This is a genomic window from Embleya australiensis, assembly GCF_051903075.1.
Taxonomy (GTDB): Bacteria; Actinomycetota; Actinomycetes; order Streptomycetales; family Streptomycetaceae; genus Embleya.
Genome location: NZ_CP182422.1, coordinates 1,835,495 through 1,893,165, shown reverse-complemented (window position 1 = coordinate 1,893,165; position 57,671 = coordinate 1,835,495). Strand labels below are relative to the sequence as shown.

The following is a 57,671-nucleotide window of genomic DNA, read 5'->3' as shown; positions in this document are numbered from 1 at the left end:
GACGTCCATCACGATCAGCCGCTTGGCCCGGCGCCGCAGCCCGGACGGCTGGACCGCGATGTCCACTCCGCGCTCGGCGGCCTCGATGGCCAGTTCGAGCCGCAGCTTGTCGGTCTCCACGCCGGAGACCTGGAGCTCGATGGCGGTCACCGGATACTTGGCGAGTCGGAAGATCCGGTCGATGTTGGCGCCGGCGTTCGCGATCCGGTGCGCTATCCCGGCGAACGCGTCCGGCTCCAGCGGGTGGCCGAGCACGGTGACGTGCGAGCGGCCCTCGCCGCGCGGGCGGTTGTCGCCGACGCCGGACAGGATCTCCGCCTCCAGGCGCTCACCGTCCGCCCAGCGGTGTACGCCGGCCCGCAGTCGGCCCTCGTCGGTCGGCGTGGTGATCAGGACGCACAGCGTGAGCCGGCCCCGGGTGACGGTCTGCTCGACGTCGACGACCTCGACGGTGTGGCCGGCCAGGACATCGAAAAGGCTCGCCGTCACCCCCGGTCGGTCCTTGCCGAAGATCTTGACGAGAAGAGTGCGCGGCGCATTCATGATGCTTCACGGTACCGGCCGTTCGAGATCGACCGCCGCACCGGTCCACACTGCGAACAGCCGACGAATCGCCCGGCGGGCCGGATTCACCCAGGCCAGGGGCCCGACCGGGTCGGTCCCTGCGGCTCGGGCGGCGGCGGCGGGCGGTGCGTGGGGTCGGGTCTGTTCGAGTACGGCGGCGGTCCCGGCGGCGCGGGTGGCGCCGTGTGGAGGGGGCGCGGCAGGCCGGTGGCGAGCGGTGCGGCGTCCGTCCTCCGGTAGCGCACCCAGTCCGCGAGCGCGCCGCCGACGAAGCCGGCACACGCGCCCCACAGCAGCCCGAGCAGCACCGTCCACAGATAGTCGGCGTGCAGCGACACCGACGCGCCGGGGGAGACCACCCCGCCGAACACCGACACCGCGACCTTGAGCTGAAGCTGCATCAGATAGGCGATCACCAGCAGCCCGCCGGCCAGCGCCACCGCGAACCGCCACGCGTGCTGATGCGGGCGCACCGACGCGGGCGCGCGCAGCGCCATCAGGGTCCCGCCGAGCAGCAGGAGCAGCGCGGAGAACAGCGGTACGAACCACGCCCGCGAGTCCAATTCGGCCAACCGGTCGATCCGGATCGGCAGACCGTCCCCCGCGGAGGCCTTGACCAGCTTGCCCAGCGGCCCGGGCAGACCGAACGAGAAGCCGCCGCCGGTGGGGTCGGTCGTGGTCGCCTTCCACGGGATGCCCAGGCCGAGCGAGGCGAGCAGCCAGACCGCGTTGGGCAGCGCGAAGAACATGCCGCCGATCATGCGCTTCGGCGCGGGCGCGGAGGCGGCCACGAACGGCGTACCCACCACCCCCGCGACCACCGCGGCGATCAGCACCGCGAGCACCCCGCCCACCGGCGGACGCAGCACCGCCCGATGCCGCAACCACTTCACCGGCAGCGGACCGCGCACGGACACCCCGACGGCGACGGCCAGGGTGATCAGCAGCCACAACGCGCCGAACGCGAGCGTGCCGGTCACGTCGGTCTCGAACCGGGCCGCGGCGCCCAGGCTGAAGATGTTCATCAGGTCCTGCGCCTTGGCGCCGCCGACCCGGGAGACGAACTGCTCGATGGGCAGCGTGTGTTTGCCCGTCGTCGCCACCACACCGAGCGCGGCCATGGTGAACACCAGCACCCGCACGCCGTGTACGACCAGGTCCAACGCGCCGATCACCAACCGGTGTCGCAGCGGGCGCAGGAACAACCAGCCGAGCACCAGCGCGCCGATCAGGCCGATGCCGAGCAGCATGATGTCGACCTTGCCGCTGCCCTGCGCGAGCGATACGTCACCGGTCAATTGGCTGAGAATGTCGTCGCCCGTACCGCTCTTCTCGCTGCCCTTCAGGTCGACCGTGCCGCCGACCGCGAGCGCGACCACCGCCGCCACCAGCGCCGGCATCGTGCCCGAGCCCAGGTCGTCGGCGCCGAGCAGCCACAACCCGAGCCACGCGGCGGCGGCCATCGCGCCGAACGCCGCGAGCACCGCGCCGAACGCGTGCAGCCACGGCGCGACGCCGCCCCAGGACGCGGGACCGGCCGATGGTCGGGCCGGAGGCGGTGCGTTGTGCTGCTGCTGGTTCCAGGCCACGACCGCTCCTGTCACGTGCGACCCGACCGCCGGTCGAGCGGGACAAACTCGACTATCGAGCCGCCCCGAGTCACACGTCAACGGATTCCCCCGGACTCCCCCCACATGCCACCCCCACGCCCCCGCGACCGCGCCCGCGACGACACGCCGGCGACCGCGCGCTCGCGCGGCCGGGACGTGGAAGGCGAAGTTGATGTCGGAATCGGCCTTCGGAGTGGTTCACGGTGCTTCCGCACGAGAAAGCCTGCCCGTGAGGCCCCCGCGTCCCTACACTCTCGAAGGGTGGGGGACAGCTATACGCCAGAAGGACCGGCAGTGCCGCACCTGACCGTCGGCACCAGCGCCGGCGCGCCCGTGATCCTCGATCCCGGGCGCGAACACGTCGTCGGTCGCGATCCGTCCTGCGCGATCGTGCTCGACGACCGCCGGGTGAGCCGACGCCACGCGATCCTGCGAGTCGGTCCCGACGGCTGGGAGTTCGTCGACGGGAACAGCGTCAACGGCTCGTGGATGCGCGGCAATCGGGTGCACCGCGTGGTCGTCGGCCGAGGCTGCGAGGTGCTGCTCGGCGACCCGGACGACGGCGATCCGCTGCGCCTCGCGCCGGAGACGACCGCCACCGAGGTGGTGCCGCCGCGCATCGCGCGACAGGACCACGTACAGATCCCCGAACCGCCCGGCCGCGGCGAACCACCCCCGCACCGCGCCGAATCGCCGTACACCCCCGAGCCGCCGTCGATCCCCGAGCCGCCCTCCGTCCCCGAGCCGCCGCGCCGAGTCCCGGACCGGCCGAACCCGTTGGAGCGCGCGCACATCGGCGCCGGGCCCGCCGTCGACCCGCGCCCGAGCGTGGACCGGCAGCCCAGCATGGTCATCCCGCTCCCGGTCCGCACCCTGCGCATCGGCCGCGCGCTGGACAACGACCTGGTCCTCACCGACCTGATGGTCTCCCGCCACCACGCCGAGTTGCGCACCACACCCGGCGGCCGGCGCGAAATCGTCGACCTGGGCAGCCACAACGGCACGTTCCTCAACGGCCAACCGATCGAGCGGGCGCTGCTCGGCGAAGCCGACCTGGTCGGCATCGGGCACGCCACCTTCCGCCTCGACGGCCAGGAACTGCGCGAGTTCATCGACACCGGCGAGGTCTCCCTCGAGGTGCAGAACCTCACCGTCAAGGCCGGCAACCGGGTCCTGCTCGACAACGTCTCCTTCCCGCTCGCCGAGCGCAACCTGCTCGCCATCGTCGGCGGTTCCGGCGCGGGCAAGTCCACCCTGCTCGGCGCGCTCACCGGCAGCCGGCGCGCGGCCAGCGGCAAGATCCTCTACGACGGTCGCGACCTGTACGCGAACAACGCCGAACTGCGCCAGCGCATCGGCCTGGTGCCGCAGGACGACATCCTGCACGCGCAACTCACCGCGCGCACCGCGCTGCGCTACGCCGCGCAACTGCGGTTCCCCGAGGACACCAACGCGGCCGAGCGCGAGCGCCGGGTCGAGGAGGTGATCGGCGAGCTGAGCCTGGACAAGGTGCCGCGGGGCGCCGCCTCGCCGTACGCCGACACCAAGGTCAGCAGCCTCTCCGGCGGCCAGCGCAAGCGGGTCAGCGTCGCCGTCGAACTGCTCACCAAACCGTCGGTGTTGTTCCTCGACGAGCCCACCTCCGGGCTGGACGAGGGCCTGGAACGTTCGGTGATGGAGAAGCTGCGCGAACTCGCCGACGACGGCCGCACCGTCATCGTGGTCACCCACAGCACCCGCAGCCTGAACGTGTGCGACCGCGTGCTCGTGCTCGCGCCCGGCGGCCGGATCGCCTTCTTCGGCCCGCCCGACGAGGCGTTGCCGTTCTTCGGCAAGGGCGACTGGCCCGAAGTTTTCACCATGTTCGACGACGAGCCCGACCGCGACTACGAGGGCCCGTTCCGTCGCTCGGAGTTGTACGGCAAGTACATAGAGGTCGGCCGGGACCGCGCGCACGCCGAACAGGGCGAGCGGGCGCAGACGAAGCCGCCCAAACCGCAGGGCTGGTTCTCCCAACTGGGCACGCTGTCCCGGCGCTACCTCGCGGTGATCGCCTCCGACCGCAAATACCTGGCGCTGCTGGCCATAGCGCCGCTGTTCCTGGGCATGTTGTGCCGGGTCATCCCGGGCAAACTGGTCAGTCCGCCGGGGTCGCCGCCGGGGTCGAACCAGGAGGCGACCACCAAACTGCTCGTGCTGTTCGTGATCAGCGGCCTGATGGGCACCGCGACGGCGGTCAACGAGTTGATCAAGGAACGCGCGATCTACCGTCGCGAGCGCAGCGCCGGCCTCTCGGTCTCCGCCTACCTCGGCTCGAAGATCCTGGTGCTCGGCATGATCTCGGCGATCCAGGGCGCGGTACTCACCGCCGTCGCGCTGGTCGGCGTGAAGCTGCCCGCCAAGGGCGTCGTGATCGGCCCGGCGATCGTCGAGATCGGCATCGCGGTGGTGTTGTCGGCGATCGCGGCGATGGCGGTGGGGCTGGTGGTCTCCGCGTCGATCGGCAGCGCCGAGTTGGCGATGCCACTGCTCGTGGTGATCGCGATCGTGCAGGTGGTGCTGTGCGGCGGCCTGTTCCCGCTCAACGGCAAGGCCGGCATCGAGCAGATCTCCTGGCTGGCCCCGGCCCGCTGGGCCTTCGCCGCGTCGGGCAGCACGATAGACCTCGCCACCCAACTGCCGCTCAAACCGGGGGAGTCCCCGGACCCGCTGTGGAAGCACGAGCCGGCCGTCTGGTACCGCAACGTCGGCATCCTGACCGGCCAGATCGCGATATACGGGACGATCGCGCTGCTCATGCTGCGCCGGCTCGACCCGAAGACGCGGCGGCGGCGCGGCAAGTAGCGCGCTCCGGCCGCGCACTGACGCGGGGCGGGTGCCGCCCAGCGAGCGGCCCGGGGCCTCAGGCCCGGTCCGGCTCCAGTGCCGCGCTGTACGCGGCCACCATCGCCCGTCGGCAGGCCCGCTCCAGCGGGGCCAACGCGAGCAGCCGCGCGGATATCTCCGCCGCGCTGACCGCCCCGCCGTCCTCGCCGCTCGCCACCCGGATCACGGTGTGGATCCGGCGCGCCTGGTCCAGCACCCGCCCGGCCCGACCGGGGTGGCCCGGCGCGATCCGGGTGTCCGAATCCTTGCGGTACAGCCCGGCGAGCGCGCGCTGCGCGGCCGGTCCGCTGCCGGCCACGTCCAGCCGGGCCAGGTCCTCGATCGTGTCCCGCATCGCCTCGGCCAACTCGCGTTCGGCCTCGGCCAGGAACGGGCCGGGCGCGGGCCGGTCGGCCACCTCGAACATGGTCCAGGCCACCCGTACCGTCGCGTCGTCGGCCGTGCCGTGCCGGGTCACCGAGGGCACCAGACCGTAGGCCACACCCGGCGCGCCGACGGTGATCGCCGCCTCGCCCGCGTCGAGCGCGAGGTCGTTGAAGGCGGGCGGCCCGGGCAGCGCGAGCGGATCGCCGGCCACCGGCAGCGCCAGCCGCAGACCGCGCACCCCCGACGCGCGCAACCGCCCCAGCGCGAGCGACAGACCGACCGCCCCGGACTCGCCGGGCACGCCCGTCACCCGATGCGGCTCGTCCGTACCGACGATCTCGGTCACCGCGTCGTCCGGCGGAACGTGCCCGGCCAGCAGGGCGTTGCCCCATGCGACGAGAAGTCCGGAGCGCGGTTCGGCATGCATGCGGACAAGCGTAAGGGTGCTCACACGGGTGCTCGCAATGCTCCCGGACACGACCGGAGGTGGTTCGGTGTCATAGGTTTCTCCCGGACCGGGTGCAACAACGCGGGACCACGGAGCGAGGCGGTGATCCCACACAAGGGGATGCCGTCCGGCGGCGTAGCGCACGATGGGGAGCTGGCAGGGATGAGCGACGTTCTCGAACTGGTTGACGTATCGGTGGTGCGCGACGGTCGCCCTCTGGTGGACCAGGTGACCTGGTCGGTCGCGGAAGGCGAGCGCTGGATCGTCGTCGGACCCAACGGCGCGGGCAAGACCACGCTGCTGCAACTGGCGTCCACCTATCTGTTCCCCACCTCCGGCACGGTCGCAGTCCTGGGCGAGAAGCTGGGCTCGGTGGACGTGTTCGAGCTGCGTCCGCGCGTGGGCATGGCGTCCGCCGCGCTGACCGACAAGCTGCCGCGGCGCGAGCGGGTGCTGGACATCGTGCTGACCGCCGCCTACGGGATGACCGCCAAGTGGCACGAGCGCTACGACGCCGAGGACGAGCAGCGCGCCCGGCGGCTGCTCGACCAGCTCGGCATGGCCGAATACGTGGACCGCACGTTCGGCACGCTGTCCGAGGGCGAGCGCAAGCGGGTACAGATCGCCCGCGCGCTGATGACCGACCCCGAACTGCTGCTGCTCGACGAGCCGGCCGCCGGGCTCGACCTGGGTGGTCGCGAGGACCTGGTGCGCCGGCTCGGCGCGTTGGCGGCCGACCCGTACGCGCCCTCGATGATCCTCGTGAGCCACCACGTCGAGGAGATCCCGCCGGGCTTCACCCACATCCTGATGATCCGTCAGGGGCAGGTGCTCGCGGCCGGTCCGATCGCCGAGACGCTGAACTCGCGCAACCTGTCGCACTGTTTCGGTCTGCCGCTGATCGTCGAGCAGCAGTACGGGCGCTGGTCGGCGCGCGGGCTGCCGATGCCGGAGGCCCCGGAGGCGCGCTGACCCGGCGCGGGGCGGTCGTCCGCGGGGCGGCGGTCGTTCGTACGGCGGGGGCGTCGGGCGTTCGTCCGCGCCGGTCATTGGTCCGAGAACACTCTCCTGATCCGTGCGCCCACGATCTACGATGAAGTCGTGGACGCATGGATGTGGTGGCTCATCGCGGTCGGGGCGTTCGGCATCTTCGGGGTGCTCACCTCCTTCGTGGAGATGGGCATGCTCGCGGTGGCCGCGCTCGCGGCCACGATCGCGGCGGGAGCCGGTGGCAACTTCCTGGTCCAGTTGGTCGTGTTCGCGGTCGTCGCGATCGTGCTGCTCGCTTTCGTGCGACCGGTCGTGGTCCGGCACAACAACACGCCCGGGACCCGGACCGGGATCGACGCGCTCAAGGGCGCAAGCGCCGTGGTGCTGGAGCGGGTGGACGAGCACGGCGGCCGGATCAAGCTCAACGGCGAGGTCTGGTCGGCCCGCACGCTGGACAGCACGGCCGTGTTCGAGCCCGGTGCCCAGGTGGACGTCGCGGACATCGTGGGCGCCACCGCCGTGGTGATGTGACGATCGGATCGGTTGCGCCGACCGTGTTGACGTCCCACGCCGGCCCGCGAACCCCTAGGCTCGAACCAGCCTCGAAATTCGCAGGCAGCCGCAGGCACGCAGGACCTCGGGAGAGATCGTGAAGGCCACCGCCGTCATCGTTCTGGTCGTACTCGTACTGCTGGTGGTCGTCGCCCTGGTCAAGACGGTCAAGGTGATCCCCCAGGCGAGCGCGGCCATCGTGGAGCGTTTCGGGCGCTACACCCGCACTCTGCACGCCGGACTCAACATCCTCGTGCCGTTCATCGACCGGATCCGGCAGATGATCGACCTGCGCGAACAGGTCGTCCCGTTCCCGCCGCAACCGGTGATCACCGAGGACAACCTCGTCGTCCAGATCGACACCGTCATCTACTTCCAGGTCACCGACCCGCGCGCGGCCACCTACGAGATCGCCAACTACATCCAGGCGATCGAGCAGCTGACCATCACCACGCTGCGCAACATCATCGGTGGCATGGACCTCGAACAGACGCTCACCTCGCGTGAGGAGATCAACGCGGGCCTGCGCGGCGTGCTCGACGAGGCGACCGGACGCTGGGGCATCCGGGTCAACCGGGTCGAGCTCAAGGCGATCGAGCCGCCGCCCTCCATCCAGGATTCGATGGAGAAGCAGATGCGCGCCGAGCGGGACAAGCGCGCGGCGATCCTGACCGCCGAGGGACACCAGCGCTCGCAGGTGCTCACCGCCGAGGGTGACAAGGAAGCCGCCGTGCTGCGCGCCGAGGGTGAGCGGCAGGCCGCGGTGATCCGGGCCGAGGGTGAGGCGCGCGCGATCGAGACCGTCTTCGAGGCGATCCACGCGGGCGAGGTCGACAACAAGCTGCTGGCCTACCAATACCTCCAGATGTTGCCGAAGATCGCCGAGGGCAGCTCGAACAAGTTGTGGATCCTGCCCAGCGAGGTCACCCGCGCGCTGGAGGGCATCGGCGACGCGGTCGGCAACCTGTCGCCGAACGGATCCGGCCCGGCGCACCGCGTGCCGCAGTTGGCGCCGGAGGAGGAGCCGGCCTGGCCCGGCACGGCCGCACCCCCCGCCGGCCCGCCGGCCGCGGGCGGCCCGGCCGCCGGCCCGCCCGGGTCGGTGCGCAAGCAGCCGGCCGGGAACGGCGCCTCGTCGGCGCCGCGCCCGCCCGCCGAGCCGCCGACCGTCCCGGCCCCGCCGATCGACCCGCCGCGTCGTGGCGGCGCGCCCGCCGGCGACGTGGAGCCGCCGCACATCGAGCGTGGCCACCGCCCACCGCGCTGAGGCCACACCGCCTGCTGCGATGATCGTCGCGTCACGGCCACGGGGGACCGGCACAGTCCTCCCGGCGCCACGGTCATCGCGGCGAAGCGGGTGGGCACGATGGGCATGAGCTGGTGGGAAGCGCTGGCGATCTTCGCCGCGGGCATCGCGGCCGGCGGGATCAACGCCGTGGTCGGATCCGGCACCCTGATCACCTTCCCCGTGCTGCTCGGCTTCGGCTACTCGCCGGTGACCGCGAACGTGTCGAACACCATCGGCCTGGTCCCCGGCTCGATCAGTGGCGCCATCGGCTACCGCCGCGAACTCGCCGGCCAACGCCCGCGCCTGCTCCGCCTGGGCCTGGCCTCCCTGCTGGGCGGCATCACCGGCGCGATACTGCTGCTCACGCTGCCGGCGGGGGCGTTCAAGGCGATCGTCCCGGTCCTGATCGTGATCGCCCTGGTGCTCGTGGTCCTGCAACCCCGCCTGGCCCGGAGCCTGGCCGCGCGCCGTGCCGGCAACGGCACACCCGAGGAGGGGCCGCGGCACGGCGGTGCGCTGCTGTGGGTGGCCGTCTTCGGCACCGGCGTCTACGGCGGCTACTTCGGCGCCGCCCAGGGGGTGCTGCTGCTCGCCCTGTTCGGCGTGTTCATCGCCGAGAACCTCCAGCGGATGAACGCGGTCAAGAACGTACTCGCCGCCGTCGTCAACGGCGTCGCGGCCATCCTGTTCATGATCGTCGCCGACGTCGCGTGGTGGGTGGTGCTGCTGATCGCCCTGGGGTCGGTGATCGGCGGCCAGATCGGCGCGAAGGTCGGCCGCAAGCTGCCGCCGACGGTCCTGCGGGCGGTGATCGTGGTGGTCGGCTCGATCGCGGTGATCCGGCTGCTGCTGTAGGGGTCGGCCGGGCGTGCCGCGTGTGGGTTCCTTCGGTGTGCTCTCTTGTGGTTACTCGGGAACTGTCGGAGAGTGAACACCGACCTGGAAGAGCGCACTCTTCGGCGACTGGGGAACCGGATGGGGACCAAGCGGCAACTCGCGGGCCTGCCCGAGGACGCGGACCTGCGGCGCGCGGACTCCCTGGCGCGGGAGATCTTCTCCGACGTCGCCAACAAGTGGGCCCTGCTGATCATCGAGGCGCTGGGCGAGCGCACGCTGCGCTTCAGTGAGCTGCGCACGGAGGTCGAGGGCATCAGCCACAAGATGCTCACCCAGAACCTGCGCATGCTGGAACGCAACGGGCTGCTCGACCGGAAGGTGTATCCGACCGTGCCGCCGCGCGTCGAGTACACCCTCACCGAGCCGGGCCGCGGCCTTCGCGCCACGGTCGAGGCGATGTGCGGCTGGACGCACCGGAACCTGAGCCACATCGAGAGCGCACGCGGCCGCTTCGACGCGTGAGGGTTACGGCCCCGCCGGACGGCCCCGGGCCGGCGCGTGTGTGGGCGAAGGGCCGTGAAACGATGCGCGGATGCCCGCGACCGCACATCCGACCCACACCGCCCTCGGCCTGGCCCTGGGCGTTGTCCTCGACTCCGCGTTCGGTGATCCGCGGCGCGGCCATCCCGTGGCCGGCTTCGGGATCCTGGCCGGGCGCGCGGAGCGGGCCATGCACGGCGACAGTCGGGCGCGCGGCGTCGCGTACAGCGCCCTGTGCGTCGGGGCGACCACCGCGCTTGCGCTGGGGGTGCGTCGAGCCGTCGCGGGCCGCCCCGCGGCCACCGTCCTGGCCACCGCCGGCTGCACCTGGGCCGTACTCGGCGGTACCACCCTGCGCCGCGAGGCCCGGGCGATCGCCGCGCCGCTGGTGGCCGGGGACCTGCCCGCCGCCAGGGACGCGCTGCCGCGCCTGGTGGGGCGCGACCCGAGCCGGCTGGACGACAAGGGCATCGCTCGGGCCGTGGTCGAGTCGGTGGCGGAGAACACGTCCGACGCGGTGGTGGCGCCGTTGTTCTGGGGCGCGGTCGCGGGCATCCCCGGGCTGCTCGGCTACCGCGCGATCAACACCCTGGACGCGATGGTCGGTCACCACACTCCGCGCCACGAGAACTTCGGCTGGGCCTCGGCCCGGCTGGACGACGTCGCCAATTGGCCGGCCGCGCGACTCACCGGGCTGCTCACCGTCGCGGCGGCCCCCGTGGTCGGCGGCGATCGGGGCCGGGCGTGGGCGGTGTTGCGGCGGGACGGCGGCAGTCACCCCAGCCCCAACGCGGGCCGCTGCGAGGCGTCCGCCGCCGGCGCGCTGGATGTCACGCTCGGCGGCCGGAACGTCTATGCCGGCCGTACCGAGGATCGGCCGCGGCTCGGTGACGGGCCGCCCCCCGCCCCCGCCGACATAGCGCGCGCCAACCGCCTCTCGGCGATGGTCGGCCTGGCCGCCGCCGCGCTTGCCGTGGGTGCGCCGGCCGCCCGCGCCGCCATCGCCGCCCGTGCGGCGCGCCGCACCGGCAAGGCGGTTCGATGAGCGCGCGGGTTCGTGAGCGGATGGCAACCGGGCGTCGTGGACGCCGTGTTCGGGAGGAGGAGCGGTGAACGGTGCGCTTTTGGTGGCCGGGACCACCTCCGATGCCGGGAAGAGCGTCGTGGTGGCCGGGCTGTGCCGGCGGTTGGCCCGCGAGGGGGTCAAGGTCGCGCCGTTCAAGGCGCAGAACATGTCGCTCAACTCGATGGTCACCGCCGACGGGGCGGAGATCGGCCGCGCCCAGGCGATGCAGGCGGCGGCGGCGCGGATCGAGCCGGAGGCGGTGATGAATCCGGTACTGCTCAAACCCGGTGGCATGATGAGCAGTCAGGTGGTGCTCCTCGGCAAGCCGATCGCCGAGGTCGGGGCGCTGAACTACCGTGATCTGAAGCCGCGTCTGTTCGAGGCGGTACTGGACTCGCTGGCCGACCTGCGGGCGCGCTACGACGTCGTGGTGTGCGAGGGCGCGGGCAGCCCCACCGAGATCAACCTGCGCGATCGCGACATCACCAACATGGGGCTGGCCCGGGCCGCCGGGTTGCCCGTGCTCGTGGTCGGCGACATCGATCGCGGCGGGATCTTCGCGTCCTTCTTCGGCACCCTCGCCCTGCTCTCCCGCGCAGACCAGGAACTGGTCTGCGGGTTCGTGATCAACAAGTTTCGCGGCGACGCGCGCCTGCTGGATCCGGCGCTGACCCGGATGCGCGAACTCACCGGACGTCCGGTCATGGGCGTGCTGCCCTTCCTCGGCGGCCTGTGGCTGGACGTCGAGGACTCGCTCGCCCTGGACGCCGACCGGGGTACGGCCGAACCGCCGCTCGGCGCGGACGTCCTGCGCGTCGCGGTGGTGCGCCTGCCCCGGATCAGCAACTTCACCGACATCGACGCGCTGTCCGTCGAGCCCGGCGTGGTGGTGCGCTTCGTGAGTACGCCCGGCGAGATCGCCGACGCCGACCTGGTGGTGCTGCCCGGCACCCGGGCGACCGTCGCCGACCTCGGTTGGCTGCGCGAACGCGGCCTCGACACCGCGCTGGCCCGGCGGGCCGCCGAGGGGCGGCCGATCCTGGGCATCTGCGGCGGCTACCAGATGCTCGGGCGCGAGATCGACGACGACGTGGAGAGCCGCGCGGGGACGGTGCCGGGCCTGGGCCTGCTGCCGGTCCGGGTACGTTTCGCCGCCGACAAGACCCTGGCCCGACCGCGTGGTTACGCCGACGGGTCGCCGGTGACCGCGTACGAGATCCACCACGGCGTGGTCGACGTCGAGGCCGGCGAGCCGCTGTTCACCGACGCCGACGGCGGCGCCCTGGACGGCTGCCGAGTCGGCGCGATCACCGGCACCTTGTGGCACGGCGCCCTGGAGAACGACGACTTCCGCCGTACGTTCCTGTCCCGAACCGCCGCGTCCTGCGGCCGCCGCTTCACCGTCTCCCCGAACACCTCCTTCGAAGCCGCCCGCCAATCCCGCCTCGACGCCCTGGGCGACCTGATCGCCGACCACCTCGACAACGCCGCGGTCGACCACCTGATCACCCGAGGCCCCACCCCGGGGCTGCCGTTCGTTCCCCCGGGGGCCTGAGCGCGCGGCATCCGCCGACCGTGGGGAAATACCCCGGACGGGACTTCGGTCGATCGTCGATGATGGGTTCGGGGGTCGGCGGAGAGGTCGGGGGGTCGTGATGCGGGTTTTGTTGGCCGGGGACACACACGGGAACACCGGGCACGTGCGTCGTGTGCTCGATGTCGCCGCCGAACTCGACGTGGACGCGGTGTTCCAGCTCGGCGACTTCGGCTACTGGGAGCACGAGCCGTCCGGCGTCCGGTATCTGGACGCGGTCAATCGTTCGGCCCGCTCGCGGGGCGTCGACGTGTACTTCCTGGACGGAAACCACGACAAGTCCTCGCTGCTGATGGAGTCCTACGGCGACGACCGGGACGAGCAGGGGTTCGTGATCGTGCGGCCCCGGGTGCGCTACGCGCCGCGCGGGCACCGGTGGTCCTGGCGGGGGACGAACTTCCTCGCCTTCGGTGGCGCGTTGTCGCTGGATCGGGAGCGGCGGTTGGCCGAGGAGCGGCGGCGGTACGAGAAGGCGCTGCGCAAGGAGGGCTCTCGGGTCGGCGCGGGTCGCCCGCCCGCCGAGGTGCCGACCTACGCCGGCAGCCTGTGGTTCCCGGAGGAGGAGGGTACGGACGCCGACGTGGACACGATCCTGACCGACCCCTCGCCGGTGGACGTCCTGCTCACCCACGACAAACCGCTGCGGGCCGCACCCGAGTTCAACCGCAAGGGCGAACCGCGCTGCCTGCCGAACCAGGCCCGGATCCAGCGCCTGGTGGACGCCTACCGGCCCGCCGTCGCCGCGCACGGCCACCTGCACTTCCGCTACACGGAGGAACTGGCCCACCCCGACGGCTCGGTGACGCGCGTCGAGGGTCTGGCCGCCGACCCGATGGCGTCCTACGACGTCCCCGGCTACCGGGTCGCCGATTCGTGGCTGCTCCTCGACCCGGCCGCGTCGACCTCGGCGGCCGACGCCGATCCCGGCGCGGTGGAGGCGGCCACCGGCTCCTGACGAGCCGCCGGCGCGAAGCGTATTCGCCTCGACGAAGCGGGGGAGGGTGGATAGCCTCGGCGCGCACACACGATCGAATCACCGAGCCGAATCGAGCCGGTCCGACGCGGGCCGATGCGGGCGGCCTCCGGACGGGTGATGCACGAGAGGGACCACGTGTCCGACACCCCCACCGCCGACGCGCCCACCGAGGCCGCGCCCCGGCGTCGCCGCACCCCGCTCCTGGTGGTCGGCGGAATCGTTACGGCAGCCCTCGTGGTCGGCGCCCTGACGATCGGCGGCGCCTTCGACGGCGACGGCGACTCCACCGCCCCGACCGCGCGGGAACGCCCCGCCGAGGGCACCCCGCCGCCGGCGACCTCCGGAACCCCGGAACCGCCCTCCACCGTCACCCGCATCACCCACGCCGACGTCAAGGCCCTCACCGACGCCCGCACCAGGGCGCTGCGGGACGGCGACGCGATCGCGTTCGTAACCGGAATCGACCCGGCCAACGCGGAACTCATGGCCGCACAGCACCGGTTGTTGGCGAACCTGCGGCTGTTCCCGTTCGCCAGAGCCGAGTTCCTGCCGCCGACGGGTCTGGACGCGGTGCGGGCGGAGGACGCGGGCGCGTACTCGTACGACATGGTGATCGTGTTCTCCCACCAACTCGACGGAATCGACAGCGAGCCGGTCGCCGAGACCTACACCTGGACGCTGAGCCGGGCCTCGATCGATGCACCCGTACAGATCACCAAGATCGTCGGAAGCAACCCGACGTCGGCTCCGACCCGGCCGGTCACATATCCGGCCGCGTGGGACGGCGACGAACTCGCCGTGGTCGAACGCGAACACATCCTGCTCGCCGTCGCCGCGACGGACCGGGACCGGGCCGCGGCGTGGGCCGATCGCGCCGAACTCGCCGCGAAGCGCAACGCCGAGGCGTGGCACGGGCCGGCGATCACCCCTCGGCGCTTCGCGGTCTTCGTACCGACGAAGCGGGAGACGGTCCGCCGGGTGCTCGGCGACAAGGCGGGCTTGTGCGAACTCGTCACGCCCGCCCGGCCCGGCGGCGGAAGTTTGCCGCCCGTCGGCGCCAGGGTCACCTTCGACGGCACCGATACCGCGTTCGTGTCCTCGACAAACCCGGACACGGGGATCGGCCTTCTCCGCCGGGAACTGGCCGAGGCCATGGTGGGGCAGTTCGCGCAATCGTCGTTGATCGGCGGCGGCGGCCGTTCCCGCTGGGTCTCCGAGGGCTTCGCCTACTACCTCGCCGGCGACAACAGCTACCGGGACGCGGCCCGGGCCGAGCTGCGGGCCGGGCGGTTCAACGGCAAACTCCCCCTCGACACCGACCTGTTGCCGATGATGAAGGGTGATCAGGGCGCCGGAGCGGGCTTCCACGTCAGCATGCTGACGATCCGTTACCTCGCCGAGAAGTACGGTGCGGCCAAGGCGGACGAGTTCGTGGTCGCGATGTACGCGAATCCCGCCTCGCTCGACGCGGCGATCAAGGCGGCGAGCGGGCTGGAGCGTGATGCGTTCGAGGCCGGATGGGCAGACTACGTACGGGCCGAGATCGGCGGTTGACCCGCGGCGGCTACCGCGCGTGACCGTACCCGGGCCCCACTGCCGAGGCTGTCCGGGGACGTGGATAACCTCGGCGAACACATGATCGGATCGCCGATTCGGGGCCGGGGGCGGAATCACCGGACCGGCGGTCCAGGGGAGGACTGGCATGTCCGACATGCCCAACACCGCCGACGGCGTGACACACCCGCCGAGCGGCACCACGACAGCAGACTACGAACAGCCGTGCACGGGGTGGGACATGGGCACGAACGAGGACGCACGGGAAAACACGGACGGCCCGACGGAGGAAAACCCACCCATACCCCCCCACGCACCGGCGCCCGCATCCACGGGCACACCGGCGACCGCACCGGTGCCCGCGCCCGTCGCGGAGGCAACCATCGGGCGGACGCCCGAAAACGCGGCTCCGGCACCCGACAGCGCGGCCGGTACGCCTCCGGTACCCGTGACTTCGCCCGACCCGGATCCGATCACGACCACCTCCGCACCCGCAGGCGCACCCGCACACGCCGGCGAGTCCGTAGCCGCGCCGGCGACCGCGCCCGCGGGCGTGCTTGCGCCCATATCCGCCGACGGACCCGCGCCCGCGACCGTCGAGGAGATAGCCGGGCGGCCGGCCGAAGACGCGGTGCCGGTGCCCGATGACGCGGAGGGTTCGCGCTCGGCGCCCGTCACCTCGGTCGAGCCGGCCCCGCAGGCGACCGCGCCGGCACCCGCCGGCGGCGTTGCGATATCCGCCGGCCCCCCGTCCCTCGACCCCGACGCCGTCACCGGCAACAACTCGGGAGCGATACCGCCCACCCCCGAGGCGCCCCCCTTCCCGGCGCCCTTCGGGCCCTACGGGCCGCTCCCCTTCGTTCCCGCCCCCGACCAGCAGCGGCGCAACGCTCGCCGGCACCTGCTGGCCGCCGCCGGGGGAGTGCTCGCGATCCTCGCCCTGCTCGGCTCTCTCGCCGTCGGCGGCGTGTTCGACCCCACCACCACCCCGACCGCCGCGTCGTCGGCCGAGGACGAGACCGTCGGCGGCTCGGCCAAGGCCGGGGACAAGCCCCAGGTCACCCGGATCGCCGCCGCGGACCTGGCCGGCCTGGCCGACAGCCGTACCCAGGCCCTGAAGTCGGGGAACGTGGACGGCTTCGTCGCCGGAATCGACCCGGCCGCCCCCGAACTCGCCACCGCCCAGCGCCGGTTGTTCGCGAACCTGCGGCTGTTCCCGTTCACCAGCGTCGAGTTCCGGCCGTCCACCGCGACCGTCGAGCCCGCGAACGACGCCGGCCCGCTCACCCGCGACGTGAACGTCGTCTTCGCCCACCAGATCACCGGTGTCGACAGCGAGCCGATCGCCGAGCGCTACACCTGGACCGTCTCGCGCGCGTCCGTCGGCGCCCCGCTGCTGATCACCAAGATCGTCGGCGGCTCGACCCGCGGCGGCGGCAACGCCTTCCCCGCCCCCTGGGACGAGGACGAACTCGCGGTGATCGAACGCCCGCACGTCCTGCTCGCCGTCCCGGCCAAGAACAAGACCAAGGCCGCCGCCTGGGCCGACCGGGCCGAGAGCGCGCTGAAGAAGAACCTGGCGGTGTGGAAGGGCCCGGCGATCACGCCGCAGCGCTACGTCATCTACGTCACGCCCGACCACGAGACCTTCATCCGCGCACTGTCCGGCAACGACCTGCCCAACGTCACCGGCGTGTGCCGCACCATGCCGCCCGCGCGCCCCACGATGGGCCGCGACCAACCGATGGCCGGCAGCCGAATCACCCTCGACGGCTCGGACGAGATGTTCGCCAAGAACGACGGCGAGCAGCAGACGCACCTGATCCGGCACGAACTCGGTCACGCGATGGTCGCCGAGTTCGAGCGCGGCGGCGAGGGCCCGCCGCTGTGGGTCTCGGAGGGCTTCGCCGAATACCTCGCCTGGACCGACCTCTCGCTGTCCGAATGGTTCCAGCCGACCGCGCGCGAGCAGGTCCGCGCGGGCAAGTTCACCGGCAAACTGCCCACCGACGCCGACGTCAACTCGCCCGACGCCAAGACCTCGACGGTCAGCTACCACTACAGCATGCTGACGATCCGCTACATGGCGGAGAAGTACGGCGTCGCCAAGGCCGACGACTTCGTCGTCGCGGTGTACAAGGACCCGTCCCCGGCCGCGATCGACGCCGCGCTCAAGGAGGCCACCGGCCTGGACCGGGACACCTTCGAGAGCAACTGGGCCAAGTACGTCAAGGCCAAGGTGGGCAACTGACGTGCACCCCCAGGACTTCCCGGAGCCCCAGGACGCCCAGGCCCCCCAGGCGCCCCACGACCCGTACGGCCCGCACGGCCCGTGGCCGAACGCCGTCGAACCCCGCCGCTCCCGACCGTGGGCGATCTGCGTCGCCCTGCTCGGCGCGCTGCTCTCCCTGGCCTTCCTGATCGGCACGACGGCGGTCGCCGGCCGCCCCGCGGGCCTGGACAGCGCCGACCGCCTGCTCGACGCCGAAGACCCGACCCACGCCCCGCCCCCGGCGCGCCCCGCGGGGGCCGACTCCGCGCGCGGCCCCGGCCCCGGCGCCCCGACGGAGGAGGGCACCTGGCCCTCGGACCGGATCGACACCCGCGTGTTCTTCCGCGTCCAGGCACTCGCCGACACCCGCACGGCCGCCTTCGAACAAGGCGACGAGGCGGCCTTCCTCGCCCCCGTCGACCAGCAGGACCGGGCCCTCGTCGACGGCCAGCGGCGGCTCTTCGGCAACCTGCGCAAGATCCCGTTCGACGCCGCCCGCTGGGTCGCCCGCGGCGGCGACAAGAAGGTGGTCACCGCCGACGGCTCCGCCCCGAGCCGGGCCGGTACCCCCGCCGCCTGGCCGGTGACGATCAGCCTGAACGTGGTCTTCGAGCACACGATCACCGGCGTCGACGTGGCCCGCGTCCCGGAGACCTACACCTGGAAGGTCCGCTGCGCCGACCCCACCGACCGCTGCACGCTGATCGGCCTGGACGGCGCCGCCGACGCGGACGCCAAAGGCGGATTCGCCGGCTACCCGGCCGCCTGGGACCTGTGGGACCTCCAGGTCGAACGCCGCCCACACGTCGTGGTGATGGGCCCGAAGCAGAACGCGAGCTCGCTGCGCCGGAACGCGGACCTGGCCGAGCAGGCCGCCGTGTACACGCTCGGCGCCTGGAAGGGCGGCGCCGGCACCTCGCCCGGCTTCGCCCTCGTCCTGACCTCGTCCCGAACCTCCTTCGGCAAGCTGTACAGCAGCAGCGAGATCCGCGACTGGGCGGCGGGATACGCGCTGTCCATGCCCGGCACCGACCGATTCGTCGGCGGGGTCCGCATGGTCGTGGACGACGAACAACTCGCCGGCGACGCGACGTTCGCGCCGATCCTGCTGCGGCACGAGATGACCCACGCCCTGATCGCCCCGCTGGCCCGGCCGGGCGTCGCCGGCACCATGCCCACCTGGCTGGCCGAGGGCTTCGCCGACTGGCAGGCCGAGGCCGACCGGCCGCTCGCGCGCGAGATCACCATGAACATCCGCACGATGATCGACCGGGGCCGATTCACCGGCGCGCCGCCCGCCGACGAGGACTTCGACACCGCCGACGAGGACCGGGTCGAGAACGCCTACAACCTGGCCCACCTGATGGTGCGATACCTGGCCCGGACGTACGGCGCGGAGCGCGTCTGCGCCTTCTTCACCGACGCCCTGACCGGCCGCCACGCCGACATCGACGAGACACTGACCGCGAGCTTCGGCCTGTCCCCGGACCGCCTGCGCGCCGACTGGGCGGCCTGGGTCCGCAAAACGGTCTGACGCGCCGCGGCGCGGGCCGGGCCCGAACGCCGGAAGCCGTCGGGGGCCAACCCCCGACGGCTTCCGCACACTCGTCCCGACCCGCGCGCCCGATCAGGCCCCCATCGCCAGCGCCGGCGGCCGGACCGGCTCGGCCAGCCACTGCGCGCCCTCGACGCTCGCCACGCCGAACGCGAGCACCAGGGCCCGGGTCGCCGACGGCTCGTACGGCTGGAACAACAGCCGCATCCCCGCCTCCGCCGGCGTCCGCGCCGCCTTGCGCTGGTTGTCGCTCCCGCACGCGGCGACGGTATTCAGCCACGAGTCGGCCCCACCGCGAGAACGCGGCAGCACGTGGTCCACCGTGGTCGCGCGCCCACCGCAGTACGCGCAGCGCCGGTTGTCCCGAAGCAACACACCCCGGCGCGACCACGCGGCCTGTTGTCGGAACGGCACCCGGACGAACTTGAGCAACCTGATCACCCGGGGCAGCGGGATCTCCACGGTCGCGGCCCGTACCACCCGGCCGGGATCGACATGCTCGACGACCGCCTTCTCCTGCAACACCAACACGAGCGCGCGCTTGAACGACACCGTCGCCAGCGGCTGATACGTCGCGTTCAGCACCAACGTCTCCCGCATGCGACCTCCCCTCACCTGGTCGACGAGGGGACGAGCGAGCACATTCGAACGCGCACCGAACCGACCGGGCGCGATCACGCGCTCAGCTTTGGGGCGGTGCTGCGACGCTCATGCGCACCCTTCGACTCGACGAACCGTCAGTACGGACAACTCGACCACTGTGCCGTTCGGGCGATCATCGGGACAACGCAATTACCGGACGAGATTCCGCTTTCGCGCGGTCGGACGCGGCTCAGCGGGCGTACGTGGACACCAGCACGGCGCGCGCGAGGGTGTGCGCGAACAGGTTGAAGCCCACGAACGCCGGCGTCGCCGTCTCGTCCACGCCCAACTCGGCCACATCCAGCGCGTGCACCGTGAAGACGTACCGGTGCGGATAGTGGCCCTCCGGCGGCGCCGCGCCCACGAAGCCCGGACCACCGGTGTCGTTGCGCACGTGGAACGCGCCGGCCGGCAGCGACTTGCCGTCGCTCGCGCCCGCGCCGCTCGCCAGTTCGGTCACCGTCGCCGGGACGTCGACCACGACCCAGTGCCAGAACCCGCTGTGGGTGGGCGCGTCCGGATCGAAGCAGGTCACGGCGAAGCTCTTGGTGCCCGCCGGGAAGCCGGACCAGGACAACTGCGGCGAGAGGTCTTCGCCGCCCGCGCCCATGACGCCGCTGACCTGTGCGGTCGGCAGGACCCCGCCGTCCGTCAGATCCGCACTCGTGAGCGTGAAGGTGGGCTTCGCGGGCAGGTACTCGTACGGCAGCGGGGGCTTGGTGGACTCGGACACGCGAGACTCCGAAATCGTGGACACCGGCGCCCGGCCGGCTGCCGAACGCCTCGTTCGGACGAGCCTATTCTCACCGTCCGCGAAACCGGCGAAGATCGCGTAGGTATCCTCGCGCCAACAGGGGGCCAAGAGGGGGGAGGGCATCCGGCGTGACCGAGCCGACGCACGAAAGCGGCAACGCCACCGACGACGCCTCATCCGCCACACCCACCGACCCGCCCGTCGGGGCAGGGCCGGCCGCGGGCGCCGAGCCGGCCATTCCCGCGGAGCCGGGGGACAGGACGGCGCAAGGCGTGCGCGCGGATCATCCGAGCACGGACGATCCCGCCGAAGGCGGCGCGCCCACGGACGGTGTCACCGCGGAGGACGACGCGAGCGCCGCCTTCGCCGCGATACCCGGCAGCCGAATATCGAGCACGGGGTCCCCGGTCGAGACACACTCGCCCGCCGGCCCTCCCGCCGCCGCGCCCGACGCCCCCGAGTCGGCCTCCGCCGTACCCGCCGCCACCGAACCCCCGAGCTCCGCGCCGCTCCACCCCGCGCATCCGGCCCCCGTCCGTCCCCGCTCCGTCGCCCGTCGCCTCGCCGCCCCCCTGCTCGCGCTCGCGCTGGCCCTCGCCGCGCTGATCGCCTTCGGCGTCACCCTCAGCGGACCGGGCAGCGCCAGGCCCCACGACGCCGACGGCGCGCTCGGCGCCCCGCGTCCCGGCACCGCCACGCCGATGGCCCCCGCGCACGGGCCGACCATCGCCACGGCGGACATCCAGGCCATCGCCGACCGGCGCACCGCGGCGATCCTGGCCCGGGACGAAGCCGCGTTCACCGTCGACCTCGACCCGGACGTCCCCGACCTGGTCGGCGGCCAACAGCGGCTGTTCCGCAACCTGGCCCGAGTGACCTTCGACCGGCTCGCATACCGCGTCGAGACCGTGCAGACCATGCCCGCGGCCGACGACCGGATCACCGCCTACGTGGACGTCTCCTTCGACCACCGCATCTCCCACGCCGACACCGCCACTGTCGGCGAGGGCTACCGCTGGACCATCGTCCGGGACGCCCCCGGCGCGCCGCTGCGGATCACGGGCGTGGACGGCACCCCCTACGACGGGGCCGGCTACGCCTACGCCCGCGACTACCCCGCCCCCTGGGACCACGCCGACCTGACCGTGGTTCGCCGCGAACACGTGGTCGTGCTCGCCGACCCGGCCACCGCCCGGGGCGCCGACCGCCTCGCCGACGCCGCCGAGGCGGCGGCGCGCGCCGACATCGACACGTGGTCCGACGGCGGGCCGCCCGGCACCGCCCCCGGGTTCGTGATCGTCCCGGTCGCCGACCGCGACACGTTCTATCGGCTCTACGGCGGCCGCACCGGCGACCACGGCGAGGAATCCGGCCTCACCTACGCCCTGCGCACCATCGGCCCGGACGGCAAGGGCCACTTCGGCGGCTCGCGGATAGTCCTGGACACCACCTCGGGCTGGTTCACCTCCACCAACCCGCGCCGACTCGGCGAACTGCTGCGGCACGAGATGGCCCACGCCCTGGTCACCCCGCTGCGCAACGAGGTACCGAACCAGGACCAACCCGTCTGGGTCGTCGAGGGCTTCGCCGACTGGCTGTCCCTGCGCGGACACACCCCGCTCGGCACCGACGAGCTGTACGAGGCCAGGACCTACATCGCCGGCAACCGCTTCACCGGCAAGCTGCCCACGGACAACGAGCTCTACCAGGCCGACACCGTCGGCAACGCCGCCGCGTACGAGCTGGCGCACCTGGCCATCCGCCGGATCGAGGAAATCGGCGGCACCCAGGCCGTGTACGGCTTCGTCACCGCCGTCTACGCCGACCCGGCCCCCGCGGCCGTGGACGCCGCGCTCGACCGGGCCACCGGCCTGGCCCGAGCGGAGTTCGAGGCGGACTGGGCGGCCCGGGTACACGCCCTCCTGGACGCCTGACCCGGACCGGCCCCGCGACGCCTAGAACCAGCCCCGCTGCTGCCCCAGTTCCTGGAACCAGCCGTGCAGGTAGGCGTTCCAATCGGTCTGGTGCGCGCCCGCGTGCTCGACGGTGAAGCGCCGGATCGCGTCGCTCCCACCGGAGAACGCGCCGCCCTTCTTGTCGATCTCCAGGATCACTTCGGTCCGGTGCTCACCGGACACGAAGGTCAGCTCCACCTCGTTGATCCCGCGCGCGTACGCCTGCGGCGGGGTGAACTCGATCTCCTGATAGAACGGCAGCCGCTGATCCGTGCCCCGGATGTGCCCCAGTTCGAGGTCCGCGGCCCGGAAGTGGAAGCCCAGGTTCCCGAACGCGTCCAGGATCAACGCCTGCGCCGGAAACGCGCCGACCGCGACCGGGTCCAGGTCGCCCTTGTCGATCGCGCGGTCGATGGCCAGCTCGGTGCGCACCCCGACCGTGGTACCGCGTAGGGGCACGCCCCGGAACGTGGTCAGCGGCGCCTCCCACGGCACCGGCAGCCGGAAGTCCAGGTCGTGCGTGGCACCCTCGCGCAGCGTGAACGCGCCGCCGACCTGCTGCCGACCGAACTCCACGTTGCGCCGCTGCTCGCCGTCCTGGGTCTCCACCTCGACCACGGCCTGGAAGCCGACGAACAGCCCCTCGATCTCCTGGTCGACCTTGCCGCCCTGGATCCGGATCCGACCCTCGACCACACCGCCGGGCGTGGTCTCGGCCGCGTGCAACTCGGTCTCCACCGAGGCACCGCCCGCGCCCATGCTCGCCATCAGCTTCTTGAAAACCACGAGGTCTCCTCCCCTTCCCGCACGGCATCCGCCATGCGGAATCGTTACGCCGGGCCATTCCATCACGCACGACCGGCCGTAAGCTGGCTCCCCATGCGTGCTCCCACCGCCGGCGCGGGCCCCACCGCTCCGCTGCCCCGCTCGTTCTTCGACCGCCCGGTCCTCGCCGTCGCCGCCGACCTGCTCGGCCGCACCGTGGTCCACGAGACCGAGGCGGGCCCGGTCGAACTGCGGCTGACCGAGGTCGAGGCGTACGACGGCGCCAACGACCCCGGCTCCCACGCCTTCCGCGGCCGAACCGCCCGCAACGCGACGATGTTCGGCCCGCCGGGACACCTGTACGTGTACTTCACCTACGGCATGCACTACTGCGCGAACCTGGTCTGCGGCCCACCCGACCGCGCCTCCGGGGTACTGCTGCGCGCCGGCGAGATCACCACCGGCCTCGCGCTGGCCCGCGCCCGCCGCCCGACCTCCCGCAAGGACACCGACCTTGCCGGCGGCCCGGCCCGCCTGGCCACGGCGCTGGCCCTCGACCGCGCCCAGGACGGCGTCGACGTCTGCGACCCGGCCGGCCCGATCCGCGTCCTGTACGGCACCCCGCCCCCGCGCACCGCGATCCGCACCGGCCCGCGCACCGGCGTCGGCGGCGGCGGAGCGACCCAGCCCTGGCGCTTCCACATCGCCGGCGACCCGACGGTCAGCCCCTACCGGGCCCACCAGCCCCGCAAGCGCACCACGAAGCCGGCCGAGCCACCCGCCGCCGGCGCCCCGGTGCAAAGCGGTTAGCGTCGAGGGCCGAGCGTCGGGCACCCTTGCACCACCGGTCGTACCACCGACCCGCACCACCCCACCTGTCGAACCTACCGAGGAGACCAGGCACTGTGACGGACATCGTCGACGAGCTGCGGTGGCGGGGCCTGCTGGCCCAGACCACCGACGAGGACGCGCTCAAGAAGGCGTTCGCGGACGGTCCCGTCACGGCCTATTGCGGGTTCGACCCGACCGCGGCCAGCCTGCACGTCGGCCACCTCACCCAGGTGCTCACGCTGCGCCGGCTCCAGCTCTTCGGGCACCGCCCGATCGCCCTGGTCGGCGGCGCCACCGGCCTGATCGGCGACCCGAAGCCGTCGGCCGAGCGCGCGATGAACGAGGTCACCACCGTCGCGGGCTGGACCGACCGGATCCGCGGCCAGCTCTCCGCGTTCCTCGACTTCGAGGGCGGCGAGCCGAACACCGCGGTGATGGCGAACAACCACGACTGGATCTCGCGGCTGAGCATCGTCGAGTACCTGCGCGACGTCGGCAAGCACTTCAGCGTCAACCAGATGCTCGCCCGCGAGACGGTGAAGTCCCGGCTCGCCGGCGAGGGGATGAGCTACACCGAGTTCAGCTACGTGCTGCTCCAGTCCTACGACTTCGTCGAGCTGTACCGACGGCACGGCTGCACGCTGCAGATCGGCGGCAGCGACCAGTGGGGCAACATCACCGCCGGCCTGGACCTGATCCGCCGGATCACCGCCAACGAACCGCACGGCCAGGCACACGCGCTGACCACCAACCTGCTGACCAAGGCCGACGGCACCAAGTTCGGCAAGACCGAGGGCGGCACGGTCTGGCTCGACCCCGAGCTGACCACGCCGTACGCCTTCTACCAGTTCTGGCTCGGCGCGGACGACCGCGACGTCTCGCGCTACCTGCGTACGTTCAGCTTCCGCTCGCGCGAGGAGATCGAGGCCCTGGAGCGGGACAGCGAGGAACGCCCCGCCGCCCGCATCGGCCAGCGCGCCCTCGCCGAGGAGTTGACCACGCTGGTACACGGCGTCGAACAGTGCGCCGCGGTCGTCGAGGCGAGCAAGGCGCTGTTCGGCCAAGGCGACCTGACCGCGCTCGACGAGCCCACGCTGCGCTCGGCCGTGGCGGAACTCCCCGGCGCACGGCTCTCGGAGGGCCCGACCGTGGTGGACGCCCTGGTGGCCACCGGCCTCGCCCCGAGCAAGGGCGGAGCACGGCGCACCATCAAGGAGGGCGGCGCCTACCTCAACAACGTGAAGGTGGCCGACGAGGACGCGGTGATCGGCGCGGCCGACCTGCTGCATGGCCGCTGGGCCCTGCTGCGCCGCGGCAAGCGCAACCTCGCGGCGGCGGAGATCACCGCCTGACACACGGCAGTTGATGGTTCACCAGCTGTTCGCGCGGAAGACGCGTCAAGCCGGTTCCCGACCCGTTCCACTGGGTATAGGGGATCGGCTTGACCCGTCCAAGAGGGTGGTTTAAACTCGTACGAGTCGCAACTCTGGGAGATCCGGACAGGCGCGCCCTCAACACCGGCGCGATGGCCGATCCCACCGCGACTCATACCCCAACGATAGATCCGGCCACGGACAGCCTTCGGCTGCGCCGTGCCTGTGGTGTCTCCATGGGTGTGAACCAGTAGAACCAGTGATCGAGACAGTCTCATGAAGCACGCGGAATTTGATCATCCAAATTCCGGGGGTTTTATTTGTGCTGCCATTTATTACTGGGAATCACATTCCGTGAATGTGGTTCGGAAATACCGCCGAAACCTGCTACGGTTGAGGCATCGAGCACCGGAGAGATCCGGAGCAGGACGCGCGGCTCGCAAGCCGCCGGCACCGCAGGATTGATCAAGCGGGGTCGGTGGAGGCGGGAAAACGGGTCTGCTAGGCTCACCGGGCCGGAAGCAAAGAAACGAAAGTTTCGAAAGCGGAAGGCAGCGGAAACGGACGAAAAGCGGGTCGGAAGATCTGCTAGAGTCTGAAAGGCGGAAAGCGCGGGAACGCGCCGGACGCCGAAAGCGAGGAAAGTGAAGCGGCCGAAACGGTGTGCTAAGCTGGAGACGCGAAAGCGAAACACAGGAAGCACAAAAGCAACATAAACTGAACGTCAAACGCCCGGAGGGCGCGGTTGATTCCGCACCGAAGGAAGCGTCCGTTCCTTGAGAACTCAACAGCGTGCCAAAAGTCAACGCCAAAGAAACACCCCCGGCGCTGAACGTCTCTCCATTCGGGGAGTCGCGGTCAGTGTTGGTGGTTCCTTTGAAGAAAATCCTGGGTCCTGTCAGTGGGCCCAGGTCACAGCAAGGACGCGGGCGACATACCCGGATCATTCCTCCGGGAGAGTCGCCGCTCACTTATTGTGTTCCACCGGATTACCGGTGAACATCAATGGAGAGTTTGATCCTGGCTCAGGACGAACGCTGGCGGCGTGCTTAACACATGCAAGTCGAACGCTGAAGCCCTTCGGGGTGGATGAGTGGCGAACGGGTGAGTAACACGTGGGCAACCTGCCCTGCACTCTGGGATAACTTCGGGAAACCGGAGCTAATACCGGATAATATCTTCCACCGCATGGTGGGGGGTTGAAAGTTCCGGCGGTGCAGGATGGGCCCGCGGCCTATCAGCTTGTTGGTGGGGTAGTGGCCTACCAAGGCGACGACGGGTAGCCGGCCTGAGAGGGCGACCGGCCACACTGGGACTGAGACACGGCCCAGACTCCTACGGGAGGCAGCAGTGGGGAATATTGCGCAATGGGCGAAAGCCTGACGCAGCGACGCCGCGTGAGGGATGACGGCCTTCGGGTTGTAAACCTCTTTCAGCAGGGAAGAAGCGAAAGTGACGGTACCTGCAGAAGAAGCACCGGCTAACTACGTGCCAGCAGCCGCGGTAATACGTAGGGTGCGAGCGTTGTCCGGAATTATTGGGCGTAAAGAGCTCGTAGGCGGCCTGTCGCGTCGGATGTGAAAACTCGGGGCTTAACCCCGAGCCTGCATTCGATACGGGCAGGCTAGAGTTCGGCAGGGGAGACTGGAATTCCTGGTGTAGCGGTGAAATGCGCAGATATCAGGAGGAACACCGGTGGCGAAGGCGGGTCTCTGGGCCGATACTGACGCTGAGGAGCGAAAGCGTGGGGAGCGAACAGGATTAGATACCCTGGTAGTCCACGCCGTAAACGTTGGGAACTAGGTGTGGGCGACATTCCACGTCGTCCGTGCCGCAGCTAACGCATTAAGTTCCCCGCCTGGGGAGTACGGCCGCAAGGCTAAAACTCAAAGGAATTGACGGGGGCCCGCACAAGAGGCGGAGCATGTGGCTTAATTCGACGCAACGCGAAGAACCTTACCAAGGCTTGACATACACCGGAAACATCTGGAGACAGGTGCCCCTTTTGGTCGGTGTACAGGTGGTGCATGGCTGTCGTCAGCTCGTGTCGTGAGATGTTGGGTTAAGTCCCGCAACGAGCGCAACCCTCGTTCTGTGTTGCCAGCATGCCTTTCGGGGTGATGGGGACTCACAGGAGACTGCCGGGGTCAACTCGGAGGAAGGTGGGGACGACGTCAAGTCATCATGCCCCTTATGTCTTGGGCTGCACACGTGCTACAATGGCCGGTACAATGAGCTGCGATACCGCAAGGTGGAGCGAATCTCAAAAAGCCGGTCTCAGTTCGGATCGGGGTCTGCAACTCGACCCCGTGAAGTCGGAGTCTCTAGTAATCGCAGATCAGCATTGCTGCGGTGAATACGTTCCCGGGCCTTGTACACACCGCCCGTCACGTCACGAAAGTCGGTAACACCCGAAGCCGGTGGCCCAACTCGCAAGAGGGGGAGCCGTCGAAGGTGGGACCAGCGATTGGGACGAAGTCGTAACAAGGTAGCCGTACCGGAAGGTGCGGCTGGATCACCTCCTTTCTAAGGAGCACATAGCCCGCTTCGGTCGCATGTATCGAAGGGGTTGCTCATGGGTGGAACGTTGACTATTCGGATCGTGATTCGACACGGGATCGCAAGTACTGCTCGCAAGAGCGTGGAAAGCGTGGTCGTGGAGGAGATCGGTTCGGGCACGTTGTTGGGTCCTGAGGGAACGGGCCCGGCCCTACTAGCCAGTCGTGGCTGGTGGGGCTGGTCTGTTGTCTCGGGAAGGTTCCGATCCTCGGACGGTCCTCGAACCGCCGGTCTTCATGGCTGGTAGGCGTCGATCTTCAGGTCCGTGGGAATCGGTTGTTGTTTGAGAACTGCACAGTGGACGCGAGCATCTGTGGCCAAGTTGTTAAGGGCGCACGGTGGATGCCTAGGTACCAGGAACCGATGAAGGACGTGGGAGGCCGCGATAGGCCCCGGGGAGCTGTCAACCGAGCTGTGATCCGGGGGTGTCCGAATGGGGAAACCCGGCAGTCGTCATGGGCTGTCACCCGCACCTGAATATATAGGGTGTGTGGAGGGAACGCGGGGAAGTGAAACATCTCAGTACCCGCAGGAAGAGAAAACAACCGTGATTCCGAGAGTAGTGGCGAGCGAAATCGGATGAGGCTAAACCGGTCACGTGTGATACCCGGCAGGGGTTGCGTGATCGGGGTCGTGGGAGTGTGCTTGATCGGTCTGCCGGCCGGTCGGCGAGTCAGAAACCGTATGTGTAGTCGAAGGACATGCGAAAGGTCCGGCGTAGAGGGTAAGACCCCCGTAGACGAAACATGTACGGCTTGCTTGCGCATTTCCCAAGTAGCACGGGGCCCGAGAAATCCCGTGTGAATCCGGCGGGACCACCCGCCAAGCCTAAATATTCCCTGGTGACCGATAGCGGACTAGTACCGTGAGGGAAAGGTGAAAAGTACCCCGGGAGGGGAGTGAAATAGTACCTGAAACCGTGTGCCTACAAGCCGTGGGAGCGTCGTCATCCGCGCTTGTCGTGTGGTGGCCGTGACTGCGTGCCTTTTGAAGAATGAGCCTGCGAGTTTGCGGTGTGTGGCGAGGTTAACCCGTGTGGGGTAGCCGTAGCGAAAGCGAGTCCGAACAGGGCGATTGAGTCGCGCGCCCAAGACCCGAAGCGGAGTGATCTAGCCATGGGCAGGGTGAAGCGCGGGTAAGACCGTGTGGAGGCCCGAACCCACCAGGGTTGAAAACCTGGGGGATGACCTGTGGTTAGGGGTGAAAGGCCAATCAAACTCCGTGATAGCTGGTTCTCCCCGAAATGCATTTAGGTGCAGCGTCGTGTGTTTCTTGCCGGAGGTAGAGCACTGGATTGTTGATGGGCCTCACCAGGTTACTGAGATAAGCCAAACTCCGAATGCCGGTAAGTGAGAGCGCGGCAGTGAGACTGCGGGGGATAAGCTCCGTGGTCGAGAGGGAAACAGCCCAGAGCACCGACTAAGGCCCCCAAGCGTGCGCTAAGTGGGAAAGGATGTGGAGTCGCAGAGACAACCAGGAGGTTGGCTTAGAAGCAGCCACCCTTGAAAGAGTGCGTAATAGCTCACTGGTCAAGTGATTCCGCGCCGATAATGTAGCGGGGCTCAAGCGCACCGCCGAAGTCGTGTCATTCGTATGTTAGCCAAGCCTTCGTGGTTCAGGTGTACGGATGGGTAGGGGAGCGTCGTGCAGCGAGTGAAGTCGCGGTGGAAACCAGTGGTGGACGCTGCACGAGTGAGAATGCAGGCATGAGTAGCGAATCACACGTGGGAAACGTGTGCGCCGGATGACCAAGGGTTCCTGGGGCAGGCTAATCCGCCCAGGGTAAGTCGGGACCTAAGGCGAGGCCGACAGGCGTAGTCGATGGACAACGGGTTGATATTCCCGTACCCGCTACGATGCGCCAGCGCTGAACCTCGTGATGTTAAGGCCGTGAAGCCGCCGGGATCCTTCGGGTGATCGGATGGGTGGAGCCGCCGAACCAATCGGGTAGTAGGTGAGCGATGGGGTGACGCAGGAAGGTAGTCCAGCCCGGGCGGTGGTAGTCCCGGGGTAAGGGTGTAGGGCGAGAGATAGGCAAATCCGTCTCTCATACAGCCTGAGACCTGATGCCGACCCGATTGTGGGGAAGTGGATGATCCTATGCTGCCGAGAAAAGCCTCTAGCGAGTGTCGTGGCGGCCCGTACCCCAAACCGACTCAGGTGGTCAGGTAGAGAATACCAAGGCGTTCGGGTGAACTGTGGTTAAGGAACTCGGCAAAATGCCCCCGTAACTTCGGGAGAAGGGGGGCCATTGTTGGTGATCCCTCTTGCAGGGTGAGCTGGTGGTGGCCGCAGAGACCAGCGAGAAGCGACTGTTTACTAAAAACACAGGTCCGTGCGAAGTCGTAAGACGATGTATACGGACTGACGCCTGCCCGGTGCTGGAACGTTAAGGGGACCGGTTAGCTCTTCGGGGCGAGGCTGAGAACTTAAGCGCCAGTAAACGGCGGTGGTAACTATAACCATCCTAAGGTAGCGAAATTCCTTGTCGGGTAAGTTCCGACCTGCACGAATGGCGTAACGACTTCTCGACTGTCTCAACCACAGGCCCGGTGAAATTGCACTACGAGTAAAGATGCTCGTTTCGCGCAGCAGGACGGAAAGACCCCGGGACCTTTACTATAGTTTGATATTGGTGTTCGGTTCGGCTTGTGTAGGATAGGTGGGAGACTGTGAAGCCGTGACGCCAGTCATGGTGGAGTCGTCGTTGAAATACCACTCTGGTCGTGCTGGATGTCTAACCTGGGTCCGTGATCCGGATCAGGGACAGTGTCTGATGGGTAGTTTAACTGGGGCGGTTGCCTCCTAAAGGGTAACGGAGGCGCCCAAAGGTTCCCTCATCCTGGTTGGCAATCAGGTGTCGAGTGTAAGTGCACAAGGGAGCTTGACTGTGAGACCGACGGGTCGAGCAGGTGCGAAAGCAGGGACTAGTGATCCGGCGGTGGCTTGTGGAAGCGCCGTCGCTCAACGGATAAAAGGTACCCCGGGGATAACAGGCTGATCTTCCCCAAGAGTCCATATCGACGGGATGGTTTGGCACCTCGATGTCGGCTCGTCGCATCCTGGGGCTGGAGTAGGTCCCAAGGGTTGGGCTGTTCGCCCATTAAAGCGGTACGCGAGCTGGGTTTAGAACGTCGTGAGACAGTTCGGTCCCTATCCGCTGTGCGCGTAGGAGTCTTGAGAAGGGCTGTCCCTAGTACGAGAGGACCGGGACGGACGAACCTCTGGTGTGCCAGTTGTTCTGCCAAGGGCATGGCTGGTTGGCTACGTTCGGGAGGGATAACCGCTGAAAGCATCTAAGCGGGAAGCTTGCTTCGAGATGAGGACTCCCACCAGCTTCGGTTGGGTAAGGCCCCCGAGAGACGATCGGGTTGATAGGCCGGGTGTGGAAGCCCTGTGAGGGGTGGAGCTGACCGGTACTAATAGGCCGAGGACTTGTCCTCAGTTGCTACGCGTCCACTGTGTGGTTCCCGAACCGCAATCGGTTTCGGGGAACCTGTTTGATAATTGAATCACCGCATGTGATTTCTGGTTCACCGAGTAGCCCTGTTTTGTGGGTTCGATGGTTTTCCGGTGGTCTTGGCGGAGAGGAAACGCCCGGTCTCATTCCGAACCCGGAAGCTAAGCTCTCCAGCGCCGATGGTACTGCACTCGAAGGGGTGTGGGAGAGTAGGACGCCGCCGGAATCTACGTGAATAAGGGGCCCCACCCCGGTGGGGCCCCTTATTTTTTTATCCTGTTCTATTTATCGTGGCGACCCCTGTGTACAGGGGTTCACGGCCACTGTCGGGTGCGCCGACTTCGTTCGTCATACGGGACAATGGTGGTCGCGCCACAGGCGACTGCGTACCCGTACGACGATCACGAGGAGCAAATCCCATGTCCAATCCCCCCTCCGAAGGACGGCCGAGTCGCCGTCCCGGTGGATCGCAGTACTCGGGGGGCGGTGGCGGCGGTGATCGCCGGCCGTTCAACCGTGACGATCGTGGTGGCCGTCCGGCTTCCGGTGGTCGTGGCCAGGGCGGTCGTGACGATCGGGGCGGTTCGCGTTCTTCGTTCAACCGTGACGACCGTGGGGGCAACCGCGGCGCGGGTACGGGGCGTCCGCAGTCCGGTGGGCGGGACGATCGTGGTGGGTTCTCGCGTCCGTCGTTCAACCGGGACGATCGTTCCGGTGGCGGTGCGCGTCCGCCGTATCGGTCGGACCGGCCCGAGCGTTCGGATCGGCCTGCTCGGGACGACCGTGGTGGGTCGCGTCCGCCGTTCAACCGTGATGAGCGTGGTTCCGGTCGGCCGTCGTACGGCCGCGACGATCGTGGTGGGTCGCGTCCCTCGTTCAACCGTGACGACCGTGGTGGGGACCGTCGTCCCCCGGCGGGGCGCGATGATCGGCCCGGGTTCCGTGAGGAGCGCGGCGGGGATCGTCGGCCGCCGTTCCGGTCGGACCGGCCCGAGCGTTCCGACCGTTCCGACCGTTCCGACCGGCCTGGTCGTGATGATCGTGGTGGGTCGCGTCCGCCGTTCCGGTCGGATGCTCCGGAGCGGGATCGTGGGCAGTCGCGGACGTCGTACGGGGCTCGCGGCGACCACGCGATCGCCCGCCCGAACCGCGAGGACCGGCCGTCGTACGGCCGTGACGATCGTGGTGGTCGGCCGTCGTATGGCAATCGGGACGACCGTGGTGGGTCGCGTCCCCCGTTCAACCGTGACGACCGTGGTGGGGACCGTCGTCCCCCGGCCGGGCGCGATGATCGGCCCGGGTTCCGTGAGGAGCGCGGCGGGGATCGTCGTCCGCCGTTCAATCGTGATGAGCGTGGTGGGGACCGTCGTCCGCCGTTCCGGTCGGACCGGCCCGAGCGCTCGGACCGGCCTGCCCGCGATGAGCGTGGTGGGGCGCGTCCTTCCTACGGTCGGGACGACCGTGGTGGGCCCGGTGGGCGGTTGCCGTTCCGTTCGGACCGTGGCGACCGGCCTGCGCGGGACGATCGTGGTGGGTCGCGTCCGGCGTTCGAGCGTGACGACCGTGGGTCCGGCCGGCCGTCGTATGGCAATCGGGACGACCGTGGTGGGTCGCGTCCGCCGCAGCGGGCGGAGCGGCCTGCTCGGGACGAGCGGGAGTTCGGGGATCGCGACCACCGTGACGGCGCCAGCAGCCGGCCGACCTACAACGGTCGACCCGGTGCGCGGCAGCCGTTCCAGGAGCGTCGTCCGGCGCCGCGGCGCGACGACCGGGGTTCCGGGCGTCCGGCCGGTGGCGGTCGGGACGATCGTGGTGGGGCGCGTCCGCCGTTCAATCGTGATGACCGTGGTGGGGACCGCCGTCCGCCGTTCCGGTCGGACCGCCCCGAGCGCTCGGACCGGCCTGCCCGCGATGACCGTGGTGGGGCGCGTGCTCCGTTCCGGTCGGATCGGCCCGCTCGGGACGATCGTGGGGGCTCGCGTCCCTCGTTCGGTCGGGACGACCGTGGTGGCCGGCCCTCCTTCGGGGACCGGGACCGCGATCGTGGCGGTCGGTCGTCGTACGGGAACCGGGACGACCGCGGCGCTTCGCGGCCGTCGTACGACCGTCGGGACGAGCCGGGCTACGTGCCGGTCGAGCGCATGTTCATTCCGGAGGACGTCCAGGCCGAGGAACTCGGTGCGGAGGCGCGTCAGGAGCTGCGCGGGCTGCCCAAGACGCTCGCCGACGAGGTCGCGCGCAACCTGGTGATGATCGGCCGTACGGTCGACGAGGACCCCGAGCTGGCGTACAAGTACGCGAAGGTCGCGCTGCGGCTCGCGTCGCGTGTCGCCGCCGTGCGTGAGGCGGCCGGGATCGCGGCGTACATGGCCGGGGCCTACGCCGAGGCGCTGTCCGAGCTGCGGGCGGCCCGGCGGATGACCGGGTCGAGCGAGCACTGGGCCGTGATGGCCGACTGCGAGCGTGGCCTGGGCCGTCCGGAGCGGGCGTTGCAGATGGCCGGGGCGGACGAGGTCAAGGAGCTGGACAAGGCCGCGCAGATCGAGCTGCGGATCGTCGCGGCCGGTGCGCGCCGGGATCTGGACCAGCTCGACGCGGCCGTGGTCACCCTTCAGGTGCCGGAGCTGAACTCGGCGTCGACGAACCCGTGGGTGGCGCGACTGCGGTTCGCGTACGCCGACGCGTTGGCGGCCGTGGGTCGCGACGACGAGGCGCGGGACTGGTTCGGGCGGGCCGCCGAGGCGGACACGACGGGCGAGACCGGTGCGGCCGAGCGGGTCGCGGAGCTGGACGGGCTCGACTTCACCGATGCGCTCGACCCCGACGCGGAGGACGACGACGAGGACGAGGTCGACGTCGACATCGAGGACTCGGCTGCGGAGGCGGTCGAGTTCGAGGGTGGCGCGGAGGACGAGGCCGAGGCCGAGGTTGCGGCCGAGATCGACTCGGACGATGACGACGACTCGGATGAGGACGGCGACTCGGTCGTCGGCGACGTCAAGGACTGACTGAGCGTCGAAGAGGTGTGAAGGGAAGGGCCCGGCATTCGTGCCGGGCCCTTTTTGTGTTTCGGGGTTGTGGGCTACGTGGTCATTCGGTCAGGTCGAGGCTTCTGAGGACCAGGCCCGTGGCCGGCTTCGGGCCGAACGAGGTGGATTTTCTGGGCATGCGGATGTCCTGTTCGGCCAGGTCCCGGACGACTCGTTCGTCGGTGGGGCGCAGCAGGATCGCGGTGCCGCCGGTGCGGTTGGCCTGGCGGACGGCGGCTGCGGCGTCGTGGACGTAGGTGATGTTGTCCCAGTTGTCCGGCACATGCCACACCTGTTCGAGCAGGGCGGCGTGCAGGACCGTGGCGTCCAGGCTGCGCCAGGTGCGCGGGCGGTCGGCGCGGATGGCCAGGTCGAGCAGGTCCGGGTCGGGGCCGGTGAGCAGGTGGAAGCGGCGGTCGCCGGCGAGCAGGAAGGCCGGGCCGGTGGCCTGGTCCAGGGCCCACAGGGCGGCGGGCAGCGTGCCGTCGAGGGGGCGGGCCAGGAACGCGCCCGCGCCCGCGTCGCCGTAGGTGGCCAGTTCGTTCAGTGCCTGTGCGGGGCGCAGCTTCGGCAGCACGCGGTGGATCGCGCCGACCCGCAGCGGGTGGCGGACGGTGTCCACGAGCAGCACCAGGCCGCGGTCCCAGGGACCGTCGCCGCGGCCGTCCGCGTGCGCGCGGTCGCGCATCCGGGCGTAGGCCGCCCAGCGGTGGTGGCCGTCGGCGATCAGCGCCTTGCGGACCGCCAGGTCGTCGCGGATCCCGGCGAGCGCCTGGCGATCGGTCACCCCCCACAGCCGGTGCCGTATGCCGTCGGGTGTGCGCAGGCCGACGAGCGGCGGCTGGTGGGTGGTCTGTTCGACGATGTCCGACGCACGTCCGCCGCCCGTGTACACGAGCAGGATCGGCTCGGGGTTCGCCGACAGCTCGGTCATGATCGCGGCGCGGTCGGCGACGGGGCCGGGCATCACGTCCTCGTGCGGCAGTACCGCGGAGTCGAGCGAGAGGGCGCCGATCAGACCGCGTTGGATCGAGTTGTGGTCGCGCTGCTCGTAGACGTAGAGCGTGGGCAGCGGATCGGGACGCAGCACCCCCTCGGCGAGCCACGTGCGCAGCGTGGTGCCGGCGTGTACCGCGCTGCGCGGCAGCACCAGGCGCACGATGTTGTGCGGGTCGGCGTCCTCCAGCGCGGGTACGCCACCGGGCTCGACCACGTCGTACGGTGGCGAGGTCACCGACGCGACGTCCCCCACGCGGTCCGGGTCGTAGCGGAGCCCGCGGAAGGGGGCCAGATCGAGCCCGTTCGGCACTGCGTCATCCATGACCGAATGTTACGGGCCCGAGGGCGGGCAAGATCAGGACATCCGATGTCGCCGGCCTCCGGATCGTCGGACGTCCCGGGTTCGGGGGCGTCGGTTCGGCGGACGGCGGGTGGTCGAGGTACGGGAGGGCATCATGGCGATGGCTCAGGGAGCCGACGGGGTGAACGGTGCGCCCACTGGAGACGTGTACGACTGGTATCGGCGCGGGGTGCAGCTGCTCGCGTCGGGTAATCCGGCCGCCGCCGCGCTGTTGCTGGCGCGGGCGGCGGACGCGGCGCCGGAGTCGCGCAGTGTGCGGGAGGCGCTGGCGCGGGCCTGGTTCGACTCGGGCAGACACGATGAGGCGCTGCGGCACTTTCGGACGGTGGCGGAGTCGGACCCGGCGGACGACTACGCCCAGTTCGGCTGGGGCCTGTCCGCCTCGCGGCTCGGCGACTTCGAGACGGCCGTGGAGCACTTGGCGCTCGCGGTGGCGATGCGGCCGGAGACCAAGCACTACCGGACGGCGCTGGTGCAGGCGCGGGCCACGTTGCGGGCGCGGGCGGGGGCGTACGGGACGATCGGTGCGGACGGCCGGGACGGCGGGTCCGGTCGCAACGGTGACGAGACGAGTGACAGGAGTGGCGACGCGTGAGCGGGCATACCTCGGCGGTGGCGACGGACGGTTCGGGCGGGGACGGGGGTGAATTGGCGCGGGCCTACGACGTGGCGCTGCTCGACCTGGACGGGGTCGTGTACACGGGTGCGCGGGCGGTGCCGCATGCGGTGGAGGTGTTGGCCGAGGCGCGTGAGCGGGGGATGGGGCTGGCGTTCGTCACGAACAACGCGTCGCGTACGCCCAAGTCGGTGGCGGAACATCTTGTCGAGCTGGGGGTTCCGGCGCAGCCGGAGGACGTGGTGACGTCGGCGCAGGCCGCGGCGCGGGTGGTCGCGGAGCGGGTGCCCGAGGGGGCGTCGGTGCTGGTGGTCGGCGGTGAGGGTCTGGAGGTGGCGCTGCGGGAGCGTGGGTTGCGGCCGGTGCGGTCGGCGGATTCGGGCTCCGGTTCGGGCTCGGGCTCCGGTTCTGGTTCCGCTGGGGACGGGCCTGCGGCGGTTGTGCAGGGGTTTGCCGCGGATGTGGGGTGGGCGGCGTTGGCGGAGGCGTCCTATGCGGTGGCGCGTGGGGTGTTCTGGGTGGCCTCGAACGCGGACCTGACCATTCCGACGGAGCGCGGGATCGCGCCGGGGAACGGGGCCCTGGTGGGGGTGGTGCGCGCGGCCACGGGGGTCGAGCCGGTGGTGGCGGGCAAGCCCGAGCTGCCGCTGCATCGCGAGACGATCCTGCGTACCGGGGCGCGTCGGCCGCTGGTGGTGGGCGATCGGCTCGACACGGACATCGAGGGCGCGCACAACGGCGGCGTGGACAGCCTGCTGGTGCTGACCGGGGTGACCACGCCCGAGGCGTTGTTGGCGGCCGGTGCGGGGCAGCGGCCGACGTTCGTCGCGGAGGACCTGCGGGCGCTTTTGGAGCCGGCGGTGACGGCGCGGCGGGACGGTGACGCGTGGGTGTGCGGCGGGTGGTCGGCGCGGGTGGTGGACGGCGCGTTGGCGGTCGAGGGCGAGGGTGCGCGGATCGACGGGTTGCGGGCGGCGTGTGCGGCCGTGTGGGCCGAGGACGCCGAGGCGGCGGCTCGGGTCGACGCGGGCGGGGTGGTGCAGCGGCTGGGGTGGTAGCGGGAGGGGGGTCGGTTCGGGCGCGGCCGGGTGGCGCGGGGTTTTCCGGGTCAGATCAGCTTGCGGAGTACCAGCAGGTCCTTGAAGGACGCCTCCAGCTTGACCCGGCCCTTGGCCCACGCGGAGGCGAAGTTGAGGGCGCCGGCCACCAGTGCGACCAGGTCGTCGCCGGTCATGGCCAGTCGGATCTGCGCCTTCTCGGTGCGCGGCTCGGTGTCGATGTCGTGCAGGGCGCCGTCGCGCAGGCGTCCGGAGAAGGTGACGTCGAGGTCGGTGACGTGGCAGCTGAGGCTGCGGTCGAGTTGGGTGGCCTTGCGGGTGTCGCCCTCCGCTCGGCCCATCTTGGCGGACAGTTCCTCGAGGGCCGTGCGGCACTCTTCGACGGTGGCCATGCGGGGACATTCCTTCCGTGGGATCCGGTTGGCGACCGTACCCCACCCGGGGGCGGGCGATGTCCGTGGCGGTCGATCGGCCGGCCGTCGGTGCGGGGCGGTTCGGGTTCGGGTTCGCCTCGTTCGTGTCGGCGGCATGTCGTTGCTTCCGTTCGCGCGCCGGTCGAGAGGGTAGCGTCGGGGGCAGACCGATCATCGCCGTTCGTATCGCCGCGCAGGCACCGATACGGCGGCCGGAGCAGGAAGGCGGGCGCCGGTTCATGCGAGACGTCGTGCGCAGTTACCTTCAGATTGCCAGTGGCTTGACCGAGATGACCAGGCAGCGGGTCACCGAGGTGGCCAAGGTCCTCGTCGAGCGCAGCGGCCTCGACCTGGAGCAGGTTCCGGAACAGGCCCAGGCGTTGCCGCAGTTCGTGCAGCAGGTCGCCGAGGAGTTGTACGAGACCGGCAAGGCGAACCGGGACCTGCTCGTGGGCATCGTGCGCGGCGAGGTGGACAAGGCGCTGACCCGTACGCGGCCGTGGACCAAGGATCTGGCCAAGGCCGAGGAGGAGATCACCCGGTTGAAGAGTCGGGTGACGGATCTGGAGCACCGCTTGGCGCGGGCGTCCACGCCTCGGGCGGCGCGGCCCGCGGGCGCGCCGGGAGCGGGCGGGGCGGGGCGTTCGGCCGCGACGCCGGTCGCGACTCCGCCGGCGGCCGGCCCGTCCGTTGCCACGCCGCCGGTCGCCACGCCGCCGTCCGGCAAGCCGGTCGCGAAGAAGGCGGCGGCGAAGAAGAGCGTCGCGGACAAGCCCGCGGTGGACGGTGGTTCGGCGGCGCCGGCCGGTCCGCGCAAGCCGGCGCGCAAGACGAACGGGACGCCCGCCGCGAAGAAGTCGGCGCCGGCCAAGAAGGCGATCCGCAAGCCGACCGCGCCGGCGGCGGACGCGGACGGGCAGTCGTGAGCGAGACCTCGGCGGCGGACGGCGCGGAGCGGGCGGTCGCCGAGGACGTCGCGACCGGGTCGGGCGTCGTCGAACCGCCGCCCCCCACGGGCGACCCGCACGTGGACGCGGTGCTGGCCACCTTGAGCCGTGTGGGTGACCTGCCCACCGAGGCGCACGGGCCGGTGTACGAGGATGTACACCGGGGATTGCGGGACACCCTCGCGGATCTGGATCGTTAGGGCGGGTCCGTGTTCTCCCGTCGGGCTCCGCGACGTCCGGCACCGTGCCCGGCCGTACCGGCGAACCATGCGATCGGGACCACCGAACGGGTGCTTCGCCGGTACGCCGGGGCGTGGCACCGGGCTTCGCGGCGGCCGGCGGGCGACCCACCCGCGCCGGCGCGAGAATGGCGGTTCTCGTCGACGACTTCGGCACAACCAAGGAACGGCAGGCACGACCGGTGGCACGACGCAGGCTCGACGCCGAGCTGGTGCGCAGGGGACTCGCTCGCTCCCGGGACCACGCGAGCGAACTGATCGCGGCCGGGCGGGTGACGGTGGGCGGCCAGGCCGCGACCAAAGCCGCCACCCAGGTCGACGCGGGGGCGGCCGTGGTGGTCGCCGCCGACGCGGGCGACCCGGACTACGTATCGCGCGGCGGGCACAAGCTCGCGGGCGCCCTCGCCGCGTTCACCCCGATGGGGCTGATCGTGGAGGGGCGGCGCTGTATCGACGCGGGCGCCTCGACCGGCGGCTTCACCGACGTGCTGTTGCGCGCGGGGGCGGCGCACGTGGTCGCGGTGGACGTGGGGTACGGGCAGCTCGCGTGGGCGCTGCGCAACGACGACCGGGTGACCGTGCGGGACCGGACCAACGTGCGGGAGTTGACGCCGGATCAGGTGGGGCCGGCGGCCGAGGTGGTGGTGGGCGACCTTTCGTTCATCTCGCTCGGGCTGGTGCTGCCGGCGCTGGTGCGCTGTTCGGCGCCGGAAGCGGACCTCGTGATGATGGTCAAGCCGCAGTTCGAGGTGGGGCGTGAGCGGTTGGGCGCCGGTGGTGTGGTGCGCGATCCGGCGCTGCGGGCCGAGGCGGTGCGGATCGTCGCGGAGCAGGCCGCGAAGTCGGGCCTGGGGGTGCTCGGGGTGACGGCGTCGCCGCTGCCGGGGCCGTCGGGCAACGTCGAGTACTTCCTGTGGATGCGGGCCGGCGCACCCGAGCTGGATCCGGCGGACGTCGATCGGGCGATCGCCGAGGGGCCGCGGTGAAGGGCGTGCGCGATAGCGTCGCGGCGTACGGGTCGGGCTCGGCCCGAGGTGGTGTGGACGGCGGCGCGGCGGATGGCTCGGGCTCGGCCTGCGGGTCGGGGTCGGCCGGGGGCTGCGCCGAGGGTGGTATGGCGTACGGATGCGGCTGCGCCGACGCCGGTATGGCGTACGGATATGGCTGCGGTCGGCGCGATGCGGACGAGGGGATACGGGGATGAGCGATCGCACGATACTGGTGGTCACGCACACCGGCCGTCCCGCGGCGTTGCGCAGCGCGCGGCTGGTGGTGGAGCGGCTGATCGCGGCGGGCCTGGGTGTACGGGTGCTGGAGCCGGAGGCGGACGATCTGGCCCTGCCGGGCGCGGTCGTGGTGTCTGTGGAGCCGGACGCGGCCAAGGGCTGCGAGCTGGCCATCGTGCTCGGCGGCGACGGCACGCTGCTGCGCGGCGCGGAGTTGGTGCGCGAGGCGGCGGTGCCGATGCTCGGGGTCAACCTGGGCCGGGTCGGGTTCCTGGCGGAGGCCGAGCGCGAGGACCTGAACGACGTGGTCGAGCGGGTGGTGGCGCGGGACTACGACGTCGAGGAGCGCATGACGCTCGACGTGGTGGTGCGGGTCAACGGCGAGATCGTGCATACGAACTGGGCGTTGAACGAGGCCGCGATCGAGAAGGCATCCCGCGAGCGCATGCTGGAGCTGGTCGCCGAGGTGGACGGCCGGCCGCTGTCGCGCTGGGGCTGCGACGGGGTGGTGTGCGCGACGCCGACGGGGTCGACGGCGTACGCGTTCTCCGGTGGCGGACCGATCGTGTGGCCGGAGGTGGAGGCGCTGATCATGGTGCCGATCAGCGCGCACGCGCTGTTCGCGCGGCCGGTGGTGGTCTCGCCGAACTCGGTGCTGGCGCTGGAGCTGGCGGCGGAGACTCCGCCCGGTGCGCTGTGGTGCGACGGGCGGCGGACGGTACAGCTGCCCGCGGGCGCGCGTGTGGAGGTGCGGCGCGGGACCCAGCCGGTGCGATTGGCACGGCTGCATCGGGCGCCGTTCACGGACCGGTTGGTGGCCAAGTTCGCGCTGCCGGTGAAGGGGTGGCGCGGGCGGCGTTGAGGTGCTTGGGCGGGTGGGGGCTTGGCTCGCGGGGCGGTGCGGCTTGGTCGGGCGGTGCGGCTTGGTCGGGCGGGGCGGGTGAGGCTTGATCCGCGGGTGGGTGACCGGGCTCGCGAGGCTTGGTGGTCGCGCTCGCGGTGCTCGGTGGTTGGGCCTGGGGCGCGGGACCGCGTGCGCGAGGGCGGCCGGTTGGTGGTTGCGGGGCCTGGTGGTTGTGCTTGCACGGGGCGGGTGGTTGCGCCTGCCAGGTTGTGGGACTGCGCTTGTGGGGCGGTCCGGTTGTGCCGGCGGGGCTTGATGGTCGTGCTCGCGCGGGGCGGGTGGCTGCGCCTGCCAGGTTGTGGGACTGCGCTTGTGGGGCGGGTGGCTGCGCCTGCGAGGCAGGCAGACTGTTCACACCTGGGGGCCATCGGGCTGTGCTTGCGAGGCCGGGTTGCGTCTGCGGGGGGACGGCTGGTGCTTGAGGGGACGTGGGACTGTCCTTGCGGCGTCGGCCGGTTGTGCTCGCGGGGCTCGGTGGTTGCCCTTGTGGGGGCCGGATGGTCGCGCTCGCGGGGGCGGCGGGCTGTGTCGGCGAGGTTGTCGGTTGCGCTTGCGGCGTCGGCCGGCGGGGACTGTGGCGCCGCCGGGCCGTGGGGCTTGCGGGCCGGCCGGCTGCGGCTGTGGGGGTGTGTTGGGGTGGCTGACACACGCCGTTGAACTGCTTTCTTCGCGTGGAGTCCCCGCGACCTCGTAGTGTCGTCCCCGTGCTCGAAGAGATGCGGATACAGGGTCTGGGTGTCATCGAAGACGCCGTAGTCGAGCTCGCGCCGGGCTTCACCGTGGTCACGGGCGAGACCGGCGCCGGTAAGACGATGGTGGTCACCGGGCTCGGCTTGCTGTTCGGTGGGCGGGCCGATGCCGGGCTGGTGCGCAACGGGACGGGGAAGGCTCTGGTCGAGGGCCGGCTCGCGGTGCCGGCGGATTCGCCGGCCGGGCGGCGGGCGGCCGAGGCGGGTGCCGAGGTCGACGACGGCGAGCTGCTGCTGGCCCGGACGGTCTCGGCCGAGGGGCGCTCACGCGCACACGTCGGCGGGCGGTCCGCGCCGATCGGGTTGCTCACCGATCTGGCCGACGACCTGATCGCGGTACACGGGCAGACCGACCAGCAGCGGCTGTTGCGGCCCGCCCGGCAGCGCGCCGCGCTCGACCGGTACGCCGGGGAGGCGGTGTCGGTGCCGCTCAAGGCGTACGGCGCGGTCTACCGGCGGCTGCGCGAGGTGAGCGCGGAGCTCGACGAGATCACCACGCGGGCGCGCGAGCGGGCGCAGGAGGCGGACCTGCTGCGGTTCGGCCTGACCGAGATCGAACAGGTGGTGCCGCAGCCGGGCGAGGACGCCGAACTGGCCGCGGAGACGCTGCGGCTGGGACACGCGGACGCGCTGCGTACGGCCGCGACCACGGCGCACGAGGCGTTGCTGGGCGATCCGGAGACCGGTTCGGACGCGGTGGACGCCTCGACCCTGCTCGGTGCGGCGCATCGGGCGGTGGAGGCGGTGCGGGCGCACGATCCGGCGCTGGCGGCGCTCGCCGATCGGCTGGGCGAGGTCGGGTATCTGGTGGCGGACGTGGCCACGGAGCTGGCGTCGTATGCGGCCGGGGTGGACGCGGACCCGGTGCGGTTGGCGGCGGCGGAGGAGCGGCGGGCGGCGCTGGCGGGGCTGACCCGCAAATACGGCGAGTCGATCGACGAGGTGCTGGCCTGGGCGGAGCGTTCGGCCGCGCGGTTGGCCGAGTTGGACGGCGACGACGACCGCACCGAGGAGCTGACCGCGCAACGCGACGCGCTGCGGGGCGAGTTGACGGTGCTCGCGGGCGAGGTCTCGGCGGCTCGGCACGCGGCGGCGGAGAAGTTCGCGGCGGCGGTGACCGATGAGCTGACGGCGCTGGCGATGCCGTACGCGCGCGTCGGCGTGGCGATCGACGGGGTCGACGACGCGGAGGGGCTGGCGGTCGGGGATCGGGTGCTGGCGTATGGGCCGACGGGCGTGGACGAGGTCGAGCTGCAGCTGTCCCCGCACCCGGGCGCGCCGCCGCGGCCGTTGGCCAAGGGTGCGTCCGGCGGTGAACTGTCGCGCGTGATGCTCGCGGTCGAGGTGGTGTTCGCGGGGGCCGACCCGGTGCCGACGTTCGTCTTCGACGAGGTCGACCAGGGCGTCGGCGGCAAGGCCGCGGTCGAGGTGGGCCGCCGGCTGGCCCGTCTGGCGCGCGTCGCGCAGGTGATCGTGGTGACGCACCTGCCCCAGGTGGCCGCCTTCGCCGACCGCCACTTGGTGGTCGAGAAGTCCAGCGACGGCACGGTCACCCGCTCCGGCGTGGTCACCCTCGACGACGCGGCAAGGGTCCGGGAGCTGTCCCGCATGCTGGCGGGCCTGGAGGACTCGGAACTGGGCCGCGCACACGCGGAGGAGTTGCTGGCCACGGCAGCCGGCGCAAAGCGGGAGGCCGCATCGCCCTGATGGGCGAGCGGGTCCCGCCCGGCGGGCTGCGGGGAGCGTTGGGTGGAGCGCCGAGTGTGCCCCCACCCGGCCCCCCGGCGCTGCCGACCTCGAAGCCTGCGGTTGGAGGCACCGGGCGAGCCTGACCGGGCCGCGGTGGCCGCATGGCCGTGGGCCGTGCGGTCGTGCTGGGCCCGGTGGCCCTGGCGGTGCCCAGGGGAGCGTTGCACGCCGGCCCCCGGTCGGACGGGTACGGCGCTCCGCTGCGCTGCCGGGACGCACGCCCCCTTCACGGTCGGCGGCGGCGCTCGGCACGTGGCGCCCGTCCGCTGCGCGGCTGGGGTGGGTTCGCTGCTGCATGTCGGGGTGCCCTTCGGCTGGGTGTTCCGGTTGGGCCGCTGTTCTGCCTCGGTCGGTGGGTGACTCGGCTCTCGGGCTGGTTTGGTTGTCCCGGGTCGGCGCTCGGGCGGCTTGGGGCTCCGGGTTGGCCTGGTGGCGGACCGTGGGGCAACTGCCTGTGTTTTGAGGGGACTTGACGGATCACGCCAATGGGTTCGGGTGCTTGTCAGGACGGGTGCGGGTTGCTCTACTTGGTTCGCGCCCTGTGTGGAATTGGTTCGCAGTGCTTCTGCTCCTTCGTACGGTTCGGGTCCAGCCCAGAAACCCCGGGAGTCAGCCATGCCAAAGCACATGAAGATCGCTGCGCTCGCCAGTGCCGGTGCACTGGCTGCCGTGACCACGTTCGTCGGGTCCGCCTCTGCGGGCGGGCCCTCGACGGCCCCTTACGACTGTGTGGATGCCAGGGGTCGTGCGTTTCCCGCCAAGGTGACCTATTTCACCGGTGGCGGGCAATTGAAGGTGACCATCTCCGCTCCGCCGATTCCGGCCGGGTTCCCGGCCAACTCCATCAACACCACCGCGATCTTCAATGGGCCCAGCGGTGGCGTTGTCTACGACGGTGCCATCAATCCGCCGTATCCGGGTGGTGCGCCCGTGTTCAATCTGGGGGCCATTCCCAAGGTCAGCGGCACCATCGGGGTCGGCCAACCGCTGGCGGACGTGATCTCGGGTCCGCCGCCCTCGCCCTCCAACTGGAGTCTGCGGGTGCTCTTCCCGGGGTGGCCCGGTTGGTACTGCGTCGCACGCGCACCGCTGAGCCCGACGCTGCTGTACAGCTGAACGAAGCAGCCGAGCCGAGCGGCCGACCGGGACGGCGGCGCGTACATCCACGCGCCGTCGTCCCACCCGTCCCTACCCGCCCGGCCCCTGCCCGCCCGTCCCTACGCGGTCGCCTCCGGGGTTGACGTGAGGCCGTGGTAGATCCGTGGCGCGCCGTCCAGGCGTACCGCCACCCGGCCCCCCGTCGCCGTCAGGGTGCGCTCCCGGCCGATGCAGTCCACCTCGCGGACCGTCGTGCCGGCCGCCTGTACCGACAGGGTCGTCTTGGTCGGCCACGGGTCCACCCACGGTTCGGGCGCGGCGAACCAGCCGGAGTCGGTGGGGTGGGCCGCGTTGAGGATGTAGCCGTCCTTGCGGCTCCACAGGATCGAGATCGGGCCGTCGGGAGAGTCGAACAGCAGGCCCTTGAGGTCCGGGTCGGCCGGGGTCAACCACCGGACGAACGTGGCCCGGTCCAGCACGCGGGCGGCGGTGGCGTAGGCGAGCATGGACGGTTTGGCGCCGAGGTCGCGGTGCATCAGGCCGTAGTGGTACTCGGAGTTCGCCGGGTCGGCCCACTGCGGTTTGCCCAGGACGCTGTCGTGCAGTTGGTACCAGTTCACGCACCGCACGCCCTCGGCCTTGGCCAGCGCGAGAGTGAGCAGTACGTTCTCGGCGGCGTGCCGATAGGTGTCGTGCCACCAGCTGTTCGGCTTGGTGCACGCGTACGCCTCGGTCAGCCACAGCTCCTTCGGGCCGTACGCGGCGATCACCTCGCGCGCCTTGCGCAGTCCGCCGAGGAAGTTCCAATACGTGCCGTTGTCGCCCATCGTCCAGTCGGCCGGCGCCGGGGCGTAGTCGGGGGTGAAGTTGCCCCGGCCCGGGTGGAAGGCGAAGCCGTCGATCAGGTCCCAGCCGCCGGCGTTGCGGAAGTTCTGCGTCCAGACGTAGTCCATCCCGGCAAGTCCCGCGTTGAGCACCTTGGTTGGCGCGCCCGCCGCGGTCAGCCGGTCGCGTACCGGGTGCAGTCCGTCGCGGACGTAGGCGGCGGCCGTCTGGCCGCTCATCCAGGGTTTGTTGATCTCGTTGGCGACCTCGAACCAGTCGGCGTTCGCCCCGATCGCCTTGGCGGTGTTGGTGTCCGCCCATGCGGCGATCTGGGCGGTGGTGCCGCCGAGCGGGATGCCGGCCAGTTCGATGTTGTGGGCCAGGCCGGCCGCGTCAAGCGTGGCGGGTGGCAGGCCGGGGCCGCCGTCGTAGGAGATGCGTACCCGCTTGATGCCGATGCGGTGCATCAGGTCCAGGACGGCCGGCGTGGACGGTTGGAGCAGCCACGGGTAGTTGGCGATCCCGAACATGCTGTCCGCGCCCGCCTGGTAGTCGAACGGCGGCAGCACCGTGAGGTTGGTGCGGGCGAACGCCTCGTCCGGGCCCGAGGTCGCGCTCACCTCGGTGAACACGATGCCGTGCGCCGGTGCGGTGACGGTGAAGGTCCGGGTCCAGGTGGCGCCGGCGGCGACCGTGCCCGAGACGGTGCCGCTGCCCAGCACCGCGCCGTCGAAGTCCCTTGCCCACCAGGAGAGTTGTACCGGTCGGGCGGTGGTGCCACCGTTGGCCACCTCCGCGTGCAGCGGCATCGGTACGCCGCCCTGGTCCCAGAGTGAGAACGGGCGGTCGGTCCACACCTCGACGCCGAGCGGCCGGCCGGAGCCGGTGGTGCCGGCCGCCGCCGGGCGCATCGCGCCGAGTACGAGGTCGGCCTCGGTCACCGCGCCGGTGGCGGTGACGGTGCCCGGGGCGTGGATCCAGGTGGCGTTGGTCCACGCCGGGGTGGAGCCGGCGAGGCGGAAGTAGGCGTTGGTGTCGGCCCAGGTCTCCTGGTAGACCACGCCGGTGTTGGTCTCGTACGGGATGCCGCCGCCCGCGTCCCGGTTCCAGGCGGTGAGCGCGACGAAGGCCTCCGGCGCGGCGGGGGCGAGCACCGTACGGCCGAACATGAACCCGGCCGGGACGAGCGTGGTCGAGCCGCCGACCTCCCAGCGCAGATGCGCGCGGTTCGGGGTGACGTCGAGGACGGCCCGGACGGTGATGCCGTTCGCGGCGGGCGCCAGGGTGTAGTCGACCCGGATCGCCGCTCTGCCGTCCGGGAGGGTGATCTGGGACGGGGTGCCGCCGGTCGTGGGTTGCAGGCCGGCGACGGTGTCCTTGGTCATGAACCTGGTCAGCCGGACGCGTTCGGTGCCGGCGCCGTCGCGGACCGAGATTTGCCCGTCGGTGCCGGCGGTCAGGGAGATGCCGGGGGCGGAGATGGTGACGGGGGCGGTCGTCGTGGCGCCGGCGGAGGCGGGGGTCGCCGCCCCGGCGATTCCGGCTGCTCCGGCCACGCCCGCCACGCCGGTCGCCACGGCGCCGGTGAGGAAGCCGCGTCGGTGCAGGCCGGGGCGGGGGGTGTGGGCGGGGTGGTCCGGTGTGGCGTCGGGTGATTCGTGGCTGTGGTGGTCGGCGGACATGGATCCCTTTCCCGAGCGACGAGGGCGGGCCGCGGAAGCACCCGGAGCGGCGGAAGCGGCGGGCCCCGGCGGGCGCGGTCGAGGCATGACGACGGCGGCGGCGGTGGCGGCCGCAGCGGCAGCCGCGACGGCAGCGGCGTTGGTAGGGATGGTCGGGGCGATGACCCCGACCTAATGCGGATTAGAGCGAATGTGTACCCCGATCCATCGACTGCGTCAAGACCGACGTATGTCTGATTCGCCGGGTCGGGCAACCTGCTCGCAACCCCCTTGACACCTCCTCCTAATGCGAATTAGATACGACCCCATCGGCTCCGGAGCACTCCCGGAGCGGGCATTGTCAGGACCCAGGGAGGTACCCGTGACCGAGTCAGTTCCGGTCAGTACGCTCCGGCGTCGACGTCGGCGGGTGGTGGCGGGAGGCGGAGCGCTCGCGCTGGCCCTCGTCGCCGGCACCGCCGGTTGTTCGTCCGGCTCGTCCGGATCGTCCGGCGCCGGTTCCTCCGGCAAAACCACGATCACCGTCGCGGGCATGCCGGCGACCACGTCGCCCAAGACGCGGCAACAATTCCTGGACGCCGTCGCGGCGTTCGAAAAGGCCAACCCGAAGATCAAGGTCAAGCCCACCGACACCCAGTGGGACGCACGCACGTTCGCCGCCCGGTTGGCCGGCGGCAACGCCGAGACCGTGTTGACCGTTCCGCTCACCGAGCCGCCCGGCCTGATCGCCCGCAAGCAGATCGCCGATCTCGGGGCCGAGCTCAAGGCGTTGCCGCACGCGGGCGACCTGGACCCGCGCGCACTGGCCCCGGCCACCGCCGCCGACGGCCGCGTCTTCGGGCTGCCGGTCACCGAGTACGCGCTCGGACTCGTGTACAACCGCGACCTGTTCACGAAGGCCGGCCTGGATCCGGACAAGCCGCCGACCACCTGGGACGAGGTCCGCACCGCCGCGAAGAAGATCTCCGACACGGGCGCCACCGGCTACACGCAGATGACCGTCAAGAACACCGGCGGCTGGATCCTGACCGCGATGACCTACGGCTTCGGCGGTTCGATGGAGAAGAAGGTCGGCGACACGTATGTGCCGGCCCTGCTCGACGGCCCGGCGGAGAAGGCGTTGGGCCAACTGGCCGCGATGCGCTGGCAGGACGACTCGATGGGCAACAACCACCTGCGTACCCAGCAGGATGCCGAACGGGACTTCGCCGCGGGCAAGATCGGCATGATGATCAGTACGGTCAACAGCTACAACCGCTACATCACCCAATACTCCGGCAAGCCCGCCGACTTCGGCATGGCCGCGCTGCCGCAGCAAAACGGCGGCCGGTCCACGCTGCTCGGCGGCCTGATGGCCGTGGTCAGCGCCAAGGCCACTCCGGCGCAGCGGAGCGCGGCGGTGAAGTGGATCGACTACTTCTACCTCAAGCCCGCCTACGACCCGGCCGCGGCCGAGGAACAGGCGGTCGCCCAGGCGGCGGACAAGCTCGCGGTCGGGCTGCCCACGCTGCCGTTCTACTCGGCGGCGGTGTCCGATCCGGTGAACGTCGCGATCGGCAGGCACACGAACATCCCGACCGGGAACTTCGCGCCGTACGTCGCCGGCGTCGGCAAGCTCGAATATCAGGTTGAACCCCCGGTCGCCGCACAGGAGTTGTACGGCGCGTTGGATACGGCGGTACAGGCCGTGCTGACCCGCAAGGACGCCGACCCGCGGGCCGAGTTGGCCAAGGCGGCGGATCGACTCGGGCCGGTCGTCGAGAAGGCGCAGGCACCGTGAGCGGGCGCGGGCGGTGCGGGGCGCGGCCCGGCCGGCGGTTCGGGGCCCGGCTCGACGTGCGGAGCGTCGCGCGGCGCGTCGTGCCGCGCGGGGTCGAGGGGCCGTCGTGAGTACACCGACCATCTCCCGGGAGAGCGTCCCGGTCGTGGCGTCGGCGGCGGTTCGTCCGAGCGGGCCCGGGTCCCGGATCGCGCGGTGGCGCGGCGGCGCCCGGCATCTGGTGCCGGTGCTCTTCCTGTTGCCGACGGTGTTGGTGTTCGGCCTGTTCTCGTGGTGGCCGATCATCCGTAGCCTGCTGCTGAGCTTCCAGCAGACGAACCTGGTCGAACCGGCCACCTGGGTCGGGTTCGACAACTACCAAACCCTGCTGGACGACCCGCTGTTGGGCAAGGCGGTCGTGAACACCCTGGTGTTCACCGGCCTGGCGCTGCTGATCGGCTTCCCGCTGCCGCTGTTCCTGGCCGTGCTGATGTCCGAACTCCGGCGCGGCGCCGGGTTGATGCGGGTGCTGGTGTATCTGCCGGTGGCGGTGCCGCCGGTGGTGGCGGTGCTGATGTGGAAGTGGTTCTACGACCCGGACGCGGGCCTGTTCAACGAGATGTTGGGCAAGGTCGGCCTTGGCCCGTACCCGTGGTTGCAATCCGCCGATACGGCGATGGCGAGCCTGGTGGTGGAGGCGACCTGGGCGGGCGCGGGCGGCGCGGTGTTGATCTACCTCGCGGCGCTGGCGAGTGTTCCGACCGAGTTGTACGAGGCCGCCGAACTCGACGGTGCCTCGGTGCGACGCCGGTTGTGGCACGTCACGTTGCCGCACATGCGCCCGGTGTTGCTGATCATGATGCTGCTCCAGGTGATCAACACCTTCCAGGTGTTCACCGAGCCGTTCGTGCTGACGGACGGCGGGCCCGAGGACTCCACGGTCACCGTGCTTCTCCTCATCTATCGCTACGCGTTCGTCAGCGGCGACTACGGCGCGGCGGCGGCGCTGAGCGTGAGTCTGGCCGCCGTGCTCGCGGTCCTGTCGGCGATCTATCTGCGGCTCACCCGCGCGTGGGGGACGAAATGAGTACCGGTGCCGGTAGGGGCGTGATGTCCGAGACCGAACGCCGACGGCCGATCACCCGGTTCGGGCTCGGGACCACCCGACTGTTGTTGATCGCGGCCCTGATCATCGAGGGCGCCGGTCCGATCTATTGGGTGTTCAAGGGCTCGATCTCCTCGACCCAGGACTCGCTGCGGCACCCGTTGGCGCTGTGGCCCGAGGAGGCGCACTGGTCGAACATCTCGACCGCGTGGACGAGTCTGGATCTGGGCCGCTATCTGACCAACACCCTGGTGCTGGTGGGCGGTTCGTGGTTCGTGCAGCTGTTCGTGGCGGTGACCGGCGCCTATGCGCTGTCCGTACTGCGGCCGTTCTACGGCAAGTATGTGTACGCGGCGGTGCTGGCCACGCTGTTCCTGCCGGGCACGGTGTCGATGGTCTCGCTCTACCTGACCATCCAGGACCTGCCGCTCACAGGCGGTTCGATTGCCAACACGCCGATGGCGGTGTGGCTACCCGCAGGAGCACACGCGTTCAACGTGCTGCTGATGAAGCAGTTCTTCGACGGCATTCCGAAGGAACTCCTCGAGGCGGCCCGCCTGGACGGCGCGGGCCCGTGGCGGATCCTGACCCGGATCGTGCTGCCGATGTCCCGGCCGATCCTGGCCGTGGTGTCGCTGCTCGCGGTGATGAACGCGTGGAAGGACTTCCTGTGGCCGATGATCGCCATCACCGACACGGAAAAGCAGCCGCTGGCGGTGGCGTTGCCGAGGCTGGCCGACACCTCGAACCAGAGTCTGCTGATCGCGGGCATGCTGATCGCGATCATCCCGCCGGTGGTGGTGTTCCTGGTCTTCCAGCGGCAGATCGTGCGCGGGATCGCGTTCACGGGGCTGAAGTGAGGACGGCGGCGGGGGATTCGGTGCGTCGCGTGCTGGTCACCGGTGCGGCCGGGCGGCTCGGCGGCGCCGTGCTCGACGAGTTGGCCGCTCGTGGGGTGGCGGTCACCGCGCTCGTGGTCGAGGAGGCACCGGGGTTGGCGGCCGATCGGGTCGTCGTCGGTGATGCCCGGGATCCGGGGGCCGTGGCCGATGCGCTCGGCGGGGTCGACGCGGTGATTCACCTCGCCGCGCTGGCCTCGCCCGAAGTGGCGGCGCCGGAAGTGGTGTTCGGGACGAATACGCAGGCCACGTTCGTGGTCCTGAACGAGGCCGGGCGCGCGGGGGTGGGGCGGGTCGTGCTGGCGAGCAGTCTGTCCATCACCGGACTGCCGTTCGCCCGGTCCACGCCTCGGCCGCAACCGGCCTACCTGCCGCTCGATACGGCGTTGCCGTCGCGGATCGAGGACCCGTACGCGCTGTCCAAGCAGGTCGACGAGGCCACCGCCGCGATGATGCATCGGCGGCACGGGATGGTCGTGGCGGCGCTGCGCTTTCCGTTCCTCGGCGACCGTGACCGACTCGCCGCGCACGCCGCGCGGTTGGCGCGGGATCCGGCGAGTGGGGCGGCGGAGGTGTGGAGCTACCTCGATCTGCGCGACGCCGCGCGGGCCTGCGTTCTGGGGCTGACGGGGCGGGAAGTGGCGGGCGCTCCGGTGTTGTTCGTCGCGGCGCCGGACACGCTGTCGGCCACGCCGACGCGGGAGTTGTTGGCCGCCCACCTGCCGGATGTGCCGTGCCGGGCGGACTTTCCGCGGCATGCGGTGCCGATCGACCTGGCTCCGGCCCGGACGGTGTTGGGCTTTACGGCGCGGTATCCCTATCCGGTCGAAGGGCGGGGTGAGGCGCGAGAAATGAGCGCTGATTCTCGTTCGAACCCCCTTGCACAGGAGCGACGCCCATGATCGACGCGGACAAGCCGGCCCCGGCACCGGTCCCGACCCCGACTCCGGCTCCAACCCCGATGGCTCCCATGGCGGAGACCCAGGCCCCGTGGCCCGCGCGGGACGCGCTGCGGATCACCTCGGTGCGGGCCATCGTGACCGCGCCCGGTGGCGTGCCGCTCGTGGTGGTGCGGGTCGATACCTCCGAACCCGGGCTGTACGGGCTGGGCTGCGCCACCTTCACCCAGCGCTTCCACGCGGTGACCGCGGCCGTCGAGCAACACCTCGGGCCGATGGTGGTCGGTCGGCATCCGGCCGACATCGAGGACATCTTTCGGCTTCTGCACTTCTCGTCCTACTGGCGCGGCGGGCCCGTCCACAACAACGCGCTGTCGGGTATCGACCAGGCGTTGTGGGACATCGCCGGCAAACGGTCGGGCGTGCCGGTGTACGAACTGCTCGGTGGTCGGGTGCGCGGCGGCGCGGCGGTGTACACCGGTGCCCGGGGCGGCAGCGTCGAGGACTCGATCGAGCGGGCCGCGGCACTGGCCGAACAGGGTTACCGGCACGTGCGGTTGCAGTGCGGCGGCCCGGGGCTCGGTACGTACGGCGCGGAGGGCACGCCGGGCGGCTATCCCGGCAGCCCGTACCCGGACGGGTGGGACGTAGGCCACTATCTCCGCACCACGCCACGCTTGTTCGAGCGCGCCCGGGAGGCATTGGGCGACGAACTCGGCTTGTTGCACGACGCGCACAACCGGCTCACCCCCAAGGAGGCCGTGGGACTGGCCCGTTCGCTGGAGCCCTACCGGCTGTTCTTCCTGGAGGACCCGCTCGCGCCGGAGCACTTCGACCGGCTGCCGGAGGTGCGCGCCGCGGCGCCGATGCCGATCGCCTCCGGCGAGTTGGTGACCTCGATGACCGACGCCACCCGCCTGGTCACCTCCGGCGGCGTCGACTATCTGCGGGTGCACGTCTCGGCGGTGGGCGGACTGACCCCGGCTCGCAAGCTGGCCACGCTGTGCGAGCTGACCGGGGTCCGCACGGCCTGGCACGGGCCGCCGGACGTGTCGCCCGTCGGCGCGGCGGTCAACCTGACGCTGGACGTGACCAGTCCCGCGTTCGGCATCCAGGAGCAACACGTCTATCCCGAACGGGTGCACGAGGTCTTCCCCGGCACGCCGCGCACGGTGGACGGCTATCTCGTGCCCTCGGACCGGCCCGGCTGGGGCGTGGATCTGGACGAGGCCCAGGCGGCGAAGTACCCGCCGCAGACCCATCTGCACGAGCGTTGGGCGGCCCGCGTGCGGCGCCCCGACGGTGGGTTGGAAGCTCCGTGAATCACCCACCGTTACTGGATATACTCGATTTCCATCTTGATCTGATGCGTATTAGGCGGCCTTTGCCGCCGGGCACTTGGAGGATGACATGAAGCCGAGCGGCGGGCCCGGGCGGCCGGCCGGTTCGCGGACGAACCGGCCCCGCCAGGCGGACATCGCCCGCCTGGCCGGCGTCTCGCAGCCGACGGTGTCCCTGATCCTCAGCGGCGGCTCGGCGGCGGTGGGCATCGCCGACGAGACCCGGCGCAAGGTGATGGCCGCCGCCGAACAACTCGGCTACGTGCCCGACCCGATAGCGAAGCGACTGGCGGCCGGGCAGAACAACCTGCTCGGGCTGTACACGTTCACCGCGACCTTCCCCACCGAAATGTCGCACGCCTACCACCCGTTCCTGGTCGGCATCGAGCAGGAGTCCGCGATCCAGGGCTACGACCTGCTGATGTTCATCGCCTCCAGCGTGACCGGTGAACGGCCGCACGCCGAGGTGCTGAACCGGGTCCGGCTGGCCGACGGCTGCCTGTTCATGGGTCGGCATCTGCCGATCCGGGAGATGGACCGGCTCCTGGCCACCGATCTGCCGGTGGTCTACCTCGGCCGACACGACGACTTCGGCGACCGGCTGCCGTACGTCGGCGCGGACTACGTGACGGCGACGGCGGAGGTCGTCCGTCACCTGGCCGAGCTGGGCCACCGGGGCATCCTGTACGTGCGCGAACTCGACGACGCGATCAGCGCCGTGGACCGCGAGGCGGGCTTTCGGCGAGGGATGGCCGAGTGCGGACTCGCGCTCGACGAGGGTGCCGTGGTCCGTACGGACGGCTCCGATCTGACCACCGATCGGCTGCGCGGCTGGTACGAGCGGGGCGTGACCGCGATCGTCACCGAGGCCACCGACACCGACGCGGCGCATCGGGCGCTGCTGGCCGCCGCCTCGGAGGCGGGATATCGCTTCCCCGACGACCTGTCACTGGCCACCCTCGGCGCTCCCGAATACACGGAGCAGGGACCGCCGGCGCTGACCGGATTCGTGGTGCCGCGCCGGGAGATGGGCGCGGCGGCGGTGCGGTTGCTCACCGGGTTGATCGCGGGGGACGGGGACAACGACGCGCTGCCCAGGCATCAGTTGATGAGCTGTGCGCTGGAGATCGGGCGAACGGCCGCCCGGGTGCGCTGAGTTCGTCGCCGCTTTTCGCCGGCCGTTCGGCCGAACGGCCATGTCGGTGCGCCCTGTTCGGCGCTTGCTCGGCGTTCGTCCGACGTTGCACGTGCTTATTCGATTCCGTTCACGGAGGGCTGCACCATGTCCGAAATCAATACCGAGATACTCGTCGTCGGCGGTGGACTCGGGGGCGTCGCCGCCGCGTTGGCCGCGTGCCGTGCGGGCCGCAAGGTCGTGCTCACCGAGGAGACCGACTGGATCGGCGGCCAACTCACCGCGCAGGCCGTGCCGCCGGACGAGCATCCCTGGATCGAGAGCTACGGCGCCACCGCGACGTATCGCGAACTGCGCACCGCGATCCGCGACCACTACCGGACCTGGTATCCGCTGACCGGCGCGGCGGCGCGGCGGCGCGACCTCAATCCGGGGGCCGGCTATGTGAGCAAGCTCTGCCACGAACCGCGCGTCGCACTGGCCGTGTTGCAGGCGATGTTGGCTCCGCATCTGGCGTCCGGGCGGTTGCGCGTTCTCCTGGAGCACGTACCCGCCGAGGTGTTCACCGAGGGCGACCGGGTGTCCGGGGTGACCCTGTGGGGTCTGCGGACCGAGGAGTCGCACACCGTCACGGCGGACTACGTCCTGGACGCCACCGAGACCGGCGAGTTGTTGCCGCTGGCGAAGGCGGAGTACGTGACCGGCGCCGAGTCCCGGGAGGAATACGGTGAACCGAGCGCGCCCGCCGAATACCAGCCGCTGAACATGCAGAGCATCACCTACTGCTTCGCGATCTCGCACCACGAGGGCGAGAACCACGTGATCGACCGGCCCGCCGACTACGACTTCTGGCGCTCGTACCGGCCGGACTTCTGGCCGGGGCCGCTGCTGGGCTTCCTCGCGCCGGATCCGCGCACGTTGAAGCCCGAGGCCCGGACGTTCGAGCCGAACCCGGCCGGCGATCCGCTGGCGATCACCGCCGACCAGAGTGCCAACGCGGGCGGCGACGACCTGTGGTTGTTCCGACGCATCCTGGCCAAGGGGCTGTTCGAGCCGGGCGCGATCGACTCGGACATCACGCTCGTGAACTGGCCTTTGAACGACTACTGGTTGCGGCCGATCATCGAGGTCGGCGCCGACGAGGCCGCCGCCGCGCACCGCGAGGCGAAGCAGTTGTCGCTGTCGGTGCTGTACTGGCTCCAGACCGAGGCCCCGCGCCCGGACGGCGGGCGGGGATATCCCGGACTGCGGCTGCGGCACGACGTGGTGGGCACCGCCGACGGGTTGGCGAAGTCGGCGTACGTGCGCGAGTCGCGCCGGATCCGCGCCGTGACCACGGTGACGGAGCATCACGTATCCCGGGACATCCTGGGCGGGGACACCATCCACCACTTCCCGGACTCGGTGGGGGTGGGCGCGTACCGGATCGACCTGCATCCGTCGACCGGCGGCGACAACTACATCGACGTGGCCAGTGTGCCGTTCGAGATCCCTTTGGGCGCGCTGCTCCCGATCCGGATGCGGAATCTGCTGCCGGCGGGCAAGAACATCGGCACGACGCACATCTCGAACGGGTGCTACCGACTGCACCCGGTGGAGTGGAACGTGGGCGAGGTGGCCGGGCACCTGGCCGCATACTGCCTGCGGCGGGGCGTCGAGCCGCGGGCGGTCCGCGAAGACCCCGCGCTGTTCAGCGAGTTCGCCGCCGAGCTGGACGCCGCCGGGGTGGAGCGGCGGTGGCCGGCGCCGGCGGGGTATTGAGTCGCTTCAGGATCCGACGTTCTCCGGAGTCGTGTCGTGGCGCTGGAGGAGTTCGATCCAGTAGCAGGTCCATCGGTGAAGTCGGTCGATCATCGGGGCTCCCTCGAAAGTTGCCGGCAGCGTTCAGCATTGCACGGGCCGGCGGGGGAGGTTGGGTCCGGTGGTCGATACCCGAGCGACGCGTCGGCGGGGATGGCGCGGTGGATGGTGGAGTGAGCGGGGGCTTTGAGGCTTCTTTGAGGTTGTCGCGTTACACATGAGCCGTGACTGCGTCTGTTCTGGTTGTCGATGACGAGCCGAATATTCGGGACCTGCTGGCTCAAACCCTGCGGCTGATCGGGTTCGACGTCCGGGTGGCCGGTGACGGGCGGGCGGCGCTGGCCGCCGTGTCCGCCGCCGCGCCGGACCTGGTGGTGCTCGACATCGCGCTCGGTGATCTCGACGGTGTGGCGGTGGCGCGGCGGCTTCGCGCCGATGGGCACGACGTCCCGGTGCTGTTCCTGACCGCGCGCGACGCCGTCGAGGACCGGATCGCCGGTCTGGCCGCAGGGGGCGACGACTATGTCACCAAACCCTTCAGCCTGGAGGAGGTGGTGCTGCGGATCCGCGCCATCCTGCGGCGGACCCGCGCCGGCTCCGAGGCGCCGGCGGACGAGGTGGTGCGCTTCGCCGACCTCGAACTGAGCGACGCCACCCACATCGTGCGGCGCGCCGGTCGGGTGGTCGACCTGTCGCCGACCGAGTTCCGGCTGTTGCGCTACCTCATGGAGAACGCGGGCCGCGTGCTCACCAAGGCGCAGATCCTCGACCGGGTATGGCGCTACGACTTCGGCGGTGACGGGCGGATCGTCGAAAGCTACATCTACTACCTGCGCCGGAAGATCGATCGGGACGGGCCGCCGCTGCTGCATACGCTGCGCGGGGTCGGCTACTCGTTGCGCCTCCCGCCGGAGGACGTATGACGAGCGCGGGCCGCGGCGAAGCGGTCCGCCGCGTCGTGCCCCGGCCGACCGCCGTACGCGGGTGGAGTCTGCGGGTGCGCCTTGCGGTGATCGCGTGCGCGCTGACCACGGTGGCCCTACTGGCCGCGAACACCGCCGGATTGATGCTGCTCAGGGCATACCTGGTGGAACGGGTGGACCGGCAGTTGTCGGCGGTGGGCGGCGGGTTGTTCGTCGACAAGCCCGGCAAGGACGAACTCCTGGGCGAGGCGTTGAAAGAGAGCGCCGGGCGTGCCGACAACGGCTTTCAGGGGTTCATCGGCGGTTGGTCCGGCAGCCAGACGCGGATCTACCTGATCGGACCGGACGACACCCGGCAAAACCTCCCGTACGGGGCGGTCGGCGCACCCCGTCTGCCGAGCCGGACGCAACTCGAACGGCGCGCCGGCCAGGGCGCGTTCACCGTGCCGGACCGCGACGGCGGCGACTCGTGGCGTGTC

At 70.7% G+C, this 57,671-nt stretch carries 41 protein-coding genes, 3 rRNA genes and 1 pseudogene (2 of these 45 running past the window's edge); 36 read left to right on the top strand and 9 right to left on the bottom strand.

What is annotated here, in order from left to right; genetic code table 11:
- Together serB and ACMXN5_RS07765 are read right to left on the bottom strand one after the other, a co-directional pair.
- On the bottom strand, positions 1 to 543 hold the 5' portion of the coding sequence (gene serB, locus ACMXN5_RS07770) for a phosphoserine phosphatase SerB (protein ID WP_439674637.1). The gene continues 642 nt to the left of window position 1, outside the view; 543 of the gene's 1,185 nt are visible here — the first part of the coding sequence; its start codon is at positions 541 to 543; its stop codon lies beyond the left edge, outside the window.
- Positions 544 to 629: 86 nt separating this feature from the next.
- Entirely contained in the window at positions 630 to 2,153 is a 1,524-nt protein-coding gene (locus ACMXN5_RS07765) for a streptophobe family protein (RefSeq protein WP_439674636.1), read from the bottom strand.
- A 315-nt stretch (positions 2,154 to 2,468) separates the two neighbouring features.
- Between ACMXN5_RS07765 and ACMXN5_RS07760 the strand changes: the two genes are divergently transcribed.
- Positions 2,469 to 5,018, top strand: coding sequence for an FHA domain-containing protein (locus ACMXN5_RS07760; protein ID WP_439674635.1), 2,550 nt, complete (start codon positions 2,469 to 2,471; stop codon positions 5,016 to 5,018).
- Positions 5,019 to 5,076: 58 nt separating this feature from the next.
- Here ACMXN5_RS07760 and ACMXN5_RS07755 read toward each other — a convergent pair whose 3' ends face one another.
- The gene (locus ACMXN5_RS07755) at positions 5,077 to 5,853 is read right to left on the bottom strand and encodes a hypothetical protein (RefSeq protein WP_395788730.1); all 777 of its coding nucleotides are present in this window, start codon (positions 5,851 to 5,853) and stop codon (positions 5,077 to 5,079) included.
- Positions 5,854 to 6,036: 183 nt separating this feature from the next.
- Here ACMXN5_RS07755 and ACMXN5_RS07750 point away from each other — a divergent pair, with 183 nt between their 5' ends.
- The 11 genes and pseudogenes from ACMXN5_RS07750 (at position 6,037) to ACMXN5_RS07700 (ending at position 19,077) form a co-directional block, all read left to right on the top strand.
- A complete protein-coding gene (locus tag ACMXN5_RS07750) occupies positions 6,037 to 6,846 on the top strand; it encodes an ABC transporter ATP-binding protein (RefSeq protein ID WP_439674634.1) in 810 nt (269 codons plus the stop codon).
- A gap of 141 nt (positions 6,847 to 6,987) precedes the next feature.
- On the top strand, positions 6,988 to 7,395 hold the full coding sequence (locus ACMXN5_RS07745; protein ID WP_439677969.1) for an NfeD family protein: 408 nt from the start codon (positions 6,988 to 6,990) through the stop codon (positions 7,393 to 7,395).
- 118 nt (positions 7,396 to 7,513) lie between these two features.
- Positions 7,514 to 8,440, top strand: a pseudogene (locus tag ACMXN5_RS07740) (SPFH domain-containing protein); the annotation flags it as partial.
- A gap of 348 nt (positions 8,441 to 8,788) precedes the next feature.
- Complete coding sequence (locus ACMXN5_RS07735) at positions 8,789 to 9,559, top strand: sulfite exporter TauE/SafE family protein (RefSeq protein ID WP_395788726.1); 771 nt, start codon at positions 8,789 to 8,791, stop codon at positions 9,557 to 9,559.
- Between the two features lie 120 nt (positions 9,560 to 9,679).
- Positions 9,680 to 10,063, top strand: coding sequence for a winged helix-turn-helix transcriptional regulator (locus ACMXN5_RS07730; protein WP_439677968.1), 384 nt, complete (start codon positions 9,680 to 9,682; stop codon positions 10,061 to 10,063).
- A gap of 70 nt (positions 10,064 to 10,133) precedes the next feature.
- Entirely contained in the window at positions 10,134 to 11,126 is a 993-nt protein-coding gene (locus ACMXN5_RS07725; RefSeq protein ID WP_439674633.1) for a cobalamin biosynthesis protein, read from the top strand.
- Between the two features lie 64 nt (positions 11,127 to 11,190).
- A complete protein-coding gene (locus ACMXN5_RS07720; protein WP_439674632.1) occupies positions 11,191 to 12,702 on the top strand; it encodes a cobyric acid synthase in 1,512 nt (503 codons plus the stop codon).
- Between the two features lie 100 nt (positions 12,703 to 12,802).
- The gene (locus ACMXN5_RS07715; RefSeq protein WP_439674631.1) at positions 12,803 to 13,696 is read left to right on the top strand and encodes a metallophosphoesterase family protein; all 894 of its coding nucleotides are present in this window, start codon (positions 12,803 to 12,805) and stop codon (positions 13,694 to 13,696) included.
- Positions 13,697 to 13,834: 138 nt separating this feature from the next.
- On the top strand, positions 13,835 to 15,271 hold the full coding sequence (locus tag ACMXN5_RS07710) for a hypothetical protein (RefSeq protein WP_439674630.1): 1,437 nt from the start codon (positions 13,835 to 13,837) through the stop codon (positions 15,269 to 15,271).
- A 448-nt stretch (positions 15,272 to 15,719) separates the two neighbouring features.
- Complete coding sequence (locus ACMXN5_RS07705; protein WP_439674629.1) at positions 15,720 to 17,522, top strand: hypothetical protein; 1,803 nt, start codon at positions 15,720 to 15,722, stop codon at positions 17,520 to 17,522.
- Between the two features lies 1 nt (position 17,523).
- Complete coding sequence (locus ACMXN5_RS07700; RefSeq protein WP_439674628.1) at positions 17,524 to 19,077, top strand: peptidase MA family metallohydrolase; 1,554 nt, start codon at positions 17,524 to 17,526, stop codon at positions 19,075 to 19,077.
- A gap of 93 nt (positions 19,078 to 19,170) precedes the next feature.
- Here the strand turns inward: ACMXN5_RS07700 and ACMXN5_RS07695 are convergent, their stop codons facing one another.
- Both ACMXN5_RS07695 and ACMXN5_RS07690 read right to left on the bottom strand, forming a co-directional pair.
- Complete coding sequence (locus ACMXN5_RS07695; RefSeq protein ID WP_126641390.1) at positions 19,171 to 19,698, bottom strand: HNH endonuclease; 528 nt, start codon at positions 19,696 to 19,698, stop codon at positions 19,171 to 19,173.
- A gap of 232 nt (positions 19,699 to 19,930) precedes the next feature.
- Complete coding sequence (locus ACMXN5_RS07690) at positions 19,931 to 20,473, bottom strand: YbhB/YbcL family Raf kinase inhibitor-like protein (protein ID WP_439674627.1); 543 nt, start codon at positions 20,471 to 20,473, stop codon at positions 19,931 to 19,933.
- Positions 20,474 to 20,622: 149 nt separating this feature from the next.
- On the opposite strand from ACMXN5_RS07690, the gene ACMXN5_RS07685 reads away from it, so the two are divergent.
- Complete coding sequence (locus ACMXN5_RS07685; protein WP_439674626.1) at positions 20,623 to 22,428, top strand: hypothetical protein; 1,806 nt, start codon at positions 20,623 to 20,625, stop codon at positions 22,426 to 22,428.
- Positions 22,429 to 22,449: 21 nt separating this feature from the next.
- Here ACMXN5_RS07685 and ACMXN5_RS07680 read toward each other — a convergent pair whose 3' ends face one another.
- On the bottom strand, positions 22,450 to 23,235 hold the full coding sequence (locus tag ACMXN5_RS07680) for a sporulation protein (RefSeq protein ID WP_439674625.1): 786 nt from the start codon (positions 23,233 to 23,235) through the stop codon (positions 22,450 to 22,452).
- Positions 23,236 to 23,328: 93 nt separating this feature from the next.
- On the opposite strand from ACMXN5_RS07680, the gene ACMXN5_RS07675 reads away from it, so the two are divergent.
- The 6 genes from ACMXN5_RS07675 (at position 23,329) to ACMXN5_RS07650 (ending at position 34,445) form a co-directional block, all read left to right on the top strand.
- On the top strand, positions 23,329 to 24,024 hold the full coding sequence (locus tag ACMXN5_RS07675; RefSeq protein ID WP_439674624.1) for a DNA-3-methyladenine glycosylase: 696 nt from the start codon (positions 23,329 to 23,331) through the stop codon (positions 24,022 to 24,024).
- 95 nt (positions 24,025 to 24,119) lie between these two features.
- A complete protein-coding gene (gene tyrS, locus ACMXN5_RS07670) occupies positions 24,120 to 25,397 on the top strand; it encodes a tyrosine--tRNA ligase (protein ID WP_439674623.1) in 1,278 nt (425 codons plus the stop codon).
- A 1,023-nt stretch (positions 25,398 to 26,420) separates the two neighbouring features.
- A 16S ribosomal RNA gene (locus ACMXN5_RS07665) occupies positions 26,421 to 27,944 on the top strand.
- A 348-nt stretch (positions 27,945 to 28,292) separates the two neighbouring features.
- Positions 28,293 to 31,420 (top strand): 23S ribosomal RNA (locus tag ACMXN5_RS07660).
- Between the two features lie 126 nt (positions 31,421 to 31,546).
- A 5S ribosomal RNA gene (rrf, locus tag ACMXN5_RS07655) occupies positions 31,547 to 31,663 on the top strand.
- The 16S, 23S and 5S rRNA genes sit together here, the layout of an rRNA operon.
- A gap of 1,915 nt (positions 31,664 to 33,578) precedes the next feature.
- On the top strand, positions 33,579 to 34,445 hold the full coding sequence (locus tag ACMXN5_RS07650) for a hypothetical protein (RefSeq protein ID WP_439674622.1): 867 nt from the start codon (positions 33,579 to 33,581) through the stop codon (positions 34,443 to 34,445).
- Between the two features lie 82 nt (positions 34,446 to 34,527).
- On the opposite strand, the gene ACMXN5_RS07645 is transcribed toward ACMXN5_RS07650, so the two are convergent.
- Positions 34,528 to 35,787 carry a DUF1015 family protein gene (locus ACMXN5_RS07645; RefSeq protein WP_439674621.1) on the bottom strand — a complete coding sequence of 420 codons (1,260 nt, stop codon included), beginning with the start codon at positions 35,785 to 35,787 and terminating at the stop codon, positions 34,528 to 34,530.
- A 133-nt stretch (positions 35,788 to 35,920) separates the two neighbouring features.
- Between ACMXN5_RS07645 and ACMXN5_RS07640 the strand changes: the two genes are divergently transcribed.
- A complete protein-coding gene (locus ACMXN5_RS07640; RefSeq protein ID WP_439674620.1) occupies positions 35,921 to 36,421 on the top strand; it encodes a tetratricopeptide repeat protein in 501 nt (166 codons plus the stop codon).
- Positions 36,418 to 37,500, top strand: coding sequence for an HAD-IIA family hydrolase (locus ACMXN5_RS07635; protein WP_439674619.1), 1,083 nt, complete (start codon positions 36,418 to 36,420; stop codon positions 37,498 to 37,500). Before ACMXN5_RS07640 ends, ACMXN5_RS07635 begins: the two co-directional genes overlap by 4 nt.
- Positions 37,501 to 37,550: 50 nt before the next feature.
- Here ACMXN5_RS07635 and ACMXN5_RS07630 read toward each other — a convergent pair whose 3' ends face one another.
- Entirely contained in the window at positions 37,551 to 37,892 is a 342-nt protein-coding gene (locus ACMXN5_RS07630) for an alkyl sulfatase C-terminal domain-containing protein (protein ID WP_439674618.1), read from the bottom strand.
- A 311-nt stretch (positions 37,893 to 38,203) separates the two neighbouring features.
- On the opposite strand from ACMXN5_RS07630, the gene ACMXN5_RS07625 reads away from it, so the two are divergent.
- The 6 genes from ACMXN5_RS07625 (at position 38,204) to ACMXN5_RS07600 (ending at position 44,843) form a co-directional block, all read left to right on the top strand.
- A complete protein-coding gene (locus ACMXN5_RS07625; RefSeq protein ID WP_439674617.1) occupies positions 38,204 to 38,839 on the top strand; it encodes a hypothetical protein in 636 nt (211 codons plus the stop codon).
- A complete protein-coding gene (locus ACMXN5_RS07620; RefSeq protein ID WP_439674616.1) occupies positions 38,836 to 39,060 on the top strand; it encodes a hypothetical protein in 225 nt (74 codons plus the stop codon). Before ACMXN5_RS07625 ends, ACMXN5_RS07620 begins: the two co-directional genes overlap by 4 nt.
- A gap of 167 nt (positions 39,061 to 39,227) precedes the next feature.
- Positions 39,228 to 40,085 (top strand): TlyA family RNA methyltransferase, encoded by an 858-nt coding sequence (locus tag ACMXN5_RS07615; RefSeq protein ID WP_439674615.1) that lies wholly within the window; start codon positions 39,228 to 39,230, stop codon positions 40,083 to 40,085.
- Between the two features lie 214 nt (positions 40,086 to 40,299).
- Entirely contained in the window at positions 40,300 to 41,187 is an 888-nt protein-coding gene (locus ACMXN5_RS07610) for an NAD kinase (protein ID WP_126643989.1), read from the top strand.
- Between the two features lie 758 nt (positions 41,188 to 41,945).
- Entirely contained in the window at positions 41,946 to 43,685 is a 1,740-nt protein-coding gene (gene recN, locus ACMXN5_RS07605; protein WP_395787023.1) for a DNA repair protein RecN, read from the top strand.
- A 657-nt stretch (positions 43,686 to 44,342) separates the two neighbouring features.
- Positions 44,343 to 44,843 carry a hypothetical protein gene (locus ACMXN5_RS07600; protein WP_395785552.1) on the top strand — a complete coding sequence of 167 codons (501 nt, stop codon included), beginning with the start codon at positions 44,343 to 44,345 and terminating at the stop codon, positions 44,841 to 44,843.
- Between the two features lie 101 nt (positions 44,844 to 44,944).
- Here ACMXN5_RS07600 and ACMXN5_RS07595 read toward each other — a convergent pair whose 3' ends face one another.
- A complete protein-coding gene (locus ACMXN5_RS07595) occupies positions 44,945 to 47,332 on the bottom strand; it encodes a hypothetical protein (RefSeq protein ID WP_439674614.1) in 2,388 nt (795 codons plus the stop codon).
- A gap of 361 nt (positions 47,333 to 47,693) precedes the next feature.
- Between ACMXN5_RS07595 and ACMXN5_RS07590 the strand changes: the two genes are divergently transcribed.
- From ACMXN5_RS07590 to ACMXN5_RS07550, 9 genes are all read left to right on the top strand, one after another.
- A complete protein-coding gene (locus tag ACMXN5_RS07590) occupies positions 47,694 to 49,112 on the top strand; it encodes an ABC transporter substrate-binding protein (protein WP_439674613.1) in 1,419 nt (472 codons plus the stop codon).
- A 106-nt stretch (positions 49,113 to 49,218) separates the two neighbouring features.
- On the top strand, positions 49,219 to 50,178 hold the full coding sequence (locus ACMXN5_RS07585) for a carbohydrate ABC transporter permease (protein ID WP_439674612.1): 960 nt from the start codon (positions 49,219 to 49,221) through the stop codon (positions 50,176 to 50,178).
- Positions 50,179 to 50,201: 23 nt separating this feature from the next.
- Positions 50,202 to 51,056: a carbohydrate ABC transporter permease gene (locus ACMXN5_RS07580; RefSeq protein ID WP_439674611.1), complete on the top strand. Its 855-nt coding sequence runs from the start codon at positions 50,202 to 50,204 to the stop codon at positions 51,054 to 51,056.
- Positions 51,057 to 51,085: 29 nt separating this feature from the next.
- On the top strand, positions 51,086 to 51,997 hold the full coding sequence (locus ACMXN5_RS07575; protein ID WP_439674610.1) for an NAD-dependent epimerase/dehydratase family protein: 912 nt from the start codon (positions 51,086 to 51,088) through the stop codon (positions 51,995 to 51,997).
- Between the two features lie 68 nt (positions 51,998 to 52,065).
- Positions 52,066 to 53,316, top strand: a complete 1,251-nt coding sequence (locus ACMXN5_RS07570) for an enolase C-terminal domain-like protein (protein WP_439674609.1) — start codon at positions 52,066 to 52,068, stop codon at positions 53,314 to 53,316.
- A gap of 88 nt (positions 53,317 to 53,404) precedes the next feature.
- Positions 53,405 to 54,490, top strand: coding sequence for a LacI family DNA-binding transcriptional regulator (locus ACMXN5_RS07565; protein WP_439674608.1), 1,086 nt, complete (start codon positions 53,405 to 53,407; stop codon positions 54,488 to 54,490).
- 126 nt (positions 54,491 to 54,616) lie between these two features.
- Positions 54,617 to 56,230 carry an FAD-dependent oxidoreductase gene (locus ACMXN5_RS07560; protein WP_439674607.1) on the top strand — a complete coding sequence of 538 codons (1,614 nt, stop codon included), beginning with the start codon at positions 54,617 to 54,619 and terminating at the stop codon, positions 56,228 to 56,230.
- Between the two features lie 263 nt (positions 56,231 to 56,493).
- Complete coding sequence (locus ACMXN5_RS07555; protein ID WP_395785570.1) at positions 56,494 to 57,192, top strand: response regulator transcription factor; 699 nt, start codon at positions 56,494 to 56,496, stop codon at positions 57,190 to 57,192.
- On the top strand, positions 57,189 to 57,671 hold the start of the coding sequence (locus tag ACMXN5_RS07550; protein WP_439674606.1) for an ATP-binding protein. It continues 1,116 nt past the right edge of the window; 483 of the gene's 1,599 nt are visible here — the first part of the coding sequence; its start codon is at positions 57,189 to 57,191; the stop codon falls past the right edge of the window. The genes ACMXN5_RS07555 and ACMXN5_RS07550 overlap by 4 nt, the downstream gene beginning before the upstream one ends.

Bases quoted from the DNA above. Each gene is read 5' to 3' on its own strand.
- ACMXN5_RS07725 (WP_439674633.1), top strand. From the start codon at position 10,134: ATGCCCGCGACCGCACATCCGACCCACACCGCCCTCGGCCTGGCCCTG.
- recN (WP_395787023.1), top strand. From the start codon at position 41,946: ATGCGGATACAGGGTCTGGGTGTCATCGAAGACGCCGTAGTCGAGCTC.
- ACMXN5_RS07750 (WP_439674634.1), top strand. From the start codon at position 6,037: ATGAGCGACGTTCTCGAACTGGTTGACGTATCGGTGGTGCGCGACGGT.
- ACMXN5_RS07580 (WP_439674611.1), top strand. From the start codon at position 50,202: ATGTCCGAGACCGAACGCCGACGGCCGATCACCCGGTTCGGGCTCGGG.
- ACMXN5_RS07640 (WP_439674620.1), top strand. From the start codon at position 35,921: ATGGCGATGGCTCAGGGAGCCGACGGGGTGAACGGTGCGCCCACTGGA.
- ACMXN5_RS07755 (WP_395788730.1), bottom strand. From the start codon at position 5,853: ATGCATGCCGAACCGCGCTCCGGACTTCTCGTCGCATGGGGCAACGCC.
- ACMXN5_RS07715 (WP_439674631.1), top strand. From the start codon at position 12,803: ATGCGGGTTTTGTTGGCCGGGGACACACACGGGAACACCGGGCACGTG.
- ACMXN5_RS07675 (WP_439674624.1), top strand. From the start codon at position 23,329: ATGCGTGCTCCCACCGCCGGCGCGGGCCCCACCGCTCCGCTGCCCCGC.
- ACMXN5_RS07600 (WP_395785552.1), top strand. From the start codon at position 44,343: ATGCCAAAGCACATGAAGATCGCTGCGCTCGCCAGTGCCGGTGCACTG.
- ACMXN5_RS07630 (WP_439674618.1), bottom strand. From the start codon at position 37,892: ATGGCCACCGTCGAAGAGTGCCGCACGGCCCTCGAGGAACTGTCCGCC.
- ACMXN5_RS07645 (WP_439674621.1), bottom strand. From the start codon at position 35,787: ATGGATGACGCAGTGCCGAACGGGCTCGATCTGGCCCCCTTCCGCGGG.
- ACMXN5_RS07730 (WP_439677968.1), top strand. From the start codon at position 9,680: ATGGGGACCAAGCGGCAACTCGCGGGCCTGCCCGAGGACGCGGACCTG.
- ACMXN5_RS07710 (WP_439674630.1), top strand. From the start codon at position 13,835: ATGCACGAGAGGGACCACGTGTCCGACACCCCCACCGCCGACGCGCCC.
- ACMXN5_RS07595 (WP_439674614.1), bottom strand. From the start codon at position 47,332: ATGTCCGCCGACCACCACAGCCACGAATCACCCGACGCCACACCGGAC.
- ACMXN5_RS07650 (WP_439674622.1), top strand. From the start codon at position 33,579: ATGTTCATTCCGGAGGACGTCCAGGCCGAGGAACTCGGTGCGGAGGCG.
- ACMXN5_RS07570 (WP_439674609.1), top strand. From the start codon at position 52,066: ATGGCGGAGACCCAGGCCCCGTGGCCCGCGCGGGACGCGCTGCGGATC.
- ACMXN5_RS07735 (WP_395788726.1), top strand. From the start codon at position 8,789: ATGAGCTGGTGGGAAGCGCTGGCGATCTTCGCCGCGGGCATCGCGGCC.
- ACMXN5_RS07695 (WP_126641390.1), bottom strand. From the start codon at position 19,698: ATGCGGGAGACGTTGGTGCTGAACGCGACGTATCAGCCGCTGGCGACG.
- ACMXN5_RS07625 (WP_439674617.1), top strand. From the start codon at position 38,204: ATGACCAGGCAGCGGGTCACCGAGGTGGCCAAGGTCCTCGTCGAGCGC.
- ACMXN5_RS07615 (WP_439674615.1), top strand. From the start codon at position 39,228: ATGGCGGTTCTCGTCGACGACTTCGGCACAACCAAGGAACGGCAGGCA.
- ACMXN5_RS07560 (WP_439674607.1), top strand. From the start codon at position 54,617: ATGTCCGAAATCAATACCGAGATACTCGTCGTCGGCGGTGGACTCGGG.
- ACMXN5_RS07745 (WP_439677969.1), top strand. From the start codon at position 6,988: ATGTGGTGGCTCATCGCGGTCGGGGCGTTCGGCATCTTCGGGGTGCTC.
- ACMXN5_RS07610 (WP_126643989.1), top strand. From the start codon at position 40,300: ATGAGCGATCGCACGATACTGGTGGTCACGCACACCGGCCGTCCCGCG.
- ACMXN5_RS07565 (WP_439674608.1), top strand. From the start codon at position 53,405: ATGAAGCCGAGCGGCGGGCCCGGGCGGCCGGCCGGTTCGCGGACGAAC.